The sequence below is a fragment of the Specibacter sp. BI4 genome, from assembly GCF_056680095.1.
Genome location: NZ_CM155265.1, coordinates 3,269,517 through 3,327,187 on the forward strand (window position 1 = coordinate 3,269,517; position 57,671 = coordinate 3,327,187).

The following is a 57,671-nucleotide window of genomic DNA, read 5'->3' on the forward strand; positions in this document are numbered from 1 at the left end:
CAACTGTTCCGGAGCCGTTGGCATGGTGTGGGTCCGGCGCATTTGGACCAGCTGGATCCGATGCTCCAGGACGCGCAGGTAGGTGTAGTGGCTCAATAGCAGGGCTGCGTCGGTCCTGCCAATGTAGCCGGCCTTTGTCAGCTCATCGATTGCCGTCGTGGTTGCACGGGAGCGAATACTGGTGTCGGTCTTGCCATGGACGAGCTGCAGCAGCTGGACAGTGAATTCAACATCGCGCAGGCCGCCCTTGCCAAGTTTGATCTGGCGGTCGGCGTCGCCATCGCGAATGTTGGCCGTGACCCGACGGCGCATGGCCTGCACTGATTCAACAAAGCCGTCCCGCTCGGACGATGCCCACACCAAGGGCTCAATGGCCTGCTCGAATGCCGCGCCGAGCTCCTTGTCACCGGCCATGGCCCGCGCCTTCAGCAGCGCCTGGAATTCCCAGCTTTGCGCCCAGCGATGGTAATACGCCAGATACGAATCCAGGGTGCGCACCAATTGTCCGTCAGCACCTTCGGGCCGCAGGTTGGCATCAACCTCCCACAATCCGGGCTCACGTTCCGGGGAATAAATGGTGCGGGTGAGCGCACCTGCAAGCGCGTTGCCCAGCCGGGTGGCCTCCCCCTCCTCCATTTCGGCGGAGCCGCGGGTACCCGCAATGCCCTCGGAGCCAGTGGTGCCCGTTTCAGCGTCGCCAGCGCCGGCGGCACTGCTTTCGCCCGGGGCTCCCGGGGAGCCGGCTGCCGCTCCTGTTGGTTCGTCGACGGCCACGACATACATGACGTCGACATCTGAAATGTAGTTCAGTTCCCGCGCCCCGCACTTGCCCATGCCTATGACGGCAAAGCGCAGCGCAGCCACTTTCTCAACACCGACGCTGGCACCCACTTCGGTGCGGGCAACCGCCAGCGCGGCCTCGACGGCGGCAGCTGCCAGGTCCGCCAGTTCGGCGCCCACCATGGGCATGACGGCCTGCGATGAGGCCGCGCCCAGATCCCGCAGTGCCAGCTCGCACAGGTGCCGTCGGTATCTGGTCCGCAGGGCGATCCGCGCCTCGGTGCCAACCAGTGCCGCCGTTGGCATGTTCGACGCCGGGTCGGCACCTACCGCGCGCAGCAGCGACTCCCGCAGGGCCTCGCCGTCGGCGGCCTCCGGCTCCTGCACCGCCACCGCATCAACCACATCGAGGTGTTCTGGATGGCGCATCAGGAAATCGGCCAGCGCCTCGGAAGCCCCCAAAAGCTTGAACAGCCCCTCATTGGAGACCAACCCGCCAGTTTCCGGGTCCACCACCTTGAGCTTCTCCCGGCTTTCCGGCACCGCGCTGAGCAGCCGGACCAGCGACTGCAGCGCCATGTCGGGGTTGTCGGCAACGGACAGGGCGTTCAGCAAGTCCATTTGGTCAAGGTCGGCCAGCTCGGAAAAGCCAAGGAACCTCTCACAGGTTTCCAGATCGGAGAAGCCTCGGGTAATGAGCGTGCGGGTTATCGAACTCATGGCTGTTTCTAGAGCACTCCCAGGTAGCGGCTGAGCTCGTACGGCGTTACCTGGAGCCGGTAGTCCTGCCACTCGGCCCGCTTGTTGCGCAGGAAGTTTTCAAAGACTTGTTCGCCAAGGATCTGCGGCATGAGCTCGGACTCCTCCATCTGGCGCACAGCGTCGTGCAGGCTGGACGGCAGCGGATCATGCCCCATGGCACGGCGTTCGGCGCTGGTCAGGGCGCTGATGTCCTCGCCTGCTGCGGGCGGGAGTTCGTATTCCTCCTCGATGCCCTTCAGGCCCGCCCCCAGCAGCACCGAGTAGGCAAGATACGGGTTGGCAGCCGAGTCAATGCCACGGTATTCCAGCCTCGAAGCCTGACCCTTGCCCGGCTTGTACAACGGCACCCGCACCAGGGCTGAACGGTTGTTGTGGCCCCACGACAGGTAGCTGGGGGCTTCTCCCCCGCCCCACAAACGCTTGTAGGAGTTGACGAACTGGTTCGTGACTGCAGTGAATTCGGGGGCGTGCTTGAGAATTCCGGCCATGAACTGGCGCGCAGTTTTTGACATTTGGTACTCGGCACCCGGCTCGTGGAAGGCGTTGCTGTCGCCTTGAAACAAGGAAAAGTGGGTGTGCATCCCTGAACCGGGGTGGTCCGAGAACGGCTTGGGCATGAACGTGGCGTAGGTTCCCTGCTGGATGGCCACCTCACGGATCACCGTCCGGAACGTCATGATGTTGTCGGCCGTCTGCAGCGCGTCTGCATAGCGCAGGTCGATCTCGTTTTGGCCAGGTCCGCCTTCATGGTGGCTGAACTCGACCGAGATGCCCACGTCCTCAAGCATGGTGACAGCTGTGCGCCGGAAGTCCTGTGCCACGCCTCCGGGAACGTGGTCAAAGTAGCCTGCCTGGTCCACGGGGACCGGGATGCCGTCGGGGCCGGGTTTGTCCGACTTGAGCAGGTAAAACTCAATCTCCGGGTGGGTGTAGCAAGTGAAGCCCATGTCGGCTGCCTTCTCCAGCGTCCGCTTAAGAACGTTGCGGGGATCAGCAGCGGAGGGTTCGCCGTCGGGGGTCAAAATGTCGCAGAACATGCGTGAAGTTTGTTCCGAATGGCCGTTGCCGCGCCAAGGCAGGATCTGAAAAGTCGAAGGGTCCGGCTGCGCCAGCATGTCCGACTCGAAAACCCTGGCCAGGCCTTCAATGGCGGACCCGTCGAAACCCAGCCCTTCTTCAAAGGCACCTTCAACCTCAGCCGGGGCCAGTGCCACCGACTTCAGGCTGCCCACGACGTCCGTGAACCACAGGCGCACAAACCGTACATCTCGCTCTTCAATGGTACGCAACACAAATTCTTGTTGACGGTTCATGCACGGGCCTCTTCCTATGACACCCCGCCCCTGGCACCAATGGTGGGCGGGCAGCGGGCGGGTTTGCGGGCAGGTGTGTTCCCTGCAGTGTTTACTCTACTAGCGGGGCGGGTGTGCCTGCCTCCGGCTCGGTGGTGTTGCCGGCAGGAAATGTCTTTTCCCGGCGAATTCCGGCAGCTGCGGGGCGGCAAAGCCTGCTCCAGGGGTTGCCCGTGCGGGGATGAATGCCTTTCCAGCAGCAAACGGCTTCCTTCCGGCAGGGCCGTGCCGCCGATGCCCCGCTTCCGGGGACGACTCGTAATAGGCTTGGGGCATGGCACCCACAAGCACCCCTGATTCCGCTGCGTCCGAAACAACTGAGCTGGCAGCTCCTTACGGCAACGGCGCCGCGACTGCCCCGGCCACTGTGCGGCCCGGCACGTCCTCGGGCATCCCGGCGAATGCGCCCAAGGTCCGCACCCACCATCTTCAGGCGGCCAAGCGGGCCGGCGAAAAGTTCGCCATGCTCACCGCTTACGACCAGTACACGGCGCAGATCTTTGACGAGGCCGGCATTGAGGTGCTGCTGATCGGTGACTCGGCGTCCAACAACGTCCTGGGCAATGAAACGTCGCTGCCCATCACGCTGGATGAGATGATCATATTTTCCCGCGCCGTGACGGCCGGTTCCAAGCGGGCCCTGATCGTGGCCGACCTCCCCTTTGGCACTTATGAACAGTCCCCCGAGCAGGCCATTGCGTCCTCGGTGCGCCTCATGAAGGAGGGCCTGGTCCACGCCGTCAAGATGGAAGGCGGCGCCTACTACGCCCCTACGGTGCGCGCACTGACCCAGGCCGGCATCCCCGTGATGGCCCACATCGGCTTCACCCCGCAAAGCGAGCACGCGTTGGGCGGCTACCGTGTGCAGGGCCGTGGTGAAATGGCCAAGGCCCTGATCGACGACGCCGTCGCGTTGGCTGACGCCGGAGCGTTCTGCGTGCTGATGGAAATGGTTCCGGCCGAGACCGCCACCGCCGTGGATGCGGCGATCACGGTGCCCACCGTGGGCATTGGCGCCGGAAATTCCACCACCGGCCAGGTGCTGGTGTGGCAGGACATGGCCGGACTGCGAACAGGCAAGATGGCCAAATTTGTCAAGCAGTACGCTCAAATGCGCACCGTCCTGTCCGACGCCGCCAAGGAGTATGCCGACGAGGTCCGCTCGGGTGTGTTCCCGGGCCCGGAGCACACCTTCTAGCAACGCGAAATGCAGTGGGGTCCGATGTTGCCACGGCAACATCGGACCCCACTGCATCTTTACGCGGCACCGTCACGCTGCCCCGTGACGCAGCACCGTCAAATCAAGCTGCTAGGCGTCATCTTCGTCCAGCGCATCGGCAGCCTCGTTGCGTTCCTGGACCTTGGCCAGCGCCGCTTCGGCTTCCCCACGGGTTTCGTAGGGGCCAATCAATGACTTCCACCCTGACTGGGCATCCTTTTCCACTGCATGGGTTTCCACGTTGTACCAATACTGGGCCATGGTGCTCTCCATCTCTGTCCGGGACATGTGTTCTGTGTTGCGTCTTCTGTGTTGTGTCCAACGTTTGTCATCTTAGGCCGAACTGACGCGCTTGCCACGGCACCACTGCCGTCGGGGAAAAACTTATAGGATGGTTCCATGTCTTCCACAGCAACCTCGGCCCCCATCGGCAAGCTCGTTCCCGGCACCATCAGCCCCGACCTGCCGGTCCCATCCTCCATCCCCCGCCCCGAATACGTTGGCAAGGCGGGCCCTGCACCTTTCAAGGGTTCAGAAGTGAAGGACGCCGAAACACTGGAGAAGATCCGCATTTCATCGAAGATTGCCGCGCAGGCCATTGTCGAAGTGGGCAGGCACATTGTCCCCGGGGTCACGACCGACGCCTTGGACCGGATCGGCCACGAGTTCCTGCTTGACCACAAGTCCTACCCCTCCACATTGGGTTACCGTGGTTTCCGCAAGTCCTTGTGCTCCTCCATCAATGAGGTCATTTGCCACGGCATCCCCGACAGCACGGTGGTTGAAGACGGGGACATCATCAACATCGACATCACCGCATTCAAGAACGGCGTCCACGGTGATACCAACTGGACGTTCACGGTGGGAGACGTGGATGAAGAATCACGGCTGCTCGTTGAACGCACGCAGGAATCGCTGAACCGTGCCATCCGCGCTGTGGCGCCCGGCCGCCAAATCAATGTCATCGGCCGCACCATCTCCTCCTATGCCAAGCGTTTTGGTTACGGCGTGGTTCGGGACTTCACCGGCCACGGCGTCGGTGAGGCCTTCCACACCGGGCTGATTATTCCGCATTATGACGCCGCTCCTGCCTACAGCACTGTGTTGGAAGAAGGAATGGTGTTTACTATCGAACCTATGCTTACCCTGGGCAGCATTGAATGGGACATGTGGGCCGACGACTGGACGGTCGTCACCCGCGATCGCAAGCGCACAGCCCAGTTTGAACACACCATGGTGGTCACCGCCACCGGCGCCGAAGTGCTGACCCTGCCTTAGTCTTTTAGTCCTGAAGCCTTTTCACTGCCTTGGACTCGGCGCAACAACGCCCCGCCAGACCTTCACCACCTGTCCCGTCCTGAAAACTTTCTACCTCTGGAGCTTGTATGTCTAAGAAGCACTCACCCGCCACCACCGTCATTGGTATTGATATTGGCGGCACCGGCATCAAGGGTGGCATCGTCGACCTCGAGACCGGCACCGTCGTAGGCGAACGCTTCAGGATCCCCACCCCGACGCCGTCGACCCCCCAGGCCGTTGCCAAAGTGGTCAAGGCCGTTGTGGACGAGTTGTCGACCCGCCCCCACGCTCCCAGCAAGGACGCGCCCGTCGGCATCACCTTCCCGGCCATCATCTCCCATGGCGTGGCCCGTTCGGCGGCCAATGTGGACGAGTCCTGGATCGATGCCGACGTCGACGAAATCTTCACAAAGGAAATCGGCCGCGACGTTCAGGTCATGAACGACGCCGACGCCGCCGGCCTGGCCGAAGCCCGCTACGGCGCGGGCCAGGGTGTCAAGGGCACGGTTCTTGTCATCACCTTGGGCACCGGCATCGGTTCGGCCTTCATCTATAACGGCAAGCTGGTTCCCAATGTTGAGCTGGGCCATCTGGAGCTGGACGGCTTCGATGCCGAGACCAAGGCCTCGGCCAGTGCGCGGGAGCGTGACGGGCTCAGCTGGGATGAATACGCTGTCCGGCTGCAGCGCTACTTCGCGCACGTGGAGTTCCTGTTCTCGCCTGAGTTGTTCATCATTGGCGGCGGCATCTCCAAGCGCAGCGAGGACTACCTGCCAAAGCTGAAGCTGCGCACCAAGATCATCACAGCCGAGTTGAAGAACAACGCAGGAATTGTTGGCGGGGCATTGCAGGCCGCCGTCCACTTCAAGCTCACCAAGTAATTGCCGTGACGACACCCAAACGGGGAGTCGCGATAGTCACTGGCGCAAGTCGTGGCATTGGTGCAGCCACTGCCTCGTTGGCGGCCAAGGCCGGCTACGCCGTCGTCGTCAATTATTCGGTGGACGCAAGCGGTGCCGACGACGTCGTCAGGCAGATTCTCGGCGACGGCGGCACTGCCGTTGCCGTCCAGGCTGACGTCAGCGCTGCTGCGGATGTCAGGGGCCTCTTCGATGCCGCAGCAGCACTGGGCCCCGTAACTGCGGTGGTCAACAATGCCGGCATCACCGGAAATTTGATTGGCCCGCTCGTGGACGTTCCGGTCAAGACTCTGCAACGGGTGCTGGACGTCAATGTGGCCGGAGTGCTGTTCATGTGCCAGGAAGCCCAGCGCCGCATGTCCACCAAGTCCGGTGGGCAGGGTGGCGGGATTGTGAACATCTCTTCAACCGCCGTCAAGGCCGGATCTCCGGGAACCTGGGTGCACTACGCTGCGTCAAAGGGTGCCGTCGATGTATTGACGGTGGGGTATTCCGCCGAAGCTGCCGAGCACGGCATTCGGGTGAATGCGGTGTCCCCCGGGATCACCTCGACCGGTCTGCACGCCGCCGCAGGCATGCCGGACCGTGTGGAGCAGCTCAACCATCTCATCCCCCTTGGCAGGGGCGGTGAGCCGGCGGAAGTTGCCGCGGCCGTGATGTGGCTGCTCGGCGATGAGGCCTCCTATGTAACGGGCGTTGTTCTGCCAGTGGCCGGTGGCCGCTAGTGCGCCAGGGGCTGGCGCCACTTCCACGGCTGACGAATGTTGACTCGATTTAATGGTGCGGGGCCCTAGATTTTCAACTGCCCTGGTGGTGATTGTGCTGCTCAGTACCCTGTGTCTGGGTTGCTGGTGAGGTAGTCGTTGATGGTTTCTTCGTCGAGGGCGGCTTGTTCTTCGTCGTTGGCGAAGATTCCTGGTGGTGGTTCCGGGAGTGCTTGGTCGTAGGGGTTGTAGTCCTGGTCGGAGCCTGGGATGTCGGCCTCGTCCAGGAACTCAAAGTCCAGGAAGTCCAGAGGATCTTGGGGGTCTTGGAGCTCGGCGGCGGTGTCGGGGTTGGCGGTGTTTTGGGGTTCGGGGTTGTTGTTGATGTGTTTCATCAACCATTCCGGGTAGACCGGTGGTTGCGTGTCGCCGATCTTCGGCGGGTAGTACCGCCCGGTTGGTGAGGTCCACCCGACGCCTCCGTTGACCATGATCGGTGTCCAGCCGCGCAGGCGCACTGCTTCTCGTTCCGGGCTTTGATCGGTACGGCACTCACCGGTACGGGTCCTGTCGTCCTTGAAATGCTTCAGGACGTGGTGGCGATGACACAACGTCTGAAGGTTGTCGTAAATGGACCGGCCACCGTGTTCGAACTTCTTGATGTGGTCGACCTCGCAGTTCGTGGCCTTCACCAAACACCCCGGGAACTGGCAGTACTCATCCCTGATCTGCAGCATCGTACGCATCGCTTTACCAATCCGATAACGCTCCGGGGCCACATCAAGGGGCTCATTACTGATCGGATCAACCAACACCCGCAACAACGACGGGGCCCCTGCCGCCAAGTGCCGGGCTACTTCCATGCTGATCGGCCCCGACCCCTCCAACCACGCCGGCTCATTCGTCGCCCCCAACAACGACAACACAGGAATCAACACCACCGGGGTAACCTGCGGCATCGGCGGCCACACCGGCCCCACCGGACTGTTGCCGGTACTGCTGCTGCTGGTGTTGTGTGTGGTGGTGGGGGCTGGGGTGAGGGTCGGTGGTATCGCTGTCGGGTCCCAGTCGGGACCGTTACGGATATCGGGGTCCCTGAAGCCGGGATCTGCATAGTCCGGGTCGTCAAAGACAGGCATCAGCCCGGCAGGGATCTGCACAGCACCAAGATCCGGGTCCGGGCCAGGGTCCAGGGGCATCCCGCCGGCTGCCGAGTACGGGTCTGTGGGGGCGAACCACGGCCCCTGGCCATCACCAGGCACCACCACGACAGTGCCCGCAGCGGTTGCAGCGCCGCCAGTGGCGGTATTTGCACCGCGGGTGGCAGTAGCACCGTTCGCAGTGCCGGTAGCGCCCTCAGTAGCACTGGTGCCGGTGTCGGTGTCTGTGTTGGTTTGTGCGGGGGCGTGGATCTGGTTTTCGGCCATGGTCTGGTGCAGTAGCAGGGATGCGGCGATATCGGCGCGGAGCTGGGTCAGGGTGCGGTCTTCGTGGGGGCCCTGGGCTGCTTGGGCGGTTTGGGTGCATTGATCCCAGATACCCTCAATGGTCGGGGCCGGTGCGTACAGGCTCAGCCATGACATCCCGTCCCGTGAATGCCTTATCCCCAGGCGCCGCTGACCATATTCACGCCGGGTCCGCGGGGTGATCGTTTCCGGGTAAAACCGTTCACGCCGGCGCCGGGCCTTCTCCCTGAAGCTCGGCACAGTGCAATCGACGGCCTTGCCCAGCAAGAACTGCTCAAACCCATCAATCGTTTCCTGTGGTGATCCGGTCTCTCGCAGCAAGCTGCTTTCCTCCGCGATGATCACCGCGTAGTCCCAACCCAACTCGCCACTGCTCAAGCACGCCATCGTGGCCGGTAAATACTTCACGAGCGTGCCCGCGTGCAGGATCAATTCCCCCGCGACACTCTCGGACACCGAGAGGATCCCCGCCAGATCGGCCCGCATCGACATCTGCGCCAGATCGCCCTGCCACGCATCAACACCAAGAATCCCACCCTCGAGCACCGCCGTGGACTCAAGACGGGCAATCAACACCGCCGCCAGGGCTGCGCACTGATTCTGATGCTTGTGCAACGCCGCGATCGCGTCCGTGCAACCATCCATCAACGCCCGCACACCCTCCAAACGCGACCCCACACCACCAGCAGAACCAGCAGATCCAGCAGAGTCAGAAGAGCTATCAGTGTGGTGGCCAGCACCGGCGGACCCGGCAGTGTCAGGAACCTCGGCAGTGCCGGCAGAGGGGCCACCAGCAGTGCGATCGCGGCGGCTACCACGGCGGGGCTCGGGAAGCGGCAAATCAGGCAACCCGGCCAGCGCAGCAATGTCAGAGGCAAGAGGTTCAATAGTAGGAAGAGCAAGCCCGGCAATCAGGTCCGCCACACTCACTGTGGTGGATGAACCATCCCGGCCGACCGGGAAATTCTCTGAACTGCCCATACCACTATTATAGCCTTTATGTCTGGGAAGCAACACGGTTATCCACAACTTCCCAAATATATTTCTGAGGCCCCCACGGCGTTAATTTGTGTCGCCAATCCTCAGTCGTCCAAGTGATGCAGGGATCCCCTCGGCGGCTTTTGACCAGATATAGGGCTTGGGGATCTCGCTCCAATCCCTGACCCAATGGCGCAGGACTATCTCCCGTGTCTGGACGTTTCGGTACACGCTGCGCTGGAGTATTACCCGGGTCACTTCGGCGAATAGCCGCTCGCCCTGATCGAGCCAGGACGACTTGGTGGGCGTGAAATGCCTCGTGAACATCCGGTTTCTGGGAAGCCAGGACACGATGGTTGGATTCTTGTAAGTCCAGTAGTCGACGCAGACGATACGCACGTCCAGTTCTGCCAGGACTTGCTTGCCGATGATCGTCGGGAGCTTCTTGAATTCCACGGCCCAGTGCAAGGGAACGCTACAGGCGAATCGTGGAGGCGATCACGGCCCGGTCGGCCGCGCTCAATGCTGCGAACAGGCTCGTGGTGCCGTCCCAGCCACTGCCATGGGTACGCTTCTCGGGCGGTTTCAGGTACAGGGAGAAACCCATGATTACGTAGACCTTCTCCACTAAGAAGGGTTCAGTGGACAGCTTGAACCGGTCGATGCGGTGGGCGCAAGACTAAACGCCTTACAGGTCAACCCGACGGTGGACTTGGACAACCCGCTGCGTTCGGCCGTTCCGGAGCAGGACCAGTGGATCGCGTTTTCCTGAGTGCCTCCCAAGGTGGCGGCCACGATATCTTCGACCTGCTCGATGCTCATCGTGGCAGGGCTCCCCCGCCAGTGCGTGCCTACATCGACTTAGGCACACATTCAACGAATTAACGCCGCGGGAACCTAGCCGGCATCGCCCGCGTTCCCTGAGACTGGCACGTCGGCGTCTGCCCCGCCACTGCCAGAGGCATTGTCGGCAGCCAACCGACCTGCAGCGCTGTTCTCGCTGCGAAGTTGGGCAATTGAAGCTTCAAAGTCTTCCAGCGATTCAAAGGCCTGGTAGACGCTGGCAAAACGCAGGTAGGCGACCAGGTCCAGGCGGCGCAGCGGCGCAAGGATGGCAAGGCCCACATTGTTGGCGTCGATCTCTGCCGCACCGCTGGCCCGGATGGTCTCTTCAACCTCCTGGGCCAGCTTGGCCAGGTCGTCGTCGGTGACAGGGCGCCCCTGGCAGGCTTTTCGCACGCCGCTAATGATCTTGCTGCGGCTGAACGGTTCGGCCACGCCAGATCTCTTCGACACTGAGAGGCTGGCGGTTTCAACTGTGCTGAAGCGACGGCCGCACTCGGTGCATTGCCGTCGGCGCCGAATGGACGAGCCGTCGTCCGAGAGGCGGGAATCAGCTACTCGTGAGTCGGGATTACGGCAGAAAGGGCAGTACATGCAGATCCCTTCGGGTCATGGTGTTTCCCAGTCTAGGACTGGAAATGGGCAAAGAACAATCGTGCAATAAGCTCACTTGACGGCTGCCGGCAACGGTGCCGGGCAGGTTAAATGAACGGCTGGCCGGTCGTAGCCCACTCAGGGGAAACGCACGGCCACGGCATCGCCGTGCGCCGGCAGGCCCTCGGCCTTCGACAGGGTGATGACGTGTTCGGCCACCTGGGCCAGGGCATCCTTGTTGTAGTTGATGACCTGGACCGCGCGCATGAAGGTGGTCACGTTCAGGCCCGATGAGAAGGCGGCCGTTCCGCTTGTCGGCAGCACGTGGTTTGAGCCGGCGCAATAGTCACCCAGGCTGACGGGGCTGTAATCGCCCACAAAGATGGCCCCGGCATTGGTGATCCTGGCGGCCACGGCAGCGGCATTTTCGGTTACAACTTCCAGGTGTTCGGCCGCGTAGGCGTTGCACACGGCCACGCCTTGGTCGATGTCGTCCACCAGGACAATGCCCGACTGTGGCCCTCCCAGTGCCGTTTCGACGCGTTCGCGGTGTCCGGTCAGGGCAACCTGGCGCACCAATTCACTGTCGACGGCGTCGGCAAGCCCTGCTGACGTTGTCACCAGCACTGAAGCAGCGTTGGGATCGTGCTCCGCCTGGCTGATCAGATCGGCAGCCACAAACACCGGGTTGGCGCCGTGATCTGCCAGCACGGCAATTTCGGTGGCCCCGGCTTCCGAGTCGATGCCGACAACGCCCTTGACCAGGCGCTTGGCCGTGGCAACGAAGATATTGCCCGGACCTGTCACAACGTCAACGGGTTCGAGGGCATCCCCGCCACCATTCGCGCCGCTGCCGGCGCTAACACCGTACGCGAACGCCGCAATCGCCTGGGCACCGCCCATGGCATAAACCTCGTCAATTCCCAGCAGTGCGGCAGCTGCGAGCACCGTCAGGTCCGGGAGACCGCCAAATTCCTTTTGCGGGGGTGAGGCCAGTGCCACCGACCCCACTCCGGCCGCCAGGGCCGGAACCACATTCATGATCACCGACGACGGGTAGGCCGCCAGCCCGCCCGGCACGTACAATCCGACCCTGCGCACCGGTATCCAGTGGGCGGAAACAACTGCACCGTCCGCAACGGGGAATTCAACATTGGCCGGTTTTTGAGCTTGGGCAAAGGCCTTGGCCCTGGCAATGGATTCCTCCAGGGCGGCGCGCACCTTCGGATCAAGGGACTCCAGGGCCTGGGCGAGTGCCGCGGCCGGGACACGGGGATGTTCCTGGGTGACGCCGTCGAACTTCTTGGCCAGCTCCGCCAGGGCCGCATGTCCGCGACCGCGAACGTCGGCGATGATGTCGCGCACGGCGGACTCGGCGGTGGTGACGGTTGACTGTGCGGTGCGCGGAACGGCGCTTTTCAATTCGGCAAGGCTCAGCGTGCGGCCGCGCAGGTCGATGCGGCGCAAGCCCGCGGGGGCGTTGTTTGCTGACGGGTCGTCTGCGGGGAGGGTGCCTTCGGGGCTGGACACTGAAGGTTCAAGGTTGCTCACAACACTTGAGTTTACCCGCTGGCCTGCGGGGTGGGTGCATTGTTGCAGTGGACCCTGCAGTGCTCCCCCAACCGGGCGTTGGCGTTTAGCTGCCTGCAGCTGTCGTGGCACCGGCGATGGGGGCGGTGTTCGGACCTGCAGCCGCGGCCGGGACCGAAGCTCCCGCTGTCGCGGGGAGGAACGAGTATGACACCAGGGTTGAAACAAACACGACGGCGACGCTTGCCAACGGCCACAAGATCAGCACCGATGCCGACCGCAGGGAGAACACAATGCTCGGGTTGGCCATGTTGTCGGGCGGAGTGCGGAACAAGTCCCCGGCAAAAACACCCATCCGCCAGGCAATGACAGAGCCTGCAAACCCGCCCACGGCGAGGGCGGCCAGCAGCACTGTTTCCGTCCCCGTTGCCGGGGCATTCCCCTGCCGGGATGACTTGCGTTGGCCGCGGAGCACCAAGACCGCGCTGAGGATCCCGGCAAGCAACAGCAGCATGCCCAGGGTTGCATCCCGCGGCAACCACACCGCAAAGTCTTTGCCCTCACCATAAAATGCCCCTCCGGGTGCCAGCAGCCACCACAGGATGCCGGCGGCCACGCCCGTGACGGACGAGAAGGCCAGCCACTTCCGCCACACAGCCCGGGTGTCGGCTGCCCTGGCCAGGCGCTGGGCGCTGCGGCTGATGGCACCGCGCCTCTTTTCGCCGATCCGCTGGGCGCTGCGGCTGCTCAGGGCGTGCGACATCGCGGCTGGGACCGGGGCCGCCAGCACTGGTTCGCCAAGGGCCGGCCCGGGCTTCGCAGTGGGGTCCGGTTGGGCACCCGCCGAGGCAGCACCGTCGTCAACAGTCCCCATCAGGGTGGCAGCGCCGTCGTCGACAGTCCCCACCTCGGTGGCAGCGCCGTCGTCGCTTTCAATGGAGGGGTGGTGATACTCAGTCATGGGTTAACCGTAACCCTGCCTGCCTGCACCATCAGCCCTCCAGGCATGTTGGCCCCAGCAACACCTTCAGGTCGCCAAAGAGCGCCGGGGTTGGGTTGACCCTGTGGTGCAGGGGCAGCTTCATGACCTTGACGGCCCGGCTGCCTGCCAGGTGCATCTTGACCTCGGTGTTGCCGCGGTGGTCACCCAGGACCTGCCTCAACGCGAGGAGCACCTGCTCGTTCGCCTTGTGCTCGGGCATGGAGATCACGAGAGGGCCGGACATTCCTTCGCTGAGGTCGGGCACGGACAGCTCCATGGCATTCAGGGAGATGGCGCCGTCGTCGCGCTTTTGCAGCCTGCCCTTGATGACCACGATGAGGTCCTCGGCCAGGACGTTCGCGATGGGCCCGTACACCTGGCCAAAGAACATGACCTCAACGGAACCACCCAGGTCCTCAACCTCGCAGCGGGCGTAAGGGTTTCCGCTGCTCTTGGCAATGCGGCGCTGCAGGTTGGTGATCATCCCGGAAATGGTGATGATGTGCCCGTCCTGCGGGCCGTCGTCGCCCAGCACCTGGGTGATGGACATGTCGGCGTTTTGGCTCAGGATTCCTTCCAGGCCCCGCAACGGGTGGTCAGAGACGTACAGGCCGAGCATGTCGCGCTCAAACGCCAGCTTGTCCTTCTTTTCCCATTCGGGCAGGTCCGGGATCTCGGTGACCAGCGCGGATTCCGGCTCTGCGTCGCCGCCGAGGCCGGCGAACAGGTCGAACTGCCCCACAGCCTCGTTGCGCTTGATGGTGATGACCGAATCCACCGCCTCTTCGTGGATCATGGCCAGTGCGCGGCGGTGGTGTCCCAGGGAGTCGAAGGCTCCGGCCTTGATCAGCGATTCAATCGTGCGCTTGTTGCACACCACGACGGGGACCTTCATGAGGAAGTCGGAAAAGTTCTCGAAATTTCCGCGTTCTTTCCGTGATTCCACCAGACCGTTGACGACGTTGGCACCCACGTTGCGGATGGCCCCCATGCCGAAGCGGATGTCGGAGCCCACGGGTGTGAAGTTCAAGGCAGATTCGTTCACGTCTGGAGCAAGAACGGTGATGCCCATGCGGCGGCATTCGTTCAGGTACAGGGCGAGCTTGTCCTTGTCGTCACCGACGCTTGTCAGCAGCGCGGCCATGTATTCGGCCGGGTAGTGCGCCTTGAGGTAGGCGGTCCAGTAGCTGATGACACCGTACGCGGCGGAGTGGGCCTTGTTGAAGGCGTAGTCGGAGAAGGGCAGCAGGATCGCCCACAACGTGGTGACAGCGGCGTCAGAGTAGCCGTTGTCCAACATGCCCTGGTGGAAACCGGCGTACTGCTTGTCCAGTTCGGACTTCTTCTTCTTGCCCATGGCTCGGCGCAAAATATCAGCCCGGCCCAGCGAATAGCCGGCCAGCTTCTGTGCGATGGACATGACCTGCTCCTGGTACACGATCAAACCGTAGGTACCGCCGAGAATCTCCGCCAGGGGTTCTTCAAGTTCGGGGTGAATCGGGGTGATCGGCTGCAGGCCGTTCTTGCGCAAGGCATAGTTGGTGTGCGAATCGGCACCCATGGGACCTGGCCGGTACAGCGCCAGGACGGCGGAAATGTCCTCAAAGTTGTCCGGACGCATGAGCTTGAGCAACCCGCGCATGGGCCCGCCATCGAGTTGGAAAACGCCCAGCGTGTCGCCGCGGGCCATCAACTCGTAGGAGGGGGCGTCGTCGTACTCCAGACCTTCAAGGTCCAGTTCAAAGCCCGTGTTGGCCTTAATGTTCTCCAGGGCGTCGGTAATGATGGTGAGGTTGCGCAACCCCAAAAAGTCCATCTTGATCAGGCCAAGGCCCTCACTCGTCGGGTAGTCGAACTGGGTGATGACCTGCCCGTCCTGGATGCGCCGCATGATCGGAATGACGTCGATGATGGGATCGGAGCTCATGATCACACCGGCCGCGTGCACGCCCCACTGGCGCTTGAGCCCCTCCAGGCCCTTGGACAGTTCAAAGACCTTGGCGGCCTCTGGATCGGAGTTGATCAGGTTTCGGAAATCCTGCGCCTCGCCATAACGCTTGGCCTCTTTGTTCTCAATGTCATTGAGCAGGATGTCCTTGGCCATGACGGCGGGCGGCAGCGCCTTGGTCAGCATTTCGCCCATGCTGAAGGGGTGCCCCAACACGCGTGAGGAGTCCTTCAGCGCCTGCTTGGTCTTGATGCTGCCGTAGGTGACGATCATGGCGACGCGCTCATCACCGTACTTCTCGGTCACGTATTTAATGACCTCATGGCGGCGACGATCATCGAAGTCAACGTCAAAGTCAGGCATGGAGACACGTTCCGGGTTCAGGAAGCGCTCAAAGATCAGCCCGTGCCGGATCGGATCCAGGTCGGTGATGCGCATGGCGTAAGCAACCATGGAACCGGCACCTGAACCACGGCCGGGACCCACGCGAATGCCGTGGTCCTTTGACCAGTTGATGAAGTCGGCAACGACCAGGAAGTATCCCGGGAAGCCCATCTTGATGATGACGCCAAGTTCATAATCGGCACGTTCCCGAACATCGTCCGGGATGCCCTTCGGATACCTGAATTTCAACCCTGCGTCGACCTCCTTGACCAGCCAGGACGTTTCATCGTCGCCGGGCGGGCAGGGGAACTTCGGCATGTAGTTGGCGTCCGTGTTGAAGGACACCTCGCAGCGCTCGGCGATCAGCAGCGTGTTGTCGCAGGCTTCCGGCAGTTCGGAGAACAACGAGCGCATTTCGGCCGGGGACTTAAGGTAGTAGCCGCTGCCGCTAAACGCAAAGCGCTTGCCACCCTGGTCGTAGGTGGGTTCGGTGAGCGTGGACGCGGATTGCAGGGCCAGGAGTGCCTCATGGGCCTTGGCGTCGTGCTCGTGGGTGTAATGGAGATCGTTGGTGGCGACCAGCGGGATCGCCAGTTCCTTGGCAAGGCGCAGCAGGTCCTTGGTAACGCGGCGCTCAATGTCGAGGCCGTGGTCCATGAGCTCGCAGAAGTAATTCTCCTTGCCGAAAATGTCTTGGAATTCGGCGGCCGCAGCCTTGGCTTCGTTGTACTGGCCCAGGCGGAGCCTTGTCTGCACCTCGCCTGAGGGGCAGCCGGTCGTGGCGATCAGGCCAGGGTGGTACTGGTTGAGCAGTTCGCGGTCAAGGCGCGGGTGCTTGCCCATGGGCGAATCCAACGAACCAATGGAGGAAGCCCGGAACAGGTTGCGCATGCCCTGGTTGTTGTAGCTGAGCAGCGTCATGTGGGTGTAGAAACCACCGCCGGATACATCGTCCCTCTTTTGGGACTCGTCCGTGCGCCACTTGACCCTGGTCTTGTCGGTGCGGGCAGTGCCCGGGGTGACATAGGCTTCAACGCCAATGATGGGCTTGATGCCCGCGTCGGTGGCCTTCTTCCAAAAATCAAAGGCCCCGAAAAGATAGCCGTGGTCGGTGGTGGCCAGGGCCGGCATTTCAAGCCGTTTGGCCTCGTCGAACAATTCGGTCAGGCGCGCCGCGCCGTCCAACATGGAGTATTCGGTGTGCGTATGGAGATGGACAAAACTGTCAGTCGATGAGCTAGCCACCCGACCATTCTACGGCCCATTTTCCAGTCCCGGACCCGGCCCGGAAACGGGGGTGCCGCCTGCCGGCCTGCCGGGACGCGTGATCACCTTTCACGTCAAAACAGCGCCGCCGCATCCCCTTGGCGCAAAGCTGCTGTCGCAGAGTCCAAGGGTGATGCGGCGTCGTGAATAAAACGGCCAAAGCTGATGCTGGGTTGCGTCAGTGGTCCCCGCGCAGGTGGTCGAGGGCATAGTTCAGGTCCTGCGGGTAGGGGCTTGTCACACTGACCCACTCCCCCGACGACGGGTGCGTGAAGCCAAGCTTGTGCGCGTGCAGCCATTGCCGCGTCAGTCCCAGCTCGGCTGCCAGTGCAGGATCGGCGCCGTAGGTGAGGTCTCCCGCGCACGGGTGCCGCAAGGCGGAGAAGTGCACGCGAATCTGGTGCGTGCGCCCTGTCTCCAGATGCACCTCGACAAGGGACGCCTTGCCAAATGCTTCAAGGACCTCGTAATGGGTGATGGACGGACGGCCGTCCTCAATCACGGCAAAACGCCAGTCATAGCCCGGGTGGCGGCCGATGGGGGCGTCGATGGTCCCCTTCAGCGGGTCGGGCAGGCCCTGCACCACGGCATGGTAGATCTTCTCCACCGTCCGCTCACGGAATGCCTGTTTCAGCACCGTATAGGCGTGTTCGGTCTTGGCGACAACCATGGCCCCGGAGGTGCCCACGTCCAGGCGGTGCACAATGCCCACTCGCTCCTGGGCTCCCGAGGTTGAAATGCGGTAACCAGCGGCAGCCAGGCCACCCACAACCGTTGGGCCCACCCAGCCCGGCGACGGGTGTGCCGCAACCCCGACAGGCTTGTCAACCACCACGAAATCGTCGTCATCGAGCAGGATGTCAAGGCCGTCAACGGCCTCAACCACCACTTCAAGCGGATCGCGCCGCTCCGGAATGGTCACCTGCACGCTGGCACCGGCCCGGAACTTCTCGCTCTTGCCAAGGGTCTCCCCGTTCTGGCGCACATTGCCTTCGGCACACAACAGTGCGGCTGCGGAACGTGAGATGCCCAACAAAGTTGCCAGTCCGGCGTCGGCCCTGCGTCCTGCCACGTCCTCCGGAACAGTAAATGTTTCAGTCATTCTTGTCTTCACCATGCTCTCCTTCGGACGCCACCGGGTCTGTGTCAGCCCGCACTGCAGTGTCTGCCGCCAGCCCTGCCCCGGGATCCGGTGTTGCGGGGGCAGCCTTGACGCCGTTCAACGGAACACCCAGGAGCGTCAGTAGGCAGATGACGATCACGCCGCCCACCACACCCATGTCGGCCATGTTGAAGATCGCGAAATTGGGGAAGGAAATGAAGTCCACCACATGTCCCATGCCGAACGACGGCGGACGGAACAGCCTGTCGGTCAGGTTGCCGAGGGCGCCCCCCAGGACCAGTCCCAGGCCGACGGCCCACCAGGCCGAGCCGATCCGTCGGGACATGACGACGATGGCAATTGCCACACCGACCATGATCAAGGTGAAGAACCACGTGAAATTCTCTCCGATGGAGAAGGCGGCACCCGAATTTCGAATGAAATACCACTGCAGGATTCCCGGGATCACGGTGGTGGTCTGGCCCTCCACCATGCTTGAGGTGACCCACCACTTGGTCAGTTGGTCGCAGACGTAGGCAAACGCGGCCAGTCCAAGCCAAAGCCACCAAAAACCGCGGCGTAGCATGGGTTTGGCCCGTTGGTCAGGCAAGGAGTTTTCGCTCATGATGCTTTCATTAGTTCTCGGGCAATGGTTCTTCTCAATCATAGGCGGCTATTTCACGCACCCGGCCCGGCATGTGCGTGCGCCTGTGCCGGGCACAGGCTCGGCCGTGGCGCCAACCACGCCCAACAGTCATTTGGTGCGTTAACAAGCCAAAGGCCGGTGAAGCAAGTTTCCTTGCCCCACCGGCCTTTGAATTATTGCTAGGAGTCCGAGCTGCTCTCGGAGAAGTCCGGTGCTGCCACCGAACCGCGAGCATCCAAGTCACGCAGCTGACCTTCAATGTAGGTCTTCAGGCGTGAACGGTAGTCGCGCTCAAATCCACGCAACTGCTCCACCTTGCGCTCAAGCACCGAACGCTGCTGCTCCAGGGCACCGAGCGTTTTGCGGCTCTTCTCCTGGGCATCGTTGACCAGCGTGCTGGCTTCGATCTGTGCTTCAGCGATGATCTTGTCGCGCTGCTCAACACCTGCATTGACGTATTCGTCATGGAGGCGCTGGGCCAAGGCAATGACGCCCGAGGCGGATTCGGCCGAGGCCGATGCCGTTACGGGGGCGGGAGCTGCTGCAACCACGGGTGCCTTTTCAACAACCGGCTCCGGAGCGGCCTTGACAGGCTCGACAACTTCCGGCTCGGCCTTGACAGGCTCCTCCACAACGGCAGGCTCCTTCTCAAGCAGCGGCGCTGCCTGGGCGGGAACCACGCCGGTGTCGGCTGGGCTCTGGTCAAGCTGCTTGCGCAGCTCGTCATTTTCTTGATGCAAACGGCGAAGCTCTACAACGATTTCGTCAAGAAAATCGTCGACTTCGTCCTGGTCATAGCCTTCACGAAACTTTGTCGGCTGGAACCGTTTGTTGACAACGTCTTCTGGCGTAAGCGCCATCTAGTCACCTCATTGGTCTTAGTGCGTCTGGAAACGGCGGAAACCGTACCGACTGCGGTACCGAATACAAATCTGGCGATCTGCACTGGGGGTCTATCGCTTTTTACAATATAGCTTTTCGCCGGTGAAAACTAACGACGCGGCGCTAATTGACAAAACTTTTTGTGACACTCATCCCAATACCCACCGCGACGAGCAATAAAATGAAGCCAATGTCGAGGGCAATCGAGCCGATACGCCATGGTGGAATCATCGCACGCAGCTTGCGCAACGGCGGGTCGGTGAGCCTGTAAACGACCGAAGCGCCGACCAGGGCTGCACCCTTGGGCCGCCAGTCACGGGAAAAAACCTGTATCCAGTCGAACACCATGCGCAGCAGGAGCGTCAGGAAGTACAGCAACAGCAACAAGTAGAGAAGACCGAAAACAATTGTCACGCGAGTGCACTCAATCCCTAGGTGGAGGAAAACTAAAACGTTGGCTTTAAGAATAGACCAGCGCCGGCAGGGCCGCTGGGGAGCCGGCACATTTGCCCGGCTCCCAATACAACGAACTGCCCGGGCACAAGGTGCCCGGGCAGTTCAAAATAGTTGGCGCGGCCGCTGCCCTAGCTCTGGTTGAAGAAGGTCGCCTGCGTGTCGGAGACCTTTTTGTCGTCGCCAAGGACTTCAATGTAGGACGGTGAGAGAAGGAACACCTTGTTGGTGACGCGCTCGATGGAGCCCCGCAGCCCAAAGACCAGGCCTGCTGAGAAATCGACCAGACGCTTGGCATCCGCTTCGCCCATGTCCGTGACGTTCATGATGACTGGAATGCCGTCCCGGAAGCTTTCCCCAATGATTTTCGCATCATTGTAGGACCGGGGATGAACGGTGGTGATTTGACGCAAACTGACTGCCTCTTCCCGATTTGATGCGGCGCGCTTGATGGGGGTCACCGGTGCCCGGTATTCTTCGTCGCCGGCCTTGGGTGCTGCTGGTTCCGTGGCGGCAGCCGGCGCAGGCGCGGCTTCACGCTCATGGACTTCAGCAGTGCCTTCGTCCTTTAGGAAGGACGTTGACTGTTCAGCCTCATAGTGCTCGTCACCGTCGGCGAGCCCAAGAAAAATCATTGTCTTGCGCATAGCGCCAGCCATGGTTGCTCCTCATTAGTCTGCAAAGCCCATATCACTCTGTCAGGTACGTTGTGCGGCAAAACAACTTGTTGCCTACACCTAAAACGCTACATCACCGCGGGACGGGGGCCGAGTATATCCGAACCGACACGCAGGTGTGTCGCACCGGCTGCCAGTGCAGCTTCAAGGTCGTGGCTCATGCCGGCCGAAATGCCCCCTGCCTGCGGATGCACTGCTGTCAATGCCGCCGACGCGGAGGCCAAGAGCTCAAAGGCCGGTTCCGGTACAACTCCCAGCGGCGCCACAGCCATGAGTCCGGCCAGGGAGAGTCCCCCGGTGCCTGCGATGAGGTCGGCCAGTTCCTGAATGCCCGACGGCGCAACCCCTCCCCTGCCTGCGTGGCCAAGCAGTCCGTTGGCAGCCGAGTCTCCGTAGGCTTCGTATGCTTCGGACAGGTCAACCTGGATGAAGCATTCCAGGTCGGCCCTGCCGTTTTCCTGCTGCCTGGCGGACATGGCACGGCCAAGGGATTTGACCAGCGAGACCCTGTCGATCGAGTGCACGGAGTGGGCGTAGGCCGCCACGGATTTGGCCTTGTTGGTTTGCAGTTGGCCGATGAAGTGCCAGCGCAGTGCCGGATCGGACAGCTCCACCGCTTTCGCCGCGGCCTCCTGGTCCCGGTTTTCACCGACATCGGCGACTCCAAGGCTCCTCAGTCTCAGGACATCGGAGGCGGGGTGGAACTTGGTGACCACAATGAGTGTGGGCTCGGCATGCACCCGGGCAGCGGCGTTGATCCGCTGCTTCACTGCTGCAAGGCGGTCAGCGAGAACTGCCGTGCGGGGGTCTTGCGACGTCATTGCTGGGGGTTCCTTCGTCAGGGTGCACGCGGCGCGTGCTGCGGGATGGGCCGGCGTTGGGGGTTTGTGGTCCGTGGGGCTGGGTCTTCGTTACGCGGTTGCTGCCCCTGGTGCGCGGGGAGGATCGGGAGCTGCCCGGACAAAGCCAATGAACCGGCCTTCGGCTTCCCCGTCACGCTGTGAGCGCCGGTGTGAGTAGTACCTCGTGTCCTCCAGTGTGCAGATGCCCGAAGCGTGCGCCTGCACGCCTTCGTTGGCCAGCTGGGCCAGTACGGCTGCCGGCAGGTCCAGGGCCGGCGTCCCCCAGGAGGTTGTGGCAAAGGCTTCCGGGATCTTCGCCGACACGATCCCGCGCATTGCATCGGGAACTTCATAGCAGCTGCCGCAGACGCTGGGTCCGAGCCAGGACTCAATTTCAACGGCACCGGACAGCCGCATCTGCGCCACGACCGCGGCGATGACGCCCTGTTCCACACCGGGCCGCCCGGCGTGGGCCACGGCCAGGACGGGTGCCCCCGCGGCGGTGCTGCCAACGAGCACGACAGGAACGCAGTCGGCCACCATCACGGCCAGCCCGGCCGCCGAAGCCGCGCCGGCGGCGGCAACCATGGCATCAGCGGTGGGTGCCTCGAGGCCGGAGTTTCCGGAGTTGCCGCCTTCGATGACGGCCACGTGGTTTCCGTGGACCTGGTTCATGTAGGCCAGTTGGCCGCCCACGCCGCCCCCCGGGGACATCGCCGCCTCCACGGCTGCCCGCCGGTGCGCCACACGCGCCGGGGCGTCACCAACATGAAAGGCCAGGTTGCCTGCAGTGGTGTCGGTGAAGCCCATCCATATCCCGGGACGGACCTGCTTTGAAGACCACATGCAAACTACCTGACCATTCATGGAGCCGGCGACTGCCGGGGACCGGAGGGCCGCTGCCGGAGACGGGAGGCGGTGCTACTTCAGGAAGTCGGGAACATCCAGATCGTCGGAGCGGTGCCCGGTGAGGTCTGGTTCCACGATGGCGGGCAGCTCGACGTCAAACCCGCCGTCAGCGGGAACGTTGGCACCCGACGGCTGGCCCCACTGGCTGAGGTTTGTCACCGAGGCACTGGCCGGGACGGCGACAGGCACCGGTGGTGCTGCCTGGGCGGCAGGTTCCCGTGTCTCGACCGCCTGATCCGGTGCGTCAAAACCGGCGGCGATGACTGTCACGCGCACTTCATCGCCCAGGGCGTCGTCAATGACGGCGCCGAAGATGATGTTGGCTTCCGGGTGTGCCACTTCCTGGACCAGCCGGGCTGCCTCGTTGATCTCGAACAGACCAAGGTCGGAGCCACCCTGAATGGAGAGCAGCACGCCATGGGCGCCGTCAATGGACGCTTCCAGCAGCGGGGAGGCGATGGCCAGCTCGGCCGCCTTGACGGCGCGGTCCTCGCCGCGTGCGGAACCGATGCCCATCAGGGCCGAGCCCGCACCCTGCATCACGGACTTGACGTCCGCAAAGTCGAGGTTGATCAGGCCGGGCGTCGTAATGAGGTCGGTGATGCCCTGCACACCTGACAGCAGGACCTGGTCAGCGGTCCGGAAGGCCTCGATGACCGAGACGTTGCGGTCGCTGATGGACAGGAGGCGGTCGTTCGGGATCACGATCAAGGTGTCAACCTCGTCGCGCAGGGCGTCAATGCCGCTGTCGGCGCTGGTGGCGCGACGACGTCCCTCGAAAGTGAACGGGCGCGTCACCACACCAATGGTCAGTGCACCCAAGCCGCGGGCAATCCGGGCAACAACCGGCGCGCCGCCGGTTCCGGTACCGCCACCCTCGCCTGCCGTCACAAAGACCATGTCGGCCCCGCGCAGGACCTCCTCGATCTCCTCGGCATGGTCCTCCGCCGCCTGGCGTCCGACGTCGGGATTGGCGCCGGCACCCAGGCCGCGCGTCAGTTCCCGGCCGACGTCGAGCTTGACGTCGGCATCGCTCATCAGCAGCGCTTGTGCGTCCGTGTTGATGGCGATGAACTCCACGCCGCGCAGACCCACGTCAATCATGCGGTTCACTGCATTTACGCCGCCACCGCCGATACCGACGACTTTGATGACTGCCAAGTAATTCTGGGGTGCTGCCACGTTAGGTGTCCCTTGTTCGTATGTTGCTGAAAGATCAATATTTGCTGCCGCTGACAAAGAATGTACCCCTTTTCAAGGTGCCGGCTGGGATCTCCGGAGCAACCCTGAAGCGTTGCTTGAGACTTTATGTAGCTTAACCTTCAAGTTGAAGGTTATAGTTATGTCAACTAGTTCGTGTCATTGACGCTATGGTGCATCCGTGCCGCATGCAATTACCGCTGCCGCGTGTCGCCCTAATCCCGCAAAAAAACCCACTATTGAGCCCTTCTCCGGTGCCAGGCGGCCAGTTCCTCCGATTTTCGTGCACCCTCATCGTGTCACAGGGTGGCGCGGGGCGCTGACATCAAAAACCTTGGCAGGCTCCGGGACGGGTTTTCCAGCCGGCGCTGTGGGCGGCGGGGCACTGAGCAGGGCCTCCAGGACCTGCGCCTTCAGCTCCATGTCACTGGCATTGCCCCAGATGACGCTTCTGCCGTCGGCAAGCTTGAGCTCCACGGCATCAGGCGACTCGGCTGTTGCGTTGGCAAGCTGGCCCAGAATCGACTGCGGCAGATTTGCCAGCACGGCTGTCATTGCCTGGAAGGTGTCCTGGCCAATCACTGCCTTGCCTCCGTCGATCAGCGGCAGCGCCACAGATCCCGGGTCGGCAGTGGAGCCCAGCTGCACCCCGTCCTGGTCAACCAGAAGGTATTCCTCCTCGTTCTTGAGCAGGGCAACCGGCATCCGCTCCACGATGTGGATCAGCAGGGTGGACGGCGGCCTTGCCTCGATGTGTGAGCTCTTGACCTGGACCACGGAACTGAGCAGTTCCTGCACCTGCCCATCCGTCACCTGGGGCAGCGGCTTGGACCGGATGGGTGCCACGGCGCCTTGGAGAACTTCTTCCCCGACAAGTTTGTTTCCCTCAAAAGTGATGGTTTTGACGGCCAGCGCCGGTGAAAACAAGGCGACAGCCATAACCAGGGCCAGCACGACGACGATGCCCGTCAGGGTGTAGATGATGGTGCGGCGTCGGCGTTTGTATTCAGGGACGGGGAAGGCCAGCACCTGCGCGCCGCCGCCCGGTCCTGAACCACCGGTGGCAGCCCCTGTGGAACGTTGGGGGCTGCCCAATTTGGAGCTTCCCGCCTTGGCACCTGCAGGGGAAGGTTTTCCTGCCGGGGCCTTGGTGCCGGGTGTGCCTTGGGTCGTGGCGACCGGGCTTTTTCCGGCAGACTTGGGCGCCGCGTTTTTGGAGGCCGCAGACTTGGGCGCCGGATTTTTGGAGGCCGCAGTCTTGGATGCTGGCTCCCCGGACCCAGCGGGCACCGGCTCCGTGGTGTCCGAGCCGGGGCCCTGGTCGTCCCCGGCATGTCCGATCCCGGCTTTGGGCATCATGGATTTCCAGCTGGGAATTCTCCGGCCCGGTGATTTTGGCGGGTCCGTTTCATCCTGCGTGGCCGCAGGGAGCCGTTCAACCGAGACCTTGGCGCTGGTGCCACGCACGGCACCGGCCTGCTCCACAGGCGTCCCCTCGGCGCCCGCCGGATCAGCCTTCGGCTGGGACGGCAGCCCTGTCCCGGGGCGGGTCCTGATGACCCTTGGCTTGCGTGGCTCAGCCACCGCTGTGCCCGTTTTCGTCGTGCCCGCCATCGGCTGCACGGCTTCCGGGACGTTCCCCGCCGGCTGTCGGTTCGCCTGCCGGCTGGCCGGAGTTGAGCGCGGCAACAAGTGCCGGCCCAAATTCGGTGACGTCGCCGGCCCCAACTGTCAGGATGATGTCGCCGGCCACCGCCAACCGGGCCAGCTCCTGCACGGCGGCGGCACTGTCCGGGGCATAGCCAAAGGGCTGCTGCAGTGCGGCAGTGATCAATTCACTCGTGACCCCCGGGATGGGATCCTCGCGGGCCGGATAAATGTCGAGCACCGCCACGGTGTCGGCCAGATCCAGTGCCTGGGCGAATTCGGCAGCGAACTCCCTTGTCCGTGAAAACAGGTGCGGCTGAAAGAGGACATGGACCTTGTGGTTTCCGGCAACGGTCTTGGCGGCCCGGAGCGCGGCAGTCACTTCAGTCGGGTGGTGGGCATAGTCGTCAAACACGGCGACTCCGCGCCCCTCCCCCTTCGCTTCAAACCTTCTGGCAGCCCCGCTGAAGGCGGCCAGCGCATCGATGGCACCGGACGCGTCCACACCCAACGCCACAGCCACCGCCACCGCGGCGGCCGCATTGCTGAGGTTGTGGTTGCCCGGCACCTGGAGCTTCAAGTCAAACTGCATTGCCTTCCCGGCGTCGAGAACGCCGGGACGCACCACCACCGAAGCTGTGGTGTGGAGGCCGTCCTGCGTGCCCGGCAGCAGGCGGATGTCAGCGCCCTCCGCAAAACCGTAGCTCAGGCAACGCTTCCCGGCGGCCACGGCCTGGGCGGCCAAGGCGGCCGACCCGGCGTCGTCGGCGCACGCGACCAAGGTGCCGTCAGCCGGCAGCAGCGCCGTGAACTGCACAAACGCGTCAAACACCGCCTCAGCCGTTCCGTAATGGTCAAGGTGGTCGGCCTCAAGATTGGTCACCACGGCAATCTGCGGGCGGTAGTTCAAGAACGAGGCATCGGACTCGTCAGCCTCCGCCACAAAAACGCTTGCCCCGCCGTGGGCGGCATTGACGCCCAGGCCCTGTACGGTGCCGCCCACCGCGAAGGAGGCGTCAACGCCGGCACCCCTGAGCATGACGGTGATCATCGAGGTGGTGGTTGTCTTGCCGTGCGTTCCGGCGACAGCGACAACCGTGTCCCCTGCCATGGTGGCGGCCAGGGCCTGGGAGCGGTGCAGCACGCGCAGGCCGGCCGCACGGGCCGCGGCAAGCTCCGGATTGCTTTCGCGAATCGCGGTGGAGACCACAACGGTGTCCACGGCCGCAACGTTGGCAGCGGTCTGGCCAATGTGCACTGTGGCACCCAGGGCAGCCAACTGGGCAAGGCCAGCCGATTTCCTGGCGTCGGAGCCGCTGACGGGCACGCCCTGGCCCAGCATGATCCTGGCGACGGCAGACATGCCGGCACCGCCCATGCCGATGAAATGCACGCGGCCAAGTTCGGCCAGCGTTGGTGGAATGTACGGCACTGCATTAACTTTCTTCGTCATGTGCTTCATTTCCCGCCCGCCGCAAAGACCATGTCGGCCATGCGGTCTGCGGCGTCTCGAATGCCCAGTGCTGCGGCCGCAGCGCCCATGCGGGCGAGCCGCGGCGCGTCGAGGCACAGTGGTATGAGCTGGTCTTGGATCCACGCCGCGTCCAGGTCTCCGTCGGGCACCAGCAACGCCGCATCGGCGGCTATGAGCCCGGCGGCATTGCGGGCCTGTTCACCGTTGCCGATGGGCAGTGGCACAAATACTGCGGGCAGTCCCACGGCGGCAACCTCCGACACGGTGCCGGCGCCGGAACGGCACAACAAGAGGTCCGCCGCGGCGTAGACATCCTCCATGCGGTCAACGTATTCAGCCTGGTGGTACAGATCGCCGCGCAGCGGTGCGCCGGCATCGTCCAGGACGGTTTTGCCTTTGCCGGTGATGTGCAGGGTTTGGATGCCGGCTGCGGCCAGTGCTTCCACTGAGCCGGCCACGGCCCGGTTGAGCCGCAGGGCACCGAGGGACCCTCCGGTCACGATCAGCGTCGGCGTGTCTGCCTCGAGTCCGAGCCGTTCCCGGGCCTCAAGCTGTGCAGCGGCCCGGTCCAGGGTGGCAATGGCCTCGCGCATGGGCATGCCGACCAGATGTGCATGGCGGATCTTGGTGGCGGCAAACGCCGTCCCCACATAGGTGGTGTATCTGGCGCCCACTTTGTTGGCGAGCCCGGCCTTGGTGTTGGCCTCGTGGACCACGACAGGGACTCCCAGCGACTTCGCCGCCAGGTACATCGGCGTGCAGACGTAGCCGCCCACACCCACCAGGACATCGGCGTTGGCGTCCTGCAGGTGCTTCTTCGCTGCAGCAACGGCACGACGCATGCGCACAGGAAGTTTAACCAGGTCCATTGACGGTTTGCGCGGCAGCGGGATGCGTTCAATGAACGCCAGCTCGTGCCCTGCAGCCGGGACAAGTGTTGCCTCGAGCCCGTCCCTGGTCCCCACTGCCAGGATGGCAGCCTCGGGGATGCGCCGCTGGATGGCTGCGGCAATGGCCAGCAGCGGGCTCACATGCCCCGCGGAACCGCCCCCGGCCAACACCACTGACAGTGGCTGGTTTTGCTTTTGCGTCATGAGGACTTCAAGGTTCCTTCTGGTTCGGTGCGGGAAAAGGACAGCATGACACCGATCGCGGCAAGCACCATGATCAGGGCCGTGCCGCCATAGGAAATCAAGGGCAGCGGGACGCCAATGACAGGCAGCAGGCCGACCACAACAGCAATGTTGACGGCGGCCTGGCCCACGATCCAGGTCAGGATCATCCCGCAGACAACCCTGGACATGGTGTCGTTGCGTGTGTTGATGACACGGAAGATCGAGTAGGCCAGCACGGCGTACAAACCAACGATGATGATGGTGCCCAGCAAGCCGAACTCTTCACCGATGATGGCGAAGATGAAGTCGTTGTGGGCCTCAGGGATCCAGTTCCACTTCTGCCGGCTCTGCCCGAGCCCCACCCCAAACCAGCCGCCCGAGGCCAGGGCGTAGGCCCCGTTGAGGTATTGGTCGCAGGCGCCCGGCTGGCTGCAGTCGCCAAGCCAACTGGCGAAGCGGCTGGTGCGGTTGTCACTTGTCAGGTTCGAGATCAGGGCCACCACGACGGCGCCCACAACGGCAATTGACAGGGTCCACCAGCGCACGCCGGCAAACATCAACCCGGCCAGCACCATCATGCCGATAATGACCGTCGTGCCAAGGTCGTGGCCCAGGAGAATCAGCCCCAAGATGATGGCAGCACCCACCCCGACAGGCAGGACGACGTGCCAGAACTCGCGCACGAGCCTGCCCTTGGCGGCAAGGACCGCACCCATCCACACGGCAAGGGCAAGTTTTGCCGCCTCGGAGGGCTGGAACTGCAGCCCGGCCAGGTTCAGCCAGTTCAGGTTGCCGTTGACGTTGACGCCGAGCGGGGTAAATACCAGGACCAGCAGCACGACCGCCAGCAAAATCAGGAACGGGGCCACCTTCTTCCAGATGGTCGGCCGCAGGCAGGACAGAAAAAACATCAGCACCAGGCCGAGCACGGCAAAGCCCGACTCCTTGATGAAGAGGTCGTACGGGTCCTTGCCCTGCGAGATTGTTTCAGCCGTTGACGCCGACAGCACAGTCATGCGCCCAATCATGGTCAGGGCGACGGTGGTGCCAATAATCCAATAGTAAGAGGCTGTGGGGCGTCCAACCTTGGCATTGAACCAGTCGCGGACACCCTGAAACGCCCGCGGCTTCGACTCCCTGCCAGCCTTGCCGGACTTGCGGGGCTGGCCTCCGCCCGCCGCAGCCGGCTTTGCCGCCTTGGTGTCGGCAGGGTTTCCTGGCTTTCCAGTTGCCGGCTTTGCAGTTGCCGGCTTTGCAGTTCCTGCCTTGCCAGCCGTACTTCCGGCAGCCGTTTCCGCAGCTGTTTTGGCCCCCGCTGCGCGAGTGGCCGATGTGCCTGGCTGTGCGGGGGTCTTGGCCACTATGACTCCTTGTTGGCGCTCGCCCGTGATTCCAGCAGCTCCCGGACGGCGTCAATAAACGCCTGGCCCCGGTGGGCGTAGGAGGTGAATTGGTCCATGGAGGCCGACGCCGGTGCCATCAGCACCGTGTCCCCGTCCGTTGCCAGTGACGCCGCCGCCGCAACAGCCTCGGCCATCACGGCGTCGCCGCGCAGGACGGCTGCGTCAGAGTGCCGGCCGCCCTGGGCGCGCGTCTGGATGACCGGCACCTGGGCAGCGTGCCGGGCCAGGGAGCCTGCCAGTGCGGTGCTGTCGGACCCGATCAGAACAACCGCCTTGAGCCGTGGCGCCTGCTGTTGCACCAGTTCGTCGTAGTCGACGCCCTTGGACAGCCCGCCGGCAATCCAGATGACAGGGTCAAAGGACGACAGTGATGCTGCCGCGGCATGCGGGTTGGTCGCCTTGGAGTCGTTGACCCACAGCACCCCGTCGGAACTGGCCACGGGCTGAATCCTGTGGTCCCCGTTCTCGTAGTCCTGCAGGCCCTTGCGCACGTCCTCCGGGGTGAGCCCGTAGGCGAGCACGAGCGCCGCAGCGGCCGCCGCGTTGGCGACGAGATGGCGCGGCACCAGATCCCCGATGTCGCTGATCTTGGCCAATTCCGCCGCGGAGTCCTTGCGTTCTGCAATGAAGGCACGGTCGACGAGGAGCCCCTCGACCACACCGACCATGCTGACGGCCGGGATGCCTGTCGTGAATCCGACCGCCCGGCAGCCCTCCAGGACGTCAGCTTCCTGGACCATCCGTTCGGTTTCAATTTGTTCCGCGTTGTAAACGCAGGCGATCTGCGTGTTCGCATAAATTTTTGCCTTGTCGGCGGCGTAGGCGGCAAAGCTGCCATGCCAGTCGACGTGGTCCTCGGCGAGGTTCAGGCACACGCTTGAGACGGGCTCGAGTGACTCCGTCCAATGCAGCTGGAACGTTGAGAGTTCAACAGCCAGCACGTCGTACCCTTCCGGGTCCCGGACGGCGTCAAGAATGGGTGTGCCGATGTTCCCTGCTGCGATGGCACGCAGCCCGGCACCCTGCAGCATGGATTCAACCATGGTTGTTGTGGTGGTCTTGCCGTTGGTGCCGGTGATGGTGATCCACTGGGCTGTCTTCCGTCCGGCCTTGACCCGCACCCGCCAGGCCAGTTCCACATCGCCCCAGATCGGGATGTTTGCCGCTGCGGCAGCGGCCAGCAGCGGGTGGCTGGGCTTGAACCCGGGGCTGGTAACAACAAGCTGGGCCGGTTCGCCGTCGACAAGCGGCAGCACCGTGGAGGTGCCGGCTCCAAGGATGACGTCCTTGACGCCCACGATCTTGAGCGTGTCGGCGTGGGCCAGGGCTTCGTCGTCGTCGGAGGCAGCCACAACGACCACGTGGGCTCCCAGCTCGGCCAGGGTGTCAGCCACGGAGAACCCGGTTTTGCTGATGCCAGTCACGACCACGCGCAGTCCGGCCCAATCGGCGTCCCAGCTGGTCAGTGCTTCAAGCCGGTTTTCTGGTGAAATCACAGTCGAACAATCCATTCAGCGTAAAAGGCGCCAAGTCCCACGGCAACCATGAGGCCCGCCAAAATCCAGAACCTGACAACCACGGTAACTTCCTTCCAGCCCTTGAGCTCGAAGTGGTGTTGCAGGGGTGCCATCAAGAAGACGCGTTTGCCCTTGGACAGCTTGAAAAAGCCGACCTGGATGATGACAGACAAGGCGATGACCACAAACAGTCCGCCGATGATGGCCAGCAGAATCTCGGTGCGGGAAAGAATGGCGAAACCCGCCATGGCGCCGCCGATGGCCAGGGAGCCGGTGTCGCCCATGAAGATCTTTGCCGGCGACGTGTTCCACCACAGGAAACCAATCAAGGCGGCAAACATGATGACCGCAAGCAGGGACAGGTCCAACGGATCGCGGACTGCGTAGCAGACAGTTTCCGAGGGCACCTTGCGGGAGCCACAGGCCTGGCTGCTCTGCCACAGGCCGATGAGGGTGTAGGCGCCAAAGACGAGGATTGAGGCTCCCGTGGCCAGCCCGTCGAGGCCGTCGGTGAGGTTCACACCGTTGGTGGCGGCCGTGATGATCAAGTTCGACCAGATCACAAACAACACCACACCCAGCCCCGCCCCGGCAAAGGCCAGGTTCATGGAGGGGATGTCGCGGGCAAAGGAGATGAACGTGCTGGCCGGGGTCACCCCGGCACTGTTCGGGAAGCCGAGGGCCATGATGGCGAAGGAAATGCCCACCACTGCCTGCCCGATGAGCTTGCCCTTGGGGTCCAGCCCGGTGTTGTGCTGCTTGGTGATTTTCAGGAAGTCGTCCAGGAATCCAACCAGTCCCATGCCCACCATGAGGTAGATCATGAGCAGGCCCGACGCCGTGGGGCCCGTGGATTCGGGGTTGATCAGCCACACGATCAAGTGCGTGATGAAGTAGGCAGCCACCACGGACCCGACAACAACCGTGCCGCCCATGGTGGGGGTGCCGCGCTTGATCTGGTGGCTGGTGGGACCATCCTCGCGGATAATCTGTCCATATCCCTGTTTAACAAGGACACGGATGAACAAGGGTGTGCCGACCATGGCAAAGGCCAACGCCAAGCCGGCACCAATGAGCAATGCGATCATGGCTGGGAGGTCCTTTCGCCTGAGGTGGCTTCACGGGTTTTGTTGGGGTCTTGCCCCGGGGGTAATGCTATCCGATCGCCCAGGAACCGTAGTCCGGCGCCATTGGAAGACTTGAACAAAACAATGTCGCCCGGTGCCAATGCAGCAGCGAGCACGGCCTGGGCGGCGTCCGCGTCGGGCACGAACATTGACTCTTCGCCCCACGATCCCTCCATGACGGCACCAACGTGCATCGCACGGGCCCCGGCACCGACGACGAGCAGCCGGGAGATGTTCAGCCGGACTGCCACCCGGCCCACCGCATCATGTTCGAGGACTGAATCCGCGCCCAGTTCGAGCATCTCCCCCAGCACCGCCCACGTCCGCCTGGCGCCGCTGCCGCCGAGCTCGGCCAAGGTGCGCAGGGCTGCACGCATCGATTCCGGGTTGGCGTTGTAGGCGTCGTTGATGATGGTCACGCCGTCGCTGCGGTCTGTTCGTTCCATCCTGTATCGGCTGGCCGCGCGCTGCTCATTGAGCGAGGAGACTATGGCTGCGGGGTCGACCCCCAGGGTGTGTGCTGCCGCTGCCGCAGCCAAAAGGTTTGCCACATGGTGCAGGCCCAGCAGCTTGCTGTGCACCTTGAACGTTCCCTCCGTCCCCGGAAAGGCAAGCTCAAATTCGGGCTCGCCTTCGGCGTTCGTGTGCACCTTGCGGGCCTGCAGGAATTCCTGCCCGGCACCGGTTTCAGGTGCATCCGCGCTGCTGAAGAATGTCACGGGCGCCCCGGAACGTGCGGCCATGGCCCGGACCCGGCCGTCGTCGTAGTTCAACAGCGCCCTGCCCTGCGGTGCCAGCGCCTCAACAAGCTCGCCCTTGGCAACGGCAATGTTGTCAATGGAGCCGAACTCGCCGGCATGGGCACTGCCCACGCACAGGACGACGCCCAAGTCGGGCGCGACGATGTTGCCGAGGTAGGTGATTTGCCCCATCTTCGTGGCGCCCATTTCAATGATCAAATAGCGGGTGCTTTCAACCGCCCGGAACACCGTCAGGGGCACGCCCACTTCGCCGTTGTAGGACCCGACGGGTGACACGGTCGGACCCACCGGCGACAAGATGCCGGCCAGCAGGTCCTTGGTGGTGGTTTTGCCGGCCGACCCCGTAATGCCGATGACAGTCAGCGGCGAGTGCGCCCGAATCCTGCGCACAACCTCGGCCGCCAGGTCCCCCATGGCGAGCACTGCGTCGGCGACGATGACGGCGGGAAAGGGAGTTCCGGCGTCGTCCGCGGGCACGTCACGTTCAACCAGTGACAGCACCGCCCCGGAGGCAACCGCCGCCGCAACGAAGTCGTGGCCGTCGCTGTGCTCCCCGGCCTTGGCAACGTACATGCCCCCCGGCACGACCTCACGGGAATCGGTGGCAATCTTGGCCACATCGATGAGCGTGCTGGGATCGGTGCCGGCAGAAAGGGTGCCGTGGGTCAGTTCGGCAATCTGGGCCGCAGAAATTTCAATCATCAGTTGAGGACTCTATCTTGCTTGCATGAGTGAGCGGGAATCCGCGGGAGGCCAGGGCCGCCCGCAGTTCAACCCTGTCGTCGAGGGAAATATTGACCCCTTTGACTTCTTGGTAAACTTCATGGCCGCGTCCGGCCACCAGGATCACATCCGCCGGCGTGGCCAGTTCCACGGCGCGGGCGATGGCCGCGGCACGTTGGTCGAATTCCTCGACCACCCGGCCCAGGCCCTCCTGCCCGTTGGCTTCGCGGGCGCCCGCGAGCACGTCGGCACGGATGGCCGCCGGGTCTTCGTCGTGCGGGTCGTCGTCGGTGATAATGACCACGTCGGCACCCCGGGCCGCGACGGCGCCCATGATGGGCCGCTTCGTGGCGTCCCGCTCCCCCGTGGCACCAAAGACTGCAATCACGCGGGCGCCCCCGGCGGTGGGGCGGACGGCGTCAAGTGCCCGTGCCAGGGCATCGGGATTGTGCGCAAAATCGACCACTGCAACGGGGGCGGTGCCGATGAGCTGCATGCGCCCAGGCACCTCGACGGTGAACGGGTCGTTGCTGTCAAGGACTGCCTGCAGCTGCGCGAGCACCTCCTGGGCGTTTCGGGCCGGTCCGGCAGCGGCGCCGGGCTCAGCGGGCACCGCCAGCAGCCGGGTCGCCACCATGACCAGGGCAAGCGCCGCGTTGGAAACATTGAAGTCCCCCGGCAGGCCGGTGTGGACCCTGAGTACAGCGCCGTCCGGGCCGCAGAGGCTGAAGCGGGAACCGATGCCGTCCCGGCGCACGTCACGCACCTGCCACGCGGCGGCCGTTTCTTGCCCGCCTGTGGTGGTTGCCAGGGTCACTGTGGGCACTGTGCAGGCCGCAGCCATGCGCCGGCCCCAGTAGTCGTCAACGGTGATGACGGCCGCGGCTGCATGCTCCGGTGTGAAAAGGGCCGCCTTCGTCGCGAAATAGCTTTCCATTCCGCCGTGCAGGTCAAGGTGGTCCTGGGTGAGGTTGGTGAAACCTGCGACATTGAAAACCACGGAATCAATCCGGCCAAACGCCAGCGCATGGGAGGACACCTCCATGGAGGCGGCGCCCAGGCCCCTTTCGGCCATGACGGCCAGAAGGGCATGCACGTCAGTGGATTCAGGGGTTGTCAGCTTGCTGGGAATGGCTTCGCTGCCGGCCAGGATCTCAATCGTGCCAATGAGCCCGGTGGTTTGGCCCAGGGCCCGCAGCAGTGAGTTCAGGAAGTAGGTGGTGGTGGTTTTTCCGTTGGTGCCCGTGACGCCAAACAAGTCCAGGCCGCCGGGCGCCCGGCTGCCGGCGGCAGTCCCATAGACGCTTGCCGCGACGGCGCCCGTGGCGGCGCGGGCGTCCGCCACGGTGAGGACAGGCACGACGCAACCGGCACCCAAAAGACCGGTCCCGGCGTCGTCAGTCAAAATCGCGACAGCACCGGCTGCGACTGCCATCCCGGCGAACTGGGCGCCATGCACACGCGCCCCGGGCAGGGCAACGTAGAGGTCACCCGGGCAAATGGTCCGGGAGTCCAGACTGACGCCTGTCACTCGTGAGGGAAGGGCGGCATCCTGTGGGGTGCTTGTGGCCGCGCCCACCAGATCGGCCAGCTGCGCCAGCGTTGCCCCACGATGGTGGAGCGGACGCAGCGGGGCAGACGGGTTGTTTAGAGGCACTTCCTCAGAATCCTTTACATTCACAACGGTTGGTGGCGTGGCCCTGGACCAAGACGGTCTGGCCCGCCAATGATCGGATCACTTGTAGAACTTGGGCGGCTCGACAGGCGGGGTGGTTGACGGCGGCACGTCGTAACTGCGCAACACCTGTCCCATCACCTGATTAAATGTAACCCCCTGGGTGACCCCGTAGATCTCTCCCTTGGGTCGTTGGACAGTAATACCCACCACATATTTGGGATCTTCCATGGGTGCCATGCCGATAAAGGACGAGGTGTAGCCGTCAAAACCCGCACCGCTGTCGGCAGGGGCCTCGGCTGTGCCGGTCTTGCCGCCGGTGCGGTAGCCGGGAATGCCAACCACCTTATAGTCGGTCATGGTCACCACGCCTTCGAGCATGTCCCGGGCCGACTGCGCCGTTTCGGGACTGACGACCTCCACGCCGGGCGCCTGGGGCACCGTTTCCACCGTGCCGTCGGCTGCGGTGAATGAATCAATCAGTGCGGGCGTGAGCCTGACACCGTTGTTGGCCACCGTCTGGAAAATCATGGTGGTCTGCAGGGGGGTTTGTGCCACGCCCTGGCCAAACAACACGGTGTATCGCTGCCGCCCGTCCCAATTCCGCCAGTCGGCCAAAATGCCGGGGCTTTCACCGGGGAGTGCAATGCCTGTCTTTTCGCCAACACCAAACTTGCGCATGTAGTCGTAGCGCTGTTCCAGGCTGAGCTTGGACCCGGCCATCACGGTGCCGGTGTTCATGGAGTCGGCAATGATGCCCGCCAGCGTGCGTTTTTCGGTTCCGTGGACGAAGGCATCCGAGAAGGTCTGGCCGTCAACGGTCAGGGTTGGCGGCACCAGGTATTCGCTCATGGGCGTGGCCAGTCCTTCCTGCACGAGGGCTGCGGCCGTCATGATCTTGCTGGTGGAACCCGGTTCAACCACCGAGCTGACGGTGCGTGAACCAATATTGCTCGGGTCCGATGCAGTCACGTTGTTGGGGTCGTAGGAATCGGTGTCGGCCAGCGCGATGACCTTGCCGGTCTTCACTTCAATCACCGAGATGCTGGCCCAATCGGCGCTGTACTGTTCCTTTTGCTGCTGGGCAGCCTGCTGGGCGTAGTACTGAATGTCCTGGTCGATTGTCAGCTTGACTGTTTGGCCGTCGATGGCTGGTTCGGTCCGTACGGGGGCTGTGGGGATGATGATGCCGTTTTTGCCGGCCTGGTAGGTCCTGGCGCCGTCGGTGCCTGTGAGCTTGTCATTCATCGTCTGCTCCACACCTGCCAGCGGTGTGCCGTCGGAGTCGACAAAGCCAACGATGGGCCCGCCCACGGCACCCATCGGGTAGACCCGTTTCGTGACGGCCTCGGAATAGATGCCGGGAATGCCCAGCTCGGCTACCTTTTTCTCCACCACCGGGCTGACATCCTGGACGATGTAGTTGAAGGCCTTGTCGCCGGTCGCATTCTTTTTGACGTCCTCGAACTTCAAGCCAAGCAATTCCGCGAGCTGTTGCAGGCCCTCGTCCTTGGTGTACTCAGCAATGGTTGAATCACCTGTTTCCGGGTCAACCGTCCTGTGTTTGTACGTCTTGTAGTCAGCCATGTTGACCTGGGAAACGGTGATGTTGTACCGGATGATGCTCTCGGCCAGGACGTTGCCCTTGGCGTCAACGATCTTTCCCCGGGCAGCGGGGAGCTTTTGCACCACTGTGCGCTGGGTCTCCGCTGCCTGTGCCATGTTGCCTGTATCCAGGCCCTGGACCAGGACAAGCCGGAAGGCGATGACAAGCAGCACCACCATCATGATGACGAAACCGACACGCATCCGACCGCGGCCAACCTTGTTCAGTTGTTGTGCAGTTGCACCTCGTGCTGACTGGGGAGAGTTGTGTGCCACTGCTGCATTCCTTGCGTTGTTGGCTTTGGGACTATTGCTGCTGCCCGCCCCGGCTAAGACAGTGGTTAAATCCTAACTGTCCTTTTGTGCTGGGGCGGGGATGGTGCCGCCGTGGAGTTCAGGTGTCACCGCAGCCGGAGGCGCAGCCACAGGGGCCTTGGCAGCCTTCTTCGCGGCGGCTTCGTCCTTCATCGTATTTGCGGCAGGGCTGGGCGGCGCATCCGCGGCTTCAGTGGCGGGCGCAACGGGCACCGGTTTGTCAATGAGAGCCGGGGGGATGCTCACCAAACCCTTGGCATCAGCAGATGCCGGTTGCGGGGAACCGCTGACCTTCTGGGTGCGAACATCAATCTGCCCTGTTGAGCCGGCCGGGACCATGCCCAGCCCGGCAGCGCGGGCCACCAATTCCTGCGGCGCCTGCTTGGCGGCAATTTCCTGCTGCATTGTCTGGTTTGTCTTGAACAGGTCGGATTGCTGATTCTTCAGACCAACCAATTCGTACTGGCCCTTGGAAACGGAGATGCTCATGACAAGGACAACGCTCAGTGCGGCAACAACCACCATGAAGAGGATGACCACCAGCGACGAACGGCTCCGCTTCGGGGTGGAAACCACAAGTGATAGCGGAGTGCGCGCTTTCCGCGGTTTGGGTGCAGCGGCTCCCAAGTCCGGGTCAGCCAGCGGCACATTCAGTGCGCGGGCGTTGTTGCCTACGGTCACCGGCATGGTGCGTGTTGCGAGCGGGCTCATTTGGCACTCCTGATCTTGATCTTTTCCACTGCCCGCAGCCGCGCCGACGCGGCCCTGGGATTCTCTGCAATTTCTTCATCCGTGGGGATTTCAGTGCCCTTGGTGAGGCGTTTGAGAGTTGGCTTGTGCTGTTCCAGCTCCACCGGGAATCCTGCCGGAGCCGAGGACGTGGAACCCGCCGCAAACACTGCCTTGACGATCTTGTCTTCCAGCGAGTGGTACGACATGACAACTGCCCGCCCGTGCAGGGCCAGCGCGTCGACGGCTGCCGGAATGGCCCGTTCGAGCACGCTCAATTCCTCATTCACTTCAATGCGCAGCGCCTGGAACGTGCGTTTGGCCGGGTGCCCGCCTGTTCGCGCGGCCCCCGACGGGACAACGTTGCGGATGATGTCCACGAGTTCGCCTGTGCGAACCAGCGGTGCCTTGTCGCGGGCGGCGACAATATGGTTGGCAATGCGGCCGGCAAATTTCTCTTCGCCCCACTTGCGGATGATCCGGACCAGGTCTTCTTCCGAATAGCTGTTAAGCACGTCGGCTGCGGTCTGGCCGCGGCTGGTGTCCATGCGCATGTCAAGGGGTGCGTCAAAGGAATAGGCGAATCCGCGGTCCCGCTCATCGAGCTGCAGGGAGGAAACCCCCAGGTCCATGAGGATTCCATCGATGCTGGGAATGCCGAGGTCTTCGAGGACATCCGCGATTTCGTCATAGACAGCGTGAACCAGGTCTGTGCGGTCCTGAAACGGTGCCAGCCGCTCCCCTGCCAGGCCCAGTGCCTCGGTGTCCCTGTCAATGCCGATCAGGTGCAGGTCCGGGTAGCGCTGAAGCATCGCTTCACTGTGGCCGCCCATGCCCAAGGTGGCGTCTATGACAACGGGGGTGCGGCCTGCCGAGCGGGCGACCTCAAAGGCGGGGGCCAGCAGGTTGATGCAGCGATCTTTCAGAACAGGAGTGTGGCGTTCGGACGTAGGTGGCGTGGGGGTTTCCGACGTCATCACGACTCCGTTTCTCTTCGGTCAAAACCGGGAGGGGCGTTTCTTCCCCCTGTGGCAATGCAAATCTGGCAATAAAATATGGTGTGGCAATGGTGCAGTACTGCTGGTCCAATCCACGACGCCGTTGGTGGAAAACGGCGGGTGGTGTGCTCTTGAACCAGATCCCCCTCCGCGCCAAGCGCTGCCATGCCTGACTCCGGGGAAGGTGAGTCAGGATTGGCCGTGCTGGGCGGCTGGAGATCTCATTCAAGATCAACGGTTGTGCCGACGGAAACCATGCGCCAAGGCGTCGTTTTCCGCTTATTTCCAACTACAGGTGCTGCCGGCTGTTGCGCAAGTCAAGGGTCGGGGGTGTGTGGATCGGCATTCTTCAGCTAATTCCGGGGATGGCAATTTCGTCAGTGGCCGAGAAGGCTGTCTCCTTGGCTGCCAGGTATTCGTGCCAAGCTGTTGCATCCCAAATCTCCGCCCGGCTGCCAGCGCCAATGACGACCAGCTCCTTCTCGAGACCGGCATAGGAACGCAAGGTGGCCGGAATCGTCACACGCCCCTGCTTGTCCGGGACCTCGTCGGAGGCTCCGGAAAGAAAGATTCGAATGTAGTCCCGTGCCGCCATGTTGGACAGTGGAGCATCCTGCATTTGGGCCAAGACTTTTTCGAACTCGCGTGCGCTGAAGACGTAGATGCAGTTTTCCTGCCCCTTGGTCAGGACAAGTCCACTGGCAAGTTCCTCCCGGAACTTTGCGGGAAGGATGATCCGGCCTTTCTCGTCAAGGCGCGGTGAGTGTGTTCCGAGAAACAATCCCCACCACCTTCATTTGCCGAGTTTTGAGACCAACCGAACCCCATTCCCCTCTTACCTGCTCCACATTACTCCACAATCCTCCACCGTCAACTTCACTTTAAGGTGTGTTCGCTGCGTGCCGGAATTGAGTTCCTTGTGATTCCGCGGAATTTGGGCGGTGGTGGATGGTGGAGGGAAAAACATGACAGGCACAGACAGCCGCGCTCCCGGGCGCGTCACAGGCCCGCCTGGAGCCCGTTTCCCCTGCGCCGGGCGGCATCGTGGGGCAAAGTGGAGGACATCTTCCGGCGGCACACCAGCTCCGTGGCGCACAGTGGAGGAAACAGGGGCCGGCCGTCCTGGCAGGCCACCACCGGCGGTGGCAGTAGTCGCGCGGCACCACTCGGCGCGGCGGTGGGACGTGCGGGGCATTCCGCCTGTCGCAGTTCCATCGCCGGCGGCGGCGGCTCCGCTCCGGGGCACGTTGATTTTTAGGCGGCAGCGTTCACAGCACGACTATTCACTGCCCGATTAAACGCAAAAAACCCCGGTCTCGGGGTTTTTTGGTTCACATCCGGCAAACTGCCGTTCATCAGCTCAATTGCAGGGCAGGCCGTCAGCGGCAGCGCATGCGCCGCTTATCGCCGGCGGGCGTGGGCTACTGCTCGCGACGGCGTTCTTCCCACTTTTCTTCCAAGCCGTTCATGAATCCGCTTTTTTGCTTGTCACCGGTCTTGGCGCCTGGATGGTGGTCGGCTTGTGTCGACGCACCGTACTTGGGCTTCGACACCGCGACATACACTCCGGCTCCCATGGCCACGAAACCAGCGATACCCACCAGGATCAGGTGCGTTGCCACACCACCCAACAGGATCAGCAGGCCCGTAATCATGATCAGCACGCCAATGACAATGTTTCGTGTTGACAACGACCGCGTGGGTGCAGATGAGAGGGCGTGGGCGAATTTGGGATCTTCCGCATGCAGCTGCTGTTCCAATTGGTCCAACAGTCTCTGCTCGTGCTCAGAGAGGGGCATGACGACCTCCTTCAGGTCAGGGCCATGGGCGTCTTTACTCGTTAACGAATTTACTGCCTTTTTGATTCCCGCCGGACCAATTCCACTCCGCACATTCGCGTTGTGGACTCGATACCCTTGAGCACCAACAACTTGTGAAGTCATCAATGAGTTAACTCCTACTACTAACAATAGGCTTGATTGTGACGAACTGAAACCCACCTGCCGCACGGCCTGTGCGCACCCCTCGGGAACACCGAAAAGCGCCCCTGGAACCGGCAGCTTTCAGTGCTTGGGCGCCGCCCGCAGCCCTTGGCCCAACGCTGGCACTAGTGCCTGTCACGGGGCTTGCCCAGCAGGCGTGCAGGAACAATTTTGGCACCGCCGAACCGTGCAGAAATTGCATCCCCAACAACTTCGGCGTTGCGGGAGTTGTCATCGCGCGGGTCCAGGGTGAACTGCATCGGCGAACCGGCAACCGAGTCGAGCCGCTCAATGCGCACGCCAATCAAGCGCACGCTTTGCGGTCTGGTGCCCAGGGCCCGGAGCAGGGCCACGGCCCCCGCGTAGATTTGTGCCGAACTGTCGGTGCCGGCGCTCAGGGCCTTGGAGCGGGTGATGGTGGAAAAGTCCGAGTATTTGATCTTGATGGCCAAGGTGTGCCCGCTCATCCCCGCCTCGCGCAGGCGGGCGGCCACCTTGTGCGAAAGTCTCAGGAGTTCACGGGTGAGCACTTCGTCGTCGGACGTGTCAACGGCAAAGGTCTCCTCGGCACCAATGCTTTTTTCCACGTGTTCTGGCGTCACGGGCCTCGGGTCAATTCCCCAGGACAGGGCATGCAGGGCCGTTCCGGTGCTGCCGAGCGCCTTTTGCAGGGCTGCCGGCGGTGTGGCCGCCACATCCGCGACAGTGAAGATCCCCAACCGGGCCAGAACCTCGCGCGTTTTGGCCCCCACTCCCCACAACGCTTCCACCGGGAGCGTGTGGAGATATTGCACGGTCTGCTCCTTCTCAATCAAGAGCATGCCGTTGGGCTTGCAGCGGGTTGAGGCGACCTTGGCAACAAACTTGCTGGCGGCGATGCCCACTGACGCGGTGATTCCCACCTCGGCGGAAATGCGTCTGCGGATCAAGGCCCCAATTTCAAGGGGCGTGCCCAAACGGCGCAGGGAACCGCTGACGTCAAGAAACGCCTCATCGACGCTGAGTTGTTCAACCGTGTCGGTGATGGAATGAAATACCTCCATGACCTCGGCCGACACCTGCTGGTACTGCTGGTGGTGCGGTGGAATAACGACGGCGGTCGGGCACATCCGCATTGCCGTCACCATGGGCATGGCGGAACGCACACCCAAAGCCCGGGCTTCGTAAGATGCGGACAGCACCACTGAGCGCCCCTCGGGATGGCCGACGATGACCATTTTCCCCAGCAGCTCGGGGCGGTGCCGCAATTCAACGGCCACGAAGAACGCGTCCATGTCCACATGCATGACTGTGCAGCCTTGTTGCTCGGGTGCCCGCCGTGGTTGCTGTTCTTCATTCACCACTCAAGTCTAGTGAGCCTTGGACAGTCCGTCGCCGGCTCAAAGTGAGGTGCGCACCACGTGCAGGGAGAACCACCGGCCAACGTGGGTAAACTGGACTCGATGCCACCGCACCGGCGCCGGCAGCTAAGGAAATAGTCATGACAAACCCCATCACCCGCCCGGGCCGCACGCAGCCGTTGGCCCGCAGGCGCCTGTTGGCAGCCGCTGCAGGCACCGCCGTCGTGCTTCTGGCTGCCTGTTCCAGCCCGGCATCCCCCGCCTCTTCCACCTCGGCACCTGTCACGGCAACATCGGCCCCGACAAAATCAGCCACGGCAACATCGGCCCCGACAACGGGCAGCGCAACCTCCGCTCCAGCCTCGGCCAGTGCGGCTACACCAACAAGCACGGCTGCCGCGTCTGCCAGCTCGGCGGTGAAGAAACTTGTTGCAGGCTTCCCCGCAACTGTCCTGCCGCTCATGAAGGGCGCTGAAATTCAGGCTTCCAGCCTGGAACACACAACCCCAACGTCGGTGGCTTCCCTGACGGCCAGCGTGCAGGCAAGCTCCGCAGACGTTTTGGCCAACTACACCAAGGTTTTCACCGACCAGGGCTTCAAGGCACAACCGGGAGATGCAGTAGACGGGGTGCCGCTGAAGACCTTTGTACGGGCCGAGGGCCAGGAGATCGTGACGGTCTCAGTGGTTCAGACAGGCGCCACCGCCACCTTCACCCTGGGCGCCACACTGTTGCCTGCCTCGTTCAAGTAACTGCTCCCCGCACCTTTGACACCACAGCAAGGACCCCAGAAAGCATGAACGCTACGCCCGTCAAGACCGGCGCAACCACTGCTGCCGAAAACGACGCATTCATTGCAGCAGTCGCGGAAGAATTGAATGACTTCCTGGCTGAAAAGCATCAGCTGCTGGCGCAGATTTCCCCTGCAACCCTGGTTTTGGTTGATGCAATCAAGACCCTGGTCACCGGTGGAAAGCGGATGCGGGCGCTGCTGTGCTACTGGGGTTGGCGTGGAGCGGGCGGCGCACTGGATGCCAAATCCGTCATTCAGGCGGGGGCCGCCCTGGAACTGTTTCAAGCTGCGGCGTTGATTCACGACGACATCATCGACCGTTCGGACACCCGCCGCGGCGGACCAAGCGTGCACCGGCAGTTCAGCACCCTGCACACCGGCAGCGGGTGGGCCCTGGACGACGAACGGTTCGGGCATGCAGCTGCCATCCTCACAGGAGACTTGTGTTTGTCGCTGAGTGAGGAAATGTTTTCGCGGATTGCCTCCGACCCCATCGGTTCGGCAGCCGCAGGCCGTGCCCGGGCAGTCTTTAACGTCATGCGCACAGAGGTCATGGCAGGGCAATACCTGGATATCCTGGAGGAAGTCGCCGGGCCGTCCAAACCGCATGAGACGGCTGTGGCCCGGGCTTCGGCGATCATTCGCTATAAGAGCGCAAAATATTCTTCCGAACACCCCCTGGTGCTTGGCGGCGCCCTGGCCGGTGCCGGCGAAAGCCTGATCGCCGGCTACAGCGCGTTTGCCCTGCCACTGGGTGAAGCCTTTCAACTCCGCGATGACGTATTGGGTGTGTTCGGCGATCCAGCCCAGACAGGAAAGCCTGCCGGGGATGACTTGCGGGAGGGCAAACGCACTGTCCTCGTGGGGTTGACCATCGAGGCTGCGGCGGCGGACGACCGCGAATTTGTTGACAAGAACCTGGGCCGCCAGGACTTGAGTGGGGACCAGGTCGCCCGGCTGTGTTCCATCATGGTTCAGTCAGGTGCGCTGGCACGCACCGAGGCAATGATTTCCGAACTGAGCGAAACCGCTTTCGCCGCGCTGGCCCTGCTGCCCATTGACCCGACAGTTGCCGGGGCGCTGTCGGCCCTGGGGCGCGGCGCCGTGTCCAGGACTTCCTAAGGTCCGCATTGCCGGGCCAACCGGATCGTTTTAAAACCAGCGGGGGCCGTTGTGGTCTTTCGCTCCCGGCCAGCCGGGAGCGAAAGGCCACAACGGCCCCCGCAATTTTGATTTCTGTCCAGATCCCCGGCAGAAGGTAATTGTGGCCCCGCCGCAGCCATGCGGCGGGGCGGTCGTGCAATTAGTCCCGTGAGGCTGCGATCAGGAAATTACCGGAGCCCTGCGACTGGGTGGCACCAACCATTAGGCCTGGCTGGCCAACGGCGGGACCCCGGATTGGGAATTACCAGCCAAGCGCTGCTGCGCGGCGGCGAATCTCGGTTTTGCGACCCTCGCGGAGAGCGTCAATGGGCCGTCCCGGGAGGGACTCATCCGCCGTGTAAAGCCACTCGATGGCCTGGGCATCCTCGAAGCCTGCATCATGGAGCACCGTGATGGTTCCCCGGAGGCTTTCCAGAATGTGGTCACCTGAGATGAACTCGGCCGGCACTGCCCTGATGGAGCGCTCACCCACCCGGGCGGCAAGCAAGGAACCATCCTTGACGAGCGCGTGGACTTTGGTGACCGAGATATCAAGCATCTGGGCGACGTCGGGCAGGGGCAACCATTCGCTAACTACTGTTTCAACATTACTCACACACAAATGTTCCCACATATTGGTGCCGACAGTATAAATATTGGTCGAAATACACCTCAAACACCCATTTCGGCATACATTAGTGTAAATTCGCCTGTAGTCACATTAGTAACATCAACACCAATGGCATCATACGTAACGGAAATTTGAGGTACGAACCGATGACTCCCCCACGCCCTTCGTCCACCAGCGCCAAGCAGCTGGCCGCGGTTGCCACAGCCGCCATCCCCGTGGTCATGCTTTCTTCCCTGGCCCTGGCCAGTCCTGCAACAGCCGCCCCCGCCCCGGCGGAATTGAAACCCCAAGGCAGCCACGGCAGCCTCGACACACAAAAAGTGCTTGCCGCCGTTCAGGCACGGACTGCGGGCAGCCGCATTCCGGCAGCCGTAATGGCCAGCTCGGTGCCCCGGGTCGTCAAGACACAGTCTTCAGCCCCGGTGACGCACACAGTGGCTGCAGGCGACACGGTCTCCAACATCGCCGACAAATTCGGCGTCACCGTCCAATCGGTGCTGTCACGCAACAAGCTTTCAGCATCCGCCCTCATCCACCCCGGCAAGGTCCTGACCATTTCAGGCCCGGCAGCCGAGGCGGCCCCCAGCACAAACGCGGCACCCGAGGCGGAAAGCCACACGGTACGGGCGGGCGAAACGTTGAGCGGCATTTCAGCCCAGTACGAGGTGAGCCTGGAAAAACTTTTTACGCTTAACAGCCTCAACGGCAGTTCAATCATCCACCCCGGTCAAAAAATCAAGGTGGGCGGCACGGCCGCAGAAGTTGCTCCGGCAGTCTCCACAGAAAAAGCGGCAGCACCCGCCAGCGGCAACAAGTACGTGATCAAGGCCGGCGACACGCTGTCCGCCATCGCTGCCAGCCACAATGTGGGTCTCTCGGCCCTGGCCGCCGCCAACGGGGCCGACGTAAAGTCGGCCATCTACCCGGGCAAGACGCTCACGATCCCCGGTGTGAGTGCGGCTTCAAGCGAGATCACACCCATCGAGCCGGAAACACCGGCATCGCCTGCAGCCGTTGAATTGACGCCTGAGCAGAAGGTGCCCAACACCTTCCTGCACTACACCTACCCCGACGCGGTGGTGACCGATGCCAACGCGAACAAGTCCGCCCTGCTGGCAGCCCCGGCGCCGTCCCAGGATGAGATGAAGGAAGTGGTGGCCCGCACGGCCGCAAGCATGGGCGTCGATCCCGCGCTGGCCATGGCCTTCGCCCAGCAGGAATCCGGGTTCAACCACCAGTCCGTGTCCCCCGCCAACGCCATCGGCACCATGCAGGTCATCCCCGACGCAGGTGAATGGGCCTCAGGGTTGGTGGGCCGGAAGCTGAATCTGCTGGATCCCCAGGACAACGTCACCGCTGGTGTCGCCATCATCCGGGCACTGGGCAAGGATGCGTCCAATGAGGACAAGGCCATCGCCGGCTACTACCAGGGCCAGCACTCGGTGAGCGTGCACGGCATGTTCGCCGACACCGAGATTTACGTTGCAGGAATCAAGGCCAATCGCGAGCTGTTCCGGTAAACAGCCCGACTAGGCATCGAGGCGGAAAGTACGCTCTCAACGAAAAGGGGACCCCCGCACGGTGTTGCGGGCGGTCCCCTTTCGTTTCAACTCCTAAGCTGGAAGAGTGCAAGATGTCTCCCCAGACCCGCTAATCGGGTCCACGATCGACGGGCGCTACCTGGTTCTTTCCAAGGTGGCGCACGGCGGCATGTCAACTGTCTATTTGGCCACTGACCTGCGGCTGGGCAGGAACATCGCCCTGAAGATCCTGCACCCGCACCTTGCCACCGATGACGCCTTCATCGCACGGCTGGGCCGCGAAGCCCAGAGCGCCGCCAGCCTGTCGCATCCCCACGTGGTGCAGATCCACGACCATGGGGTCGGCCCGCAGCACGCCTATCTGGTCTTTGAGTTCATCGACGGCTACACCCTGCGCGATGTCATCAACGAAAACGGTCCGCTGAGCCCCCGACAGGCCATGGATTTGTTCGATCCCATCGTTGAAGGACTGGCCGCCGCCCACAACGCCGGACTTGTGCACCGTGACGTGAAGCCCGAGAATGTGTTGATATCCCGACAGGGCTGGGTCAAGATCGGCGATTTCGGACTCTCCAGGGCCGTCACCACCTCCACCAACACGGGCACCCTGCTGGGCACTGTCGGCTACATCGCCCCGGAGCTTGCCCGGGGGCAGGGCGGGGATGCGCGCAGCGACATCTACTCCGCCGGGATCATGTTTTACGAACTGCTCACGGGCGTCCAGCCGTTCCGCGCCACCATGCCGGTCGCCGTCGTCATGTCCCACATCCAGGATGAGGTCCCCGCCCCGTCACTGGCCCTGCCCGGGCTGCCGCCCGTCATGGACGAGCTCGTCCGCTACATGACCGAGAAGGACCCCGACCACCGGCCGGCCAATGGCGCTGCGCTGCTGGAGGACCTGCGCCACATCCGCCAAACCCTGACGGCGGCCGAGCTGGACTTTGGTGCCGGCCCCGGTGCCAGGTTGCCCGCCACCGCCGCGGGTGCACGGGACCGCACCGAGGTCATCGCGGCCGCCGGGGCACCGTCCCCCGACGCCACCAGCGTGGTTGCCTCCCCCTATTTCCCCACCTCGGTGCTGCCCCAGCCGGCCCGGCTGTACGCCGACGAACCCCGTGCCTCCAACGGTCACGGCGGTTTGGAGGCTGACGGCGTGGTGTCTGACAAGCACGACGCCGGGCAGTCCATGACAGCGCCCATCGGCACCTCCGCCCGGTCCGGGCCAGGCGACGACAGCACTGCCCCGCCGCTGTCCAAGCGCCAGGCCGCCGCGGCTGCCAAAACCCGTGCCAAGGCTGCTGCGACCCCACAAAAGACCCTCGGCTCAAAAAAGCCGCGCCGCCGCGCACTGCTGTGGATCCTGCTCGTTGTCGTGCTCGGTGTCATTGCCGCCACGGCCGGCTGGTTCCTGGCACTGGGCCCCGGAGCCCTGGCAACTGTGCCGGATGTGCACAACAAGACGGTGCCCCAGGCACAGGAACTGCTGCGCACTGCCGGGTTTGAGCTAACCCCGACCACCGACGTGTTTGATGAAAAGGTCGCCGCCGGCTTTATTGTGGCCACCGACCCCGCTGCCGGCGCCTCGGTGCGCAAGTTCAACGGTGTCACCATTCAGGTATCCCGCGGCCCGGTCCTTTATCCGGTTCCCAAACTTGTCGGAACGCAGCTGGACGCAGCCACGAAGGCCCTCACCGACGCCCACCTTGCCGTCGGCAGCGTCACTGAGGCGTTCGATGAAAAGGTGCCTGCCGGCGTCGTGCTCAGTCAGGATCCAGCGGCTGGCAAGGACTTCCGCGCCAACACCAAAGTAAACCTGGTGGCCTCCAAGGGCCCCAAGCCCGTTCCTGTTCCCGCAGTGGCGGGACAGCCGGAAGCCGACGCCGTGGCCGCCCTCGAGGCTGTGGGCCTGGTGGCCGCGATTGCCCCCGAACAGGTCAACAGCGCCTCCGTCCCGGCAGGATCGGTGGTGGCCCAGTCCCCCGAGTCGGGCGAGTTGACGGCTGGCGACACGGTCACGCTGACCGTGTCCAAGGGGCCAAAAATGATCGCAGTGCCCAGCACGGTTGGCAAACAGGTTGATGCCGCCACCAAGACGCTGCAGGACCTCGGCTTCAACGTCGAGGTGGAAAAGTTGCTCGGCGGCTTCTTCGGCACAGTGCGCTTCCAGACGCCCGACGGCGGCGAGGCCCCCGAGGGCTCAACGATCGTCCTCCAGGTCATCTAGCCCCATCATTCGCCGCAGGGCGCCCCCGCACGCCGTGCTGCCGGAAATGGGTCATGCCGGGCATGAAAAAGTCCTGATCAGGTGGTGGCCGCCCGCGGCGGGTCCCCCTGCTGCCGGGGACGGGCCGGGGCCCTGATCAGGACCTTTTCTTGCGTTGATGCTGGGATGTGCGGAACTACTGGGATGTGCGGAACTACTGGGATGTGCGGAACTACTTGGACTTGCGCAGCGCCTCGGAGACCAGGAAGGCCATTTCCAGTGACTGCTTGTGGTTCAGGCGTGGGTCGCATACGGACTCGTAGCCGGTCAGGAATGCTTCCTGGTCGACGGGGTCGGCACCTCCAAGGCACTCGGCCACGTCGTCGCCTGTCATCTCCACGTGCAGGCCGCCGGGGAACGTGCCCTGGGCTTCGTGGACCTCAAAGAAGCCGCGGACTTCGTCGATGACGTCGTCAAAGTTGCGGGTCTTGTAGCCGTTGGGTGAGGTGACGGTGTTGCCGTGCATGGGGTCGGTGACCCATAGGACCTGGGCACCTGATGCCGTGACCTTTTCAACCAGGTTGGGCAGCTTCTCGCGGATGTTGTTCGCGCCCATGCGGGTGATGAATGTCAGGCGGCCGGGTTCGCGGTTCGGGTCCAGCTTCTCGATCAGGCGCAACGCATCGTCAGGGGACGTGGTCGGGCCAAGCTTGACACCGATCGGGTTGCGGACGCGGGAGAGGAAGTCGACGTGGGCCTGGTCCAGGTCGCGGGTGCGTTCACCGATCCACAGGAAGTGCGCGGACGTGTCGTACGGCAGGCCGGTGCGTGAGTCGATGCGGGTCAATGCGCGCTCGTAGTCGAGCAGCAGTGCCTCGTGGCTGGCAAAGAACTCCACTGTCTTCAGCGCATCAAAGTCGGCACCGCAGGAGGCCATGAACTTGATGGCACTGTCGATGTCCTTGGCCAGCCGCTCGTAGCGGCTGTGCGCCGGGTTCGAGGTGAAGCCGCGGTTCCATTCATGCACGCTGCGCAAGTCGGCGAAGCCGCCCTGCGTAAAGGCACGGATCAGATTCAACGTGGATGCCGAGGTGTGGTAGGCCTTGAGCATCCGGGCAGGGTCGTGTTCGCGCGACTCCGGGGTGAAGTCAAAGCCGTTGACGATGTCTCCACGGTATGCCGGGAGGGTCACGCCGTCGCGCGTTTCATCATTGGAGGAGCGCGGCTTGGCGAACTGACCGGCCATGCGCCCCATCTTGATGACGGGCAGCTGGGCACCGTAGGTCAGCACCACGGCCATCTGCAAAATGGTCTTGACCCGGGCACTGATCTTGTCTGCCGTGGCAGCCTCAAAGGTTTCGGCACAGTCCCCGCCCTGCAGCAGGAACGCCTCGCCCTGGGCGGCCTGGGCCAGGCGTGAACGCAGCACATCGACCTCGCCGGCAAACACCAGCGGAGGTACGGAAGACAGCTCACTGACAGTCGAGGCAAAGGCCGGGTGCCCGGTCCAGGTGGGCTGTTGTGCAATGGCCAGTTCGCGCCAATCGTCAAGACCCGGGTAGACGGCGGCACCGGGGACGGGAAGTGCGTCAGCGGGTGCTTGCGAGGCATTAAAAGTAAGATCAGTCACCGCTTAAGCCTAGCCCCCAAAACCGCACCCCACCAACCGGTCCGATCCATGAGATGACAGTACGCTCCGGAAGGGGTGCCGGGCCTAGCTTTTGGTGGTGTTGGAGTCCGGATCCGCGGCTGCCTGTATCGGTTCAGCCGGCGTCGGAGCCGCCTGTGCCGGCCCATCCTTTTTTGCGCCGATGACAGTCACAGCCCCGGGCAGCACAGTGGGTCCGGGGTCAAGCCTGACGGCGTCACCGGCATTCCTGGCTGTCCCTGCATTCTTGGCCGCCTCGGCGTCTTTGGCGGGGGCGGTCTTGGCCGCCTTCTCGGCAGCCATTTTGTCCTTCACGGTTGTAGCATAGGCATCGACGTATTCCTGCCCCGAGAGCCGCATGAGTTCATACATGATCTCGTCGGTGACCGAGCGCTGCACAAACCTGTCATCGGCCATGCCCTGGTAGCGGCTGAAGTCCATGGGCTCGCCGAAGATTACTCCGAGCCGGCGGATCGTGGGGATGCGGCGTCCGATGGGCTGCACCTTGTCCGTGCCGATCATGGCAACGGGGATCACGGGGACGTTGGCCGTCAGGACGAGCTTGGCCACGCCCACTTTGCCGCGGTACAGCCGGCCGTCGGGGCTGCGGGTGCCCTCCGGATAAATGCCCAGCAGGCCGCCATCGTTCAGGACCTCCACACCCGTTTGCAGGGAGCCGGCCGAGGCCGCCCCGCCGGAGCGGTCCATGGGCAGCTGGTTTGTCAGCTTGAAGAAGGCAGCTGTCAGGCGCCCCTTGATGCCGCGGCCGGTGAAGTAGTCACTTTTTGCCAGAAAAACGACCGGGCGCGGAACCATGAGCGGCATGAAGATGGAGTCCGAAAAGGACAGGTGGTTGCTGGCCAAGACGGCCGGGCCCTCCACTGGCAGGTTGTCCAGGCCCTTGGTCCAGGGCCGGAAAAGCACCTTCAGCACTGGCCCCAGAACGAAATTCTTTAGTACCCAATAGATCACGGTGGTGTTCCTCCCCTGGCGCTGCCGGTTGCAAGCGAACCGAGTTCATTGCGGTACCCCCGCTCTGGCTGTATCAACAGTAGTCTAGTGAAAGCGGCACAAAATCGCGGCAGCACTCCCGCAAGCCCGCACGCCACCACCCCGGCCGTCGCTGCCGGACGCGGCTGCCCGACAGAGAGGGGCCACCACAATGGCACAATCGTTCCGTTCGCCAGGGCATGGCGGGCTGTCAAGGACTGGCGTGGCGGTGTGCCACGGATTCACCGGCTCCCCCGTCAGCATGCAGGGCTGGAGCGAGTACCTCGCCGACGCCGGGTTTGCCGTCAACATGCCGCTGCTGGCGGGCCACGGCACCACGTGGCAGGACCTTGGCAGGACCCCGTGGGAGCACTGGTACCGCGATTTTGAAGCGGCCTACCTGGAGCTGGCCGGGCGTTGCGACACAGTCCATGTTGCAGGCATGTCCATGGGCGGGGCGCTGGCGCTGCGTGTGGCTGCACTGCACCCGGTGGCCGGGGTGGCACTGGTAAACCCCGGTCTGACATTTAGTGACAAACGGGCCAAATATTCCGGACTGCTGAAATTTGCATTGAAAAGTGTTCCTGCCATCGGCGATGACATGAAACTCCAAGGCGTCACTGAGGGGGCCTACACCCGCACCCCCGTTGCGGCGGTCCACCAGCTCTCGCAACTGTTCACCGACACCATCAGCCTGCTCCCCCGTGTCACGGCCCCAACACTGGTGTTCCGGTCCACCGTGGACCATGTTGTTCCCGATTCCAGCCTGGAAGTGCTGCGGGAGAAGATCGGCAGCACCGACGTACAGGTGGTTTCCCTGGAAAACAGTTACCATGTAGCCACCATGGACAATGACGCGCCCTTGATCTTTTCCCAGTCTGCTGACTTCTTTCGGAGGAACCTTCATGCAATCTGACCCCGGAGCGGACACGCCGCACACCGGCGGCAACGACGAGGAAGTGTGGCGCGACCTCGTGTCAAGGCTCGAAGAAACCGACGACGCCTTCATGGACACGCCCGAATCCGCGGACACGCCCGACTACCCAGACGCCGCCACGGAGGCCAAGGGTGTTGTCGACTTTGACCCGCTGGGTGTGTGGCAGCGCCAAACGGAGCCGGCGCCCCGGGAACCCGCAGCGGGCGAGGTCCCAGCCCCGGGTGGAGCCGCTTCGTTCGGACCCCGCGACTACGCCGCTGACGACGACGGCGGCGGCGGCGGCGGCGGCGAATTTGTGCCGGAGGAGCTGCCCAGCCTGCGCAATACCGAGCCGGCCATCATGCTGTCGTGGATTGGGGCCGCCGGGGGCCCGCTGTTCCTGGTCTTCGCGGCCATTTTCTGGCGCCAGATTCCCATGATGATCGTCCTGGCCGTCATCGTGGCATTCCTGGCAGGCACCGGCTACCTGCTGTTCCGACTGCCCAACCACCGCGACCACGACAGTGGCGACGGCGCCGTCGTCTAGTTCCTGCAATTTGCTCCGGCTAGGATGCCCCGGCCAGTCCCGGACGCCGAACGCGCGCCAGGTCGGCGGCCCCGATCAAGCCTGCCGACGGGCCGAGCTGCGCAACAGTGATGACGGCCTCCTGACGGTAGCCGCGTCCTGTCAGGTTCCGTGAATAAGCACGACGCGCGGGCTCAAGCATGAGGTCCCCCGCGGCACTGAGCCCGCCGCCAATGATAAAGAGTGCCGGGTCAAGGGCCGCTGCCAGGTTGGCGATGCCCAGCCCAAGCCAGTCGCCCACTTCGGCCACGAGCTCCTGCGCCGTTGCCTCCCCCGCCATTGCCAGTTCGGTAACAACAATGCCTGTGATGTCCTTGGGCCGGCCATTGGCTGCGGCCAACAATCCGGCTGCCATCGGCGAAAGCTTCCTGGCCAGTTCTCGGCCTTCGCGCCCCAGCGCGTTGCCGGAGGCGTACTGCTCCCAGCACCCGCGGTTGCCGCATTCGCAGCGGTGTCCTCCCGGCATGATGATTTGATGCCCAAACTCACCTGCCATGCCGAAGCTGCCGCGCTCCACCCGGCCGTCAATCATCAACGCACCGCCAATGCCTGTCCCCAGGGTCAGCATGAGCAGCCTGTCGTGCCCGCGGCCCGCCCCGAAGCGCCACTCAGCCCAGGCGGCCGCGTCGGCGTCGTTGGTGATGACAACCGGGCGTTGCAACAACTCCTCCAAGGTGTCGCGCAGGGGTTCATCGCGCCAGGCAAGGTGGGGGCTGAAGACAACCTTGGTGCCCGCCAGGTCCATCCACCCCGCGGCACCAATGCCCACGGAAGCAATTTCGTGCCGTGAGCCGAGCTCGCGGACCAACTCCACAATGACGGCCTCCACTGCCCGGGCGTCACGGCCGGGGGTTTCCCGCCTGATTTCCTCAAGGATTGCACCCCTGCCGTCGACAACCCCGGCCGCCACTTTTGTGCCCCCGATGTCGATCCCCAGCGCCAATGGCACCAGGGCTGCGGGCGGTGGTTCGGTGCCCGCCGTCGTGCGTGCGGTTGTGTCTGCGGCGGGGACGGCAGATCCGGTTTCAAGGGGCGGCGGAAGCATGCATTAAGTGTAGTCAGCGCCCTGCCCGCTCCGGACCAAATTGAAAGTGTGAGCCGAACAACATAAAGTTACCAACGAGTAACATAGCTTTTCCGGCGGATCGCTTGCTTCGCGGATAGAGTAAAGCAACAGGACCGCAGGCCCACATATCAAAGGAGCTATTGTGCAAGAGATTTCCGTGCCGGCCAAGGTAGTCAGTCCTCGGACCATGAACACCACCGACTTTGTGCTCCGGCAGGCTAATTCGGCCGCCAATCCAGCACTTTTCGCGCGTCGAAATGCCGACAATGTGTGGGTCGACGTCTCAGCCAGGGAATTTCGTGCCGATGTCAGCGCCTTAGCCAAGGGCTTGATCGCCTCGGGAATCAAGGTGGGCGACCGCGTGGGCATCATGGCCCGCACCCGCTATGAGTGGGCCCTGGTTGACTTTGCCATTTGGTTCGCCGGCGCCGTGTCGGTGCCGATTTATGAAACGTCCTCACCGTCCCAGGTGGCCTGGAATCTGGGCGATTCCGAGGCCGTGGCGGTTTTTGCCGAAACCGGGACCCACGAGAACATCATCCGCCAGGCCGCCCACAACGAGGGCCTCACCGCGATCGCACACGTCTGGCAGCTCGAGGGGGACGGCCTGGACGCCCTGCGCGAAGCCGGACGCGGTGTCCCCGACTACGTCTTGGAGGCTGCCCGCACGGCGAACGGCCTCGACGACGTGGCGACCATTATCTACACCTCGGGCACCACGGGCCGCCCCAAGGGCTGCATGCTCATGCACCACAACTTTGTGGAACTAAGCGAAAATGCGCTGGCCGTGCTTGGCGACAGCGTGGTGGTGCCGGGCTCGCAGACCATCATGTTCCTGCCCATGGCCCACGTTTTTGCCCGCTACATTTCGGTCCTTGCGGTGGCCGGCGGCGCCAAGGTTGGCCACACCCCAGACATCAAGCACCTGCTCGAGGATCTCCAAAGCTTCCAGCCCACATTCATCCTTGCCGTCCCGCGCGTCTTTGAAAAGGTGTACAACTCCGCCGCCCTCAAGGCTGAAGGCGAAGGCAAGGGCAAGATCTTCGCAGCCGCCACCAAGACCGCCATCGAGTACTCCCGTGCCGTTCAGGACGGCAAGGTTGGCCTGGGCCTGAAGGCCAAGCACTTTGTGTTTGACAAGCTTGTGTACGTCAAGCTGCGCAATGCCATGGGCGGCAATGTCCGCCATGCCGTTTCCGGCGGCGGCCCGCTCGGAGAGCGCCTTGGCCACTTCTTCCAGGGCATCGGCCTGCAGATTTTGGAGGGCTACGGCCTGACGGAGACCACGGCCCCGATCACCGTCAACCGCCCCGAACGCATCAAGATCGGCACAGTGGGCACCCCTCTCCCGGGCAATGCCGTCAGGATCGCGGACGACGGCGAAATACTCACCAAGGGCGTCTGCGTCATGAAGGGCTACTTCGGCCGCGACGACCTGACGGCCGAGAACTTCATCGATGGCTGGTTCCGCACCGGCGACATCGGCGAACTGGATGATCAGGGCTTCCTGAAAATCACCGGGCGCAAGAAGGAAATCATTGTCACCTCGGGCGGCAAGAATGTGGTGCCGGCCATGCTGGAAGACCAGATCCGGGCTGATGCCATCGTCTCGCAGTGTGTTGTCATTGGCGAGCAGCGCCCGTTCATCGCAGCGATCGTCACCATCGACGAAGATGCGCTGCCGCAGTGGGGCAAGGCGCACGGCCTGCCACTGGGCACCACGGTGGCCGAGGCCGCCAAGCACCCGGCCGTCATCGCGGCCGTGCAGTTGGCCGTGACCAGGGCCAACACCTCGGTCTCGTCGGCTGAGGCCATCAAGCAGTTCAGGATTGTTGATTCGGACTTCACCGAGACTTCGGGCCACCTCACCCCTTCACTGAAGGTCAAGCGGGCCCAGGTCTTGAAGGACTTTGACGCCGTGGTGGAGGAAATCTACCTGAGCAGGAAGCCCGCCTAACCTCGAGTCCAACTCTGGACCTTAAGAAACTGACCCGCAGCTCTGGTTGTGATATCACAACCAGAGCTGCGGGTCAGTTGTTTTGAATTAAGCGATGACCACCAGCAGGTCCCCGCCCTGCACCTGGGCGATCCCCGTCACGGCGAGGCGGGATACGGTGCCGCCGACCGGCGTCGTAATTGACGCCTCCATTTTCATGGCCTCGATGGTGGCGATGGTTGCCCCCGCCTCGACGACGTCGCCGACGGCGACCTTGACGCTGACGGCTCCGGCGAACGGCGCGGCAACCTGGCCGGGCACGGACTCGTCGGCTTTTTCGGTGGCCTTGACGGTGCTTTCAATGCTGCGGTCGCGCACCACGATCGGGCGGCTCTGGCCGTTGAGCTTGCACGTCACGGTGCGCATGCCCTTCTCGTCCGCTTCGGAGATGGTCTCCAGCGCAGCGATGAGGCGCACGCCCTTGCCCAGGTCGATCGCGTGCTCGACGCCGCGGCGCAGCCCGAACAGGTAGTCGCGGGTGTCCAGCACCGAAACGTCGCCGTACGTCTTGCGCACAGTCTCAAATTCCTTGGTGGGCCCGGCGAAAAGCAGCCGGTTCAGGGCCGCACGGCGGGTGGTGCTGTCGCCGGCGAGTTCCGCGCTGTCCGCCGCGCTGAGGATGCCCATGCGGTCCACGACCGTGCGCCCCTGCAGGGCCTTGGTGCGGAACGGTTCGGGCCAGCCGCCGGGCGGGGTGCCCAGTTCGCCGCCGAGGAAGCCCACCACGGAGTCGGGGATGTCGTAGTTCTGCGGGTTTTCCTCAAAGTCGGCCGGGTCCGCCTTGATGCCCACGAGGTGCAGGGCCAGGTCGCCCACCACCTTGGACGACGGCGTGACCTTGACCAGGTGCCCGAGGATCCGGTCCGCTGCCGTGTACATGTCCTCGATTTCCTCGAAGCGCTCCCCCAGGCCCAGTGCGATCGCCTGCTGGCGCAGGTTGGACAGCTGGCCGCCGGGGATCTCATGCTGGTACACGCGGCCCGTGGGTGCTGCCAGGCCCGACTCGAACGGTGCGTACAGGCGCCGGACGGCTTCCCAGTACGGTTCGAGGGAGCTGATGGCTGCCAGGTCGATGCCGGTGTCCCGCTCGGTGTGGGCCAGGGCGGCAACGAGTGCGGAGGCTGACGGCTGGCTGGTGGTGCCGGCCAGTGCCGCGGAGGCGACGTCGACGGCGTCGACCCCGGCATTGACGGCGGCCATCAGGGTGGCCAGCTGGCCGCCCACGGTGTCGTGGGTGTGCAGGTGCACAGGCAGGTCAAAGCGCTCGCGCAGGGCGGTGACCAGCTTGGCTGCGGCGGCCGGGCGCAGCACGCCTGCCATGTCCTTGATGGCCAGGATGTGCGCGCCGGCGTCAACGATGCGCTGGGCCAGTTCCAGGTAGTAGTCGAGGGTGTAGATGGTCTCGGCCGGATCCAGCAGGTCGCCGGTGTAGCACAGGGCAACCTCGGCCACGGCGGTGCCGGTGGCGCGCACAGCCTTGATGGCAGGCTCCATCTGGTCCACGTCGTTGAGCGCGTCAAAGATGCGGAAGATGTCGATGCCGCTGGCTGCGGCCTCCTGCACAAAGGCATCGGTGACCTCGGCCGGGTACGGCGTGTAGCCAACCGTGTTGCGCCCGCGCAGCAACATCTGCAGGCAGACGTTAGGCAGGGCTTCGCGCAGCTGCGACAGGCGCTGCCACGGATCCTCGCCGAGGAAGCGCAGGGAGACGTCGTAGGTGGCGCCGCCCCAGGCCTCGACCGAGAGCAGCTGCGGGGTCAGCACGGACACGGCCGGGCCTGCCGCGAGCAGGTCCCGGGTGCGCACCCGGGTGGCCAGCAGTGACTGGTGGGCGTCACGGAACGTGGTGTCAGTGACGGCGACAGCCGTCTGTGCGCGCAGGGCTGCGGCAAAACCTTCCGGGCCCAGCTCGGCCAGCTGCTGGCGGGTGCCGGCAGGAGCGTCGGCAAGCTCGACGGCGGGCAGCTTGCGGGCCGGATCCTCCAGCACCGCCAGTTCGCCGTGCGGCT

48 protein-coding genes (2 of these 48 cut by a window edge) are annotated in these 57,671 nt (G+C 63.4%); 11 read left to right on the top strand and 37 right to left on the bottom strand.

From position 1 onward, the window contains the following. Positions 1–1,500, bottom strand: the start of a protein-coding gene (locus AC1L6K_RS15010) for a bifunctional [glutamine synthetase] adenylyltransferase/[glutamine synthetase]-adenylyl-L-tyrosine phosphorylase (protein ID WP_480949653.1). Its footprint begins 1,662 nt before the window's first position; 1,500 of the gene's 3,162 nt are visible here — the first part of the coding sequence; it begins with the start codon at positions 1,498–1,500; its stop codon lies off the left edge, out of view. Between the two features lie 8 nt (positions 1,501–1,508). Beyond that, complete coding sequence (locus AC1L6K_RS15015) at positions 1,509–2,855, bottom strand: glutamine synthetase family protein (protein ID WP_480949654.1); 1,347 nt, start codon at positions 2,853–2,855, stop codon at positions 1,509–1,511. A gap of 313 nt (positions 2,856–3,168) precedes the next feature. Between AC1L6K_RS15015 and panB the strand changes: the two genes are divergently transcribed. Continuing rightward, positions 3,169–4,092, top strand: a complete 924-nt coding sequence (gene panB, locus AC1L6K_RS15020; RefSeq protein WP_480949655.1) for a 3-methyl-2-oxobutanoate hydroxymethyltransferase — start codon at positions 3,169–3,171, stop codon at positions 4,090–4,092. Positions 4,093–4,203: 111 nt separating this feature from the next. Here panB and AC1L6K_RS15025 read toward each other — a convergent pair whose 3' ends face one another. Beyond that, complete coding sequence (locus tag AC1L6K_RS15025; protein ID WP_480949656.1) at positions 4,204–4,401, bottom strand: SPOR domain-containing protein; 198 nt, start codon at positions 4,399–4,401, stop codon at positions 4,204–4,206. Between the two features lie 111 nt (positions 4,402–4,512). On the opposite strand from AC1L6K_RS15025, the gene map reads away from it, so the two are divergent. From map to AC1L6K_RS15040, 3 genes are all read left to right on the top strand, one after another. Beyond that, positions 4,513–5,391, top strand: coding sequence for a type I methionyl aminopeptidase (gene map / locus AC1L6K_RS15030; protein WP_480949657.1), 879 nt, complete (start codon positions 4,513–4,515; stop codon positions 5,389–5,391). A 107-nt stretch (positions 5,392–5,498) separates the two neighbouring features. Continuing rightward, positions 5,499–6,293 (top strand): polyphosphate--glucose phosphotransferase, encoded by a 795-nt coding sequence (gene ppgK, locus AC1L6K_RS15035; protein WP_480949658.1) that lies wholly within the window; start codon positions 5,499–5,501, stop codon positions 6,291–6,293. A gap of 5 nt (positions 6,294–6,298) precedes the next feature. Then, positions 6,299–7,057: an SDR family oxidoreductase gene (locus AC1L6K_RS15040; protein WP_480949659.1), complete on the top strand. Its 759-nt coding sequence runs from the start codon at positions 6,299–6,301 to the stop codon at positions 7,055–7,057. Between the two features lie 101 nt (positions 7,058–7,158). Here the strand turns inward: AC1L6K_RS15040 and AC1L6K_RS15045 are convergent, their stop codons facing one another. The 29 genes from AC1L6K_RS15045 to dinB form a co-directional block, all read right to left on the bottom strand. Next, a complete protein-coding gene (locus tag AC1L6K_RS15045; RefSeq protein WP_480949660.1) occupies positions 7,159–9,147 on the bottom strand; it encodes an HNH endonuclease signature motif containing protein in 1,989 nt (662 codons plus the stop codon). Positions 9,148–9,564: 417 nt separating this feature from the next. Next, entirely contained in the window at positions 9,565–9,936 is a 372-nt protein-coding gene (locus AC1L6K_RS15050; RefSeq protein ID WP_480949661.1) for a hypothetical protein, read from the bottom strand. 19 nt (positions 9,937–9,955) lie between these two features. Beyond that, positions 9,956–10,087 (bottom strand): hypothetical protein, encoded by a 132-nt coding sequence (locus AC1L6K_RS15055; protein ID WP_480949662.1) that lies wholly within the window; start codon positions 10,085–10,087, stop codon positions 9,956–9,958. A gap of 290 nt (positions 10,088–10,377) precedes the next feature. Continuing rightward, complete coding sequence (nrdR, locus tag AC1L6K_RS15060) at positions 10,378–10,917, bottom strand: transcriptional regulator NrdR (RefSeq protein ID WP_480949663.1); 540 nt, start codon at positions 10,915–10,917, stop codon at positions 10,378–10,380. A 138-nt stretch (positions 10,918–11,055) separates the two neighbouring features. Beyond that, positions 11,056–12,384, bottom strand: a complete 1,329-nt coding sequence (gene hisD / locus AC1L6K_RS15065) for a histidinol dehydrogenase (RefSeq protein WP_480952782.1) — start codon at positions 12,382–12,384, stop codon at positions 11,056–11,058. Between the two features lie 169 nt (positions 12,385–12,553). Continuing rightward, positions 12,554–13,408 (bottom strand): hypothetical protein, encoded by an 855-nt coding sequence (locus AC1L6K_RS15070; RefSeq protein ID WP_480949664.1) that lies wholly within the window; start codon positions 13,406–13,408, stop codon positions 12,554–12,556. Positions 13,409–13,439: 31 nt separating this feature from the next. Then, the gene (gene dnaE, locus AC1L6K_RS15075) at positions 13,440–17,006 is read right to left on the bottom strand and encodes a DNA polymerase III subunit alpha (protein WP_480949665.1); all 3,567 of its coding nucleotides are present in this window, start codon (positions 17,004–17,006) and stop codon (positions 13,440–13,442) included. Between the two features lie 199 nt (positions 17,007–17,205). Continuing rightward, on the bottom strand, positions 17,206–18,129 hold the full coding sequence (locus tag AC1L6K_RS15080; protein ID WP_480949666.1) for an RluA family pseudouridine synthase: 924 nt from the start codon (positions 18,127–18,129) through the stop codon (positions 17,206–17,208). Then, on the bottom strand, positions 18,122–18,715 hold the full coding sequence (gene lspA / locus AC1L6K_RS15085; protein WP_480952783.1) for a signal peptidase II: 594 nt from the start codon (positions 18,713–18,715) through the stop codon (positions 18,122–18,124). Before lspA ends, AC1L6K_RS15080 begins: the two co-directional genes overlap by 8 nt. 239 nt (positions 18,716–18,954) lie before the next feature. Continuing rightward, on the bottom strand, positions 18,955–19,635 hold the full coding sequence (locus AC1L6K_RS15090; RefSeq protein ID WP_480949667.1) for a DivIVA domain-containing protein: 681 nt from the start codon (positions 19,633–19,635) through the stop codon (positions 18,955–18,957). Between the two features lie 145 nt (positions 19,636–19,780). After that, entirely contained in the window at positions 19,781–20,071 is a 291-nt protein-coding gene (locus AC1L6K_RS15095) for a YggT family protein (protein WP_480949668.1), read from the bottom strand. Positions 20,072–20,241: 170 nt separating this feature from the next. Next, positions 20,242–20,769 carry a cell division protein SepF gene (locus AC1L6K_RS15100; protein ID WP_480949669.1) on the bottom strand — a complete coding sequence of 176 codons (528 nt, stop codon included), beginning with the start codon at positions 20,767–20,769 and terminating at the stop codon, positions 20,242–20,244. Positions 20,770–20,855: 86 nt separating this feature from the next. Beyond that, positions 20,856–21,608 carry a YggS family pyridoxal phosphate enzyme gene (locus tag AC1L6K_RS15105; protein ID WP_480949670.1) on the bottom strand — a complete coding sequence of 251 codons (753 nt, stop codon included), beginning with the start codon at positions 21,606–21,608 and terminating at the stop codon, positions 20,856–20,858. Positions 21,609–21,698: 90 nt separating this feature from the next. Beyond that, the gene (locus tag AC1L6K_RS15110; protein WP_480949671.1) at positions 21,699–22,475 is read right to left on the bottom strand and encodes a laccase domain-containing protein; all 777 of its coding nucleotides are present in this window, start codon (positions 22,473–22,475) and stop codon (positions 21,699–21,701) included. Positions 22,476–22,550: 75 nt separating this feature from the next. Continuing rightward, a complete protein-coding gene (ftsZ, locus tag AC1L6K_RS15115; RefSeq protein WP_480949672.1) occupies positions 22,551–23,720 on the bottom strand; it encodes a cell division protein FtsZ in 1,170 nt (389 codons plus the stop codon). Positions 23,721–24,029: 309 nt separating this feature from the next. After that, positions 24,030–25,322, bottom strand: a complete 1,293-nt coding sequence (locus AC1L6K_RS15120) for a cell division protein FtsQ/DivIB (protein ID WP_480949673.1) — start codon at positions 25,320–25,322, stop codon at positions 24,030–24,032. After that, complete coding sequence (gene murC, locus AC1L6K_RS15125) at positions 25,315–26,838, bottom strand: UDP-N-acetylmuramate--L-alanine ligase (protein ID WP_480949674.1); 1,524 nt, start codon at positions 26,836–26,838, stop codon at positions 25,315–25,317. The genes AC1L6K_RS15120 and murC overlap by 8 nt, the downstream gene beginning before the upstream one ends. Before the next feature lie 5 nt (positions 26,839–26,843). Continuing rightward, positions 26,844–27,953, bottom strand: coding sequence for an undecaprenyldiphospho-muramoylpentapeptide beta-N-acetylglucosaminyltransferase (gene murG / locus AC1L6K_RS15130; protein WP_480949675.1), 1,110 nt, complete (start codon positions 27,951–27,953; stop codon positions 26,844–26,846). Beyond that, complete coding sequence (gene ftsW / locus AC1L6K_RS15135) at positions 27,950–29,335, bottom strand: putative lipid II flippase FtsW (protein WP_480949676.1); 1,386 nt, start codon at positions 29,333–29,335, stop codon at positions 27,950–27,952. Before ftsW ends, murG begins: the two co-directional genes overlap by 4 nt. Further along, on the bottom strand, positions 29,335–30,888 hold the full coding sequence (gene murD / locus AC1L6K_RS15140) for a UDP-N-acetylmuramoyl-L-alanine--D-glutamate ligase (RefSeq protein ID WP_480949677.1): 1,554 nt from the start codon (positions 30,886–30,888) through the stop codon (positions 29,335–29,337). Before murD ends, ftsW begins: the two co-directional genes overlap by 1 nt. Then, positions 30,870–31,982 (bottom strand): phospho-N-acetylmuramoyl-pentapeptide-transferase, encoded by a 1,113-nt coding sequence (gene mraY / locus AC1L6K_RS15145; RefSeq protein WP_480949678.1) that lies wholly within the window; start codon positions 31,980–31,982, stop codon positions 30,870–30,872. Before mraY ends, murD begins: the two co-directional genes overlap by 19 nt. Beyond that, positions 31,979–33,484, bottom strand: coding sequence for a UDP-N-acetylmuramoyl-tripeptide--D-alanyl-D-alanine ligase (locus tag AC1L6K_RS15150; RefSeq protein ID WP_480949679.1), 1,506 nt, complete (start codon positions 33,482–33,484; stop codon positions 31,979–31,981). The genes mraY and AC1L6K_RS15150 overlap by 4 nt, the downstream gene beginning before the upstream one ends. Further along, positions 33,477–35,162 carry a UDP-N-acetylmuramoyl-L-alanyl-D-glutamate--2,6-diaminopimelate ligase gene (locus AC1L6K_RS15155; protein WP_480949680.1) on the bottom strand — a complete coding sequence of 562 codons (1,686 nt, stop codon included), beginning with the start codon at positions 35,160–35,162 and terminating at the stop codon, positions 33,477–33,479. The genes AC1L6K_RS15150 and AC1L6K_RS15155 overlap by 8 nt, the downstream gene beginning before the upstream one ends. A gap of 78 nt (positions 35,163–35,240) precedes the next feature. Continuing rightward, positions 35,241–37,061 (bottom strand): peptidoglycan D,D-transpeptidase FtsI family protein, encoded by a 1,821-nt coding sequence (locus AC1L6K_RS15160; RefSeq protein WP_480949681.1) that lies wholly within the window; start codon positions 37,059–37,061, stop codon positions 35,241–35,243. 72 nt (positions 37,062–37,133) lie between these two features. Beyond that, complete coding sequence (ftsL, locus tag AC1L6K_RS15165; RefSeq protein ID WP_480949682.1) at positions 37,134–37,811, bottom strand: cell division protein FtsL; 678 nt, start codon at positions 37,809–37,811, stop codon at positions 37,134–37,136. Continuing rightward, positions 37,808–38,806, bottom strand: coding sequence for a 16S rRNA (cytosine(1402)-N(4))-methyltransferase RsmH (rsmH, locus tag AC1L6K_RS15170; protein ID WP_480949683.1), 999 nt, complete (start codon positions 38,804–38,806; stop codon positions 37,808–37,810). The genes ftsL and rsmH overlap by 4 nt, the downstream gene beginning before the upstream one ends. Positions 38,807–39,176: 370 nt before the next feature. Then, a complete protein-coding gene (mraZ, locus tag AC1L6K_RS15175) occupies positions 39,177–39,608 on the bottom strand; it encodes a division/cell wall cluster transcriptional repressor MraZ (protein WP_480949684.1) in 432 nt (143 codons plus the stop codon). Between the two features lie 640 nt (positions 39,609–40,248). Continuing rightward, positions 40,249–40,770, bottom strand: coding sequence for a DUF3040 domain-containing protein (locus AC1L6K_RS15180; RefSeq protein ID WP_480949685.1), 522 nt, complete (start codon positions 40,768–40,770; stop codon positions 40,249–40,251). A 164-nt stretch (positions 40,771–40,934) separates the two neighbouring features. Further along, on the bottom strand, positions 40,935–42,095 hold the full coding sequence (gene dinB, locus AC1L6K_RS15185) for a DNA polymerase IV (RefSeq protein WP_480952784.1): 1,161 nt from the start codon (positions 42,093–42,095) through the stop codon (positions 40,935–40,937). A gap of 194 nt (positions 42,096–42,289) precedes the next feature. Between dinB and AC1L6K_RS15190 the strand changes: the two genes are divergently transcribed. Continuing rightward, positions 42,290–42,901 carry a hypothetical protein gene (locus AC1L6K_RS15190; protein ID WP_480949686.1) on the top strand — a complete coding sequence of 204 codons (612 nt, stop codon included), beginning with the start codon at positions 42,290–42,292 and terminating at the stop codon, positions 42,899–42,901. Between the two features lie 44 nt (positions 42,902–42,945). Continuing rightward, a complete protein-coding gene (locus AC1L6K_RS15195; protein WP_480949687.1) occupies positions 42,946–44,064 on the top strand; it encodes a polyprenyl synthetase family protein in 1,119 nt (372 codons plus the stop codon). A gap of 283 nt (positions 44,065–44,347) precedes the next feature. Here the strand turns inward: AC1L6K_RS15195 and AC1L6K_RS15200 are convergent, their stop codons facing one another. Next, positions 44,348–44,701 (bottom strand): Rv2175c family DNA-binding protein, encoded by a 354-nt coding sequence (locus AC1L6K_RS15200; RefSeq protein ID WP_480949688.1) that lies wholly within the window; start codon positions 44,699–44,701, stop codon positions 44,348–44,350. A 161-nt stretch (positions 44,702–44,862) separates the two neighbouring features. Between AC1L6K_RS15200 and AC1L6K_RS15205 the strand changes: the two genes are divergently transcribed. Next, positions 44,863–46,236 (top strand): lytic transglycosylase domain-containing protein, encoded by a 1,374-nt coding sequence (locus AC1L6K_RS15205; RefSeq protein WP_480949689.1) that lies wholly within the window; start codon positions 44,863–44,865, stop codon positions 46,234–46,236. A gap of 106 nt (positions 46,237–46,342) precedes the next feature. Next, the gene (pknB, locus tag AC1L6K_RS15210; protein ID WP_480949690.1) at positions 46,343–48,481 is read left to right on the top strand and encodes a Stk1 family PASTA domain-containing Ser/Thr kinase; all 2,139 of its coding nucleotides are present in this window, start codon (positions 46,343–46,345) and stop codon (positions 48,479–48,481) included. 211 nt (positions 48,482–48,692) lie between these two features. Here pknB and AC1L6K_RS15215 read toward each other — a convergent pair whose 3' ends face one another. Next, positions 48,693–50,090 (bottom strand): class II 3-deoxy-7-phosphoheptulonate synthase, encoded by a 1,398-nt coding sequence (locus AC1L6K_RS15215; RefSeq protein WP_480949691.1) that lies wholly within the window; start codon positions 50,088–50,090, stop codon positions 48,693–48,695. An 84-nt stretch (positions 50,091–50,174) separates the two neighbouring features. After that, positions 50,175–51,080, bottom strand: coding sequence for a lysophospholipid acyltransferase family protein (locus tag AC1L6K_RS15220; protein ID WP_480949692.1), 906 nt, complete (start codon positions 51,078–51,080; stop codon positions 50,175–50,177). Between the two features lie 190 nt (positions 51,081–51,270). On the opposite strand from AC1L6K_RS15220, the gene AC1L6K_RS15225 reads away from it, so the two are divergent. Both AC1L6K_RS15225 and AC1L6K_RS15230 read left to right on the top strand, forming a co-directional pair. After that, on the top strand, positions 51,271–52,014 hold the full coding sequence (locus AC1L6K_RS15225) for an alpha/beta hydrolase (protein WP_480949693.1): 744 nt from the start codon (positions 51,271–51,273) through the stop codon (positions 52,012–52,014). Next, positions 52,004–52,561, top strand: coding sequence for a hypothetical protein (locus AC1L6K_RS15230; protein WP_480949694.1), 558 nt, complete (start codon positions 52,004–52,006; stop codon positions 52,559–52,561). The genes AC1L6K_RS15225 and AC1L6K_RS15230 overlap by 11 nt, the downstream gene beginning before the upstream one ends. 19 nt (positions 52,562–52,580) lie before the next feature. On the opposite strand, the gene AC1L6K_RS15235 is transcribed toward AC1L6K_RS15230, so the two are convergent. Then, positions 52,581–53,645 (bottom strand): ROK family glucokinase, encoded by a 1,065-nt coding sequence (locus AC1L6K_RS15235; RefSeq protein ID WP_480949695.1) that lies wholly within the window; start codon positions 53,643–53,645, stop codon positions 52,581–52,583. Between the two features lie 163 nt (positions 53,646–53,808). Here AC1L6K_RS15235 and AC1L6K_RS15240 point away from each other — a divergent pair, with 163 nt between their 5' ends. After that, on the top strand, positions 53,809–55,623 hold the full coding sequence (locus AC1L6K_RS15240) for an AMP-dependent synthetase/ligase (protein ID WP_480949696.1): 1,815 nt from the start codon (positions 53,809–53,811) through the stop codon (positions 55,621–55,623). A gap of 87 nt (positions 55,624–55,710) precedes the next feature. Here AC1L6K_RS15240 and AC1L6K_RS15245 read toward each other — a convergent pair whose 3' ends face one another. Next, positions 55,711–57,671, bottom strand: partial view of a pyruvate carboxylase gene (locus tag AC1L6K_RS15245; RefSeq protein WP_480949697.1) — the 3' portion only. 1,435 nt of this gene lie beyond the right edge of the window; 1,961 of the gene's 3,396 nt are visible here — the last part of the coding sequence; the start codon falls outside the window, past its right edge; it ends in the stop codon at positions 55,711–55,713.

Coding starts and splice junctions, on each gene's coding strand:
- AC1L6K_RS15015 (WP_480949654.1), bottom strand. CDS start 2,855: ATGAACCGTCAACAAGAATTTGTGTTGCGTACCATTGAAGAGCGAGAT.
- panB (WP_480949655.1), top strand. CDS start 3,169: ATGGCACCCACAAGCACCCCTGATTCCGCTGCGTCCGAAACAACTGAG.
- AC1L6K_RS15025 (WP_480949656.1), bottom strand. CDS start 4,401: ATGTCCCGGACAGAGATGGAGAGCACCATGGCCCAGTATTGGTACAAC.
- map (WP_480949657.1), top strand. CDS start 4,513: ATGTCTTCCACAGCAACCTCGGCCCCCATCGGCAAGCTCGTTCCCGGC.
- ppgK (WP_480949658.1), top strand. CDS start 5,499: ATGTCTAAGAAGCACTCACCCGCCACCACCGTCATTGGTATTGATATT.
- AC1L6K_RS15045 (WP_480949660.1), bottom strand. CDS start 9,147: ATGGATGGTTGCACGGACGCGATCGCGGCGTTGCACAAGCATCAGAAT.
- AC1L6K_RS15055 (WP_480949662.1), bottom strand. CDS start 10,087: ATGGGTTTCTCCCTGTACCTGAAACCGCCCGAGAAGCGTACCCATGGC.
- nrdR (WP_480949663.1), bottom strand. CDS start 10,917: ATGTACTGCCCTTTCTGCCGTAATCCCGACTCACGAGTAGCTGATTCC.
- AC1L6K_RS15070 (WP_480949664.1), bottom strand. CDS start 13,408: ATGACTGAGTATCACCACCCCTCCATTGAAAGCGACGACGGCGCTGCC.
- AC1L6K_RS15080 (WP_480949666.1), bottom strand. CDS start 18,129: ATGACTGAAACATTTACTGTTCCGGAGGACGTGGCAGGACGCAGGGCC.
- lspA (WP_480952783.1), bottom strand. CDS start 18,715: ATGCTACGCCGCGGTTTTTGGTGGCTTTGGCTTGGACTGGCCGCGTTT.
- AC1L6K_RS15090 (WP_480949667.1), bottom strand. CDS start 19,635: ATGGCGCTTACGCCAGAAGACGTTGTCAACAAACGGTTCCAGCCGACA.
- AC1L6K_RS15100 (WP_480949669.1), bottom strand. CDS start 20,769: ATGGCTGGCGCTATGCGCAAGACAATGATTTTTCTTGGGCTCGCCGAC.
- AC1L6K_RS15105 (WP_480949670.1), bottom strand. CDS start 21,608: ATGACGTCGCAAGACCCCCGCACGGCAGTTCTCGCTGACCGCCTTGCA.
- AC1L6K_RS15110 (WP_480949671.1), bottom strand. CDS start 22,475: ATGTGGTCTTCAAAGCAGGTCCGTCCCGGGATATGGATGGGCTTCACC.
- murC (WP_480949674.1), bottom strand. CDS start 26,838: ATGACGAAGAAAGTTAATGCAGTGCCGTACATTCCACCAACGCTGGCC.
- murG (WP_480949675.1), bottom strand. CDS start 27,953: ATGACGCAAAAGCAAAACCAGCCACTGTCAGTGGTGTTGGCCGGGGGC.
- murD (WP_480949677.1), bottom strand. CDS start 30,888: ATGGATTGTTCGACTGTGATTTCACCAGAAAACCGGCTTGAAGCACTG.
- mraY (WP_480949678.1), bottom strand. CDS start 31,982: ATGATCGCATTGCTCATTGGTGCCGGCTTGGCGTTGGCCTTTGCCATG.
- AC1L6K_RS15150 (WP_480949679.1), bottom strand. CDS start 33,484: ATGATTGAAATTTCTGCGGCCCAGATTGCCGAACTGACCCACGGCACC.
- ftsL (WP_480949682.1), bottom strand. CDS start 37,811: ATGAGCCCGCTCGCAACACGCACCATGCCGGTGACCGTAGGCAACAAC.
- rsmH (WP_480949683.1), bottom strand. CDS start 38,806: ATGACGTCGGAAACCCCCACGCCACCTACGTCCGAACGCCACACTCCT.
- AC1L6K_RS15180 (WP_480949685.1), bottom strand. CDS start 40,770: ATGACTTCACAAGTTGTTGGTGCTCAAGGGTATCGAGTCCACAACGCG.
- dinB (WP_480952784.1), bottom strand. CDS start 42,095: ATGCATGTGGACATGGACGCGTTCTTCGTGGCCGTTGAATTGCGGCAC.
- AC1L6K_RS15190 (WP_480949686.1), top strand. CDS start 42,290: ATGACAAACCCCATCACCCGCCCGGGCCGCACGCAGCCGTTGGCCCGC.
- AC1L6K_RS15195 (WP_480949687.1), top strand. CDS start 42,946: ATGAACGCTACGCCCGTCAAGACCGGCGCAACCACTGCTGCCGAAAAC.
- AC1L6K_RS15205 (WP_480949689.1), top strand. CDS start 44,863: ATGACTCCCCCACGCCCTTCGTCCACCAGCGCCAAGCAGCTGGCCGCG.
- AC1L6K_RS15225 (WP_480949693.1), top strand. CDS start 51,271: ATGGCACAATCGTTCCGTTCGCCAGGGCATGGCGGGCTGTCAAGGACT.
- AC1L6K_RS15230 (WP_480949694.1), top strand. CDS start 52,004: ATGCAATCTGACCCCGGAGCGGACACGCCGCACACCGGCGGCAACGAC.
- AC1L6K_RS15235 (WP_480949695.1), bottom strand. CDS start 53,645: ATGCTTCCGCCGCCCCTTGAAACCGGATCTGCCGTCCCCGCCGCAGAC.